The sequence below is a fragment of the Shewanella indica genome (assembly GCF_002836975.1).
Taxonomy (GTDB): Bacteria; Pseudomonadota; Gammaproteobacteria; order Enterobacterales; family Shewanellaceae; genus Shewanella; species Shewanella indica.
In genome coordinates, this window is sequence record NZ_NIJK01000006.1 from 57,672 (window position 1) to 115,056 (window position 57,385).

The window sequence follows — 57,385 nt, forward strand, 5'->3', positions numbered from 1 at the left end:
GGTGCATCTCGATGACTGCATAAATGCTTGCCTGCAGTTATTGACCGTCGCTAACCCCGGGGCTATCTATAACCTTTGCACGCCCTGTCATCCAACCAGGAAAGAGTTTTATCCGGCAGCTGCCAAAGCGATCGGTTTGGCGGTGCCCGAATTTGCTACTGATAATGGAACGGGTAAGTGGGTGGATGGTTCTCTCATCTGCCGCGAGCTTGAGTTTGAATACTGTTATCCCGAGGCAGAGAGTCTTATTGCTGCTTGCCAATAAAAAGCGTGACTAAAAAAGAACATGAGGAAAACCTATGTCTTTGTTATCCAAAATGGTTAGAGTCTTACCTTTGATACTCCTGGCCCTCAGTAGTGTAAGTGTCAGTGCGGCCGATTTTCAGGAAGGGCGAGACTATATCAAGGTGCCTGGGATCCCTGAAGCAAAGAGCGGTATAGTCAGAGAGTTTTTCTCCTATAACTGCCCCCATTGCTACTACAAAGATCCCTTGATGCAGCAGACTGCTGAACTGCTCAAGGGTAAGCTGGATTTTGAGCGCACTCCGGTCGGTGCGGGGCGCCCTTCCTGGATCCTCAGTCAGGAAGCCTATTATCTGGCGCAAAAATTCAGGATTACCAATCAGGTGCACGGCAATATTTTTAACCGGATCCATGAGAAGCATCAGGCCTTCGAACGACCTCAGCAGTTGAAGGACTTCTTTTTGGCGCAGGGGGTCAATGAGCAAGAACTCAACCAGACTTTGGGCTCGGCCGACAGCAAGCTGGCACTGGCCAATTATGATACTCAAACTCAGCTCTCCGGGATCCGGGGAGTGCCTTCTCTCTTGGTCAATGGCAAATATTTGATCACCTCGAAAAGTTCAGACCCCAAGGAACTGGCGGCGCTTATCCTCTACCTGAACCAGGAAGCACCATAGATACAACACTGTTTTAAATACAATCAAGAGGCCAAAAGGCCTCTTTTTTTATCTCGTTTCTAATGCTTAGAGTTAATTCTGTACGGGTTAGTGGCTGGGTTTGGTTAGCCGTAACTCCATCTTGACCACTTTTCATTAAGGAGATTGGACTCTTGCTTTATTCACTAAATGGGGAATAGAGCAGCTTTTTTATCAAAATATCCTGAAAATCACTTCGACATTGGTCTAATAATTCGTAGCAAATAAACGAGCGTTTAATTGATGATTTTTATCTTAACTTTATGATTGTATTTGCTTTACCCTGATTGTTAATGGTGTGTGAATTTTAGCTTAGACTAAGGTCTTGATTGTAGCGCTCCCGGCGGTTGCTAGATTAACTGTGACTTAATAATTATTACCACAGGGGAGTCGCTATGGGTTTTGAAAACAATGACAAGGCAAAGGGGTACTGGCGCGAAAATTTGCGCTTGGTACTGGGACTGCTGGCCATCTGGTTTGCTGTTTCCTACGGTTGTGGGATTTTACTGGTGGACGTTCTCAATGAAATTCATTTTATGGGATTCAAGCTTGGCTTCTGGTTCGCCCAGCAAGGTTCCATGTATGTGTTCGTAGTGCTGATTTTCGTTTATGCGGCCAAAGCGAATGCCTTAGATAAAAAATATAACGTACACGAAGACTAAGGAGCTGGCCGATGGATGTTCAAACACTAACATTTTTAATTGTGGGGCTCTCGTTTGCCCTTTATATCGGGATTGCCATCTGGTCAAGAGCCGGTTCTACCAAAGATTTTTATGTTGCAGGTGGTGGGGTGCACCCTGTGATGAATGGGATGGCGACGGCGGCAGACTGGATGTCGGCAGCTTCCTTTATCTCGCTGGCAGGTATCGTCTCCTTCGTGGGGTTTGACGGCAGCGTGTACCTGATGGGCTGGACCGGCGGCTATGTGTTGCTGGCTTTGTGTATGGCACCTTACCTTCGTAAGTTCGGCAAGTTTACTGTGCCTGACTTTATTGGTGAGCGTTATTACTCCCAGGCGGCTCGAGTAGTGGCTGTGATCTGTGCCATCTTCATCTGTTTTACCTATATTGCCGGACAGATGCGTGGTGTTGGTGTGGTGTTCTCTCGCTTCCTGGAAGTGGATGTCGATACCGGGGTGTATATAGGTATGGCAGTAGTGTTCTTCTACGCGGTACTCGGAGGCATGAAGGGGATCACCTACACTCAGGTGGCGCAATACTGTGTGCTGATCTTCGCTTTTATGGTTCCAGCCATCTTTATCTCTGTGATGATGACAGGTCATGTCATTCCGCAAATCGGTTTTGGCGCTGAGCTGATAGATGCCGCCGGGAATGATACCGGGGTGTATCTGTTGCAAAAGCTCGACGGCCTGCAAACCCAGCTGGGGTTCTCTGAATATACCGAAGGCGCTAAAAGCACCATAGATGTATTTGCTATCACGGCAGCGCTTATGGTGGGGACTGCCGGTCTGCCCCACGTGATTGTGCGCTTTTTTACCGTACCCAAGGTAAAAGATGCCCGTATTAGCGCCGGTTGGGCACTGGTATTTATTTCCATCATGTATACCACTGTGCCGGCCTTGTCAGCATTCTCCCGGGTAAACATGATAGAAACCATCAATGGCCCTGAATCTACCGGTGTCGCCTATGAGTCTGCGCCGCAGTGGATTAAAAACTGGGAAAGTACCGGGCTTATCAAGTGGAACGATAAGAACGGTGACGGCAAGATGTACTATGCCAAGGGTAACCTCACCGACGACAGCAATAATGAAATGGATATCGATCGCGATATCATGGTGCTGGCGACCCCTGAAATCGCCGATCTGCCGGCTTGGGTGATTGCCTTGGTGGCGGCCGGTGGTCTGGCGGCAGCGCTGTCTACTTCTGCGGGCTTGTTGCTGGTGATCTCAACTTCGGTATCCCATGACTTATTGAAGAAAAACTTAATGCCGGACATTTCAGACAAGAAGGAGCTGTTCTATGCGCGAACCGCGGCGGCTGTAGGCGTTGTTATCGCAGGCTACTTCGGGATCAACCCACCCGGTTTTGTGGCGGCAGTGGTGGCTTTGGCATTCGGGTTGGCGGCATCGTCACTGTTCCCGGCAATTGTGATGGGGATTTTCTCCAAGTCGATGAACAAGGAAGGGGCCATTGCCGGTATGGTGATGGGGCTTGGTTTTACTGCGGGCTATATCATCTACTTCAAGTTTATCAATCCGGCTGGCAATAATGCCGATAACTGGTTGTTTGGTATTTCGCCGGAAGGTATCGGCATGGTTGGCATGATAATCAACTTTGTTGTAGCGATTATCGTTGCCAAGATGACAGCCGCTGTTCCTGAACATGTGCAGGAAATGGTTGAGTCTATTCGCTTCCCTAAAGGGGCAGGCACGGCGCAGGATCATTGATCTGCAGTCGCATAAATAGAAGATCCCCCGCTTAGCCGGGGGATTTTTTATCAATCTCGCTTGGGTTGGATGCTCACCTTGCTATTTTTCTTTGGTTTGGGCTTTCTGTTTCGGGCCTTCTGTTTCAGAGCCGGCGATATTCGACTAAAGCCAGATAGTCAGTACTCTTCAGAGTGGGCAATACTGTGATGAGTCAATTCAACTTTAAAGGCCGCCCATGGATGAGAGTGAACTGCTGCCCATTCGCAACTTTCTGCAACAGACGGTTCCTTTCGATGAACTGCCGCAACCCATGCTGGAGCAATGTTGCCGCGCCATCAGCATAGGGTATTACAGCAAGTCGATGAAAGCCGTGCCGCTGGATTCAGCCAATCCCATGCTCTATATCGTTCGCAGTGGCGCCTTTGAAGTACGTGATGCCGAGGGCGAACTACTTGACCGCCTGGGAGAGGGCGATTATTTCGGTTTTCCCTCTCTGTTGTCGGGTGAAGAGAGTTGTAACAAGGTACTGATCCTTGAAGATGGCTTGGTCTATCATGTGCCGCCGGCGCTGTTTGATACTCTGCGTCTGGAATGCCGCAGCTTCGATCGTTTTTTTAACCGAGCCTATGCCAAGAGGTTGCGCCATCAAGGGCGTTTTCGGGCCAGGGATCTGACCACTACCAGCCGGATCAGCACTCTGATGACCCATGAGCCCATTGGCGTCGATCACCGCTTTTCCATCACAGACGCGGCCAAGCTGATGCGGAAGCACAGGGTGTCGTCTGTACTGGTACTGGATAATCACAAACTGGTGGGGATACTCACCGACAGGGACCTGCGTAATCGGGTGCTGGCCGAGGGGCTTACCGGCAATGAAGCCGTGTTTCAGGCCATGACAGGTCAGCCTGTGCATATAGAGGCTCAGGCTTTGGTATTTGAAGCCATGCTGCTGATGAGCGAGCACAATATTCACCATCTGCCGGTCATGGAGCAAGGGCAGCCGGTGGGGATGATCACCAGCACAGACATATTGCGCAGCCAGGCATCCCAACCTTTGCTGCTGATTGGCGAGATAGAACGGCAAAAAGATTTACAAAGCCTCATCAGTGTCAGTCGGCAGATCCCACTTTTGCTGCAAAATCTTATCAGCGCCGATGCCCGCGCCGAGGAGATTGGCCGGGTACTGACCTCAGTTACCGATGCGCTTACCCGCAGGCTTATCCAGCTCAATCAGGCGCTGCTTGGGGAGGCGCCGATGGCGTTTTGTTGGTTGGCATTTGGCTCACAGGGACGGCAGGATCAGGCCGCCTGCTCGGATCAGGACAACGGTCTACTGCTGGCCGAAGAGCCGGATGAGCATGCCAGAGGTTACTTTCAGGCCTTGGCAAAGGGGGTGTGCGCCGGGCTCAATGAATGCGGTTATGTATACTGCCCCGGGGATATCATGGCGCAAAACCCCAACTGGTGTTTGTCGCTGGCAAGCTGGCAGCAGAAGTTCGCCTCCTGGGTTAACACCCCTGAGCCCAAGGCCTTGATGCATGCCAGCATCTTTTTTGATATGCGCTCCGTATATGGGCCGGACAGCCTGTTTGCTGCGCTGCAGGACAAGGTGCTGGTGCAGACCAAAGATAACGATATCTTTCTGGCGGCCTTGACCGGCAACGCCTTAAGTGAGTCGCCGCCATTGGGGTTCTTCCGTAAATTCGTGCTTGACAGGGATGGCAGTGAGGTCAAGGGGATGGACCTTAAACACAGGGGCAGCGCCCTTATCAATGATATCGCCCGGGTATATGCCTTGGCCGCCGGCGTTAAAGAGGTTAATACCGCCAAACGGATCCGCGCCTTGATGGAGAGCAAGCTGTTGAGCCGCAAAGATGCTCTCAATCTTGCCGATGCCCATGAATTTATTGCCCATATGCGGCTGGCCAATCAGGGGCGTCAGTTTGACCAGGGCCAGAAGATAAGCAATTTTCTGATGCCGCAGGCGCTCTCTTCGCTGATGCGCCACCAACTCAGGGATGCCTTCAAAGTGGTGCATGATGCCCAGGCGGCGCTGAAACTCAAATTTACCCGGAGTTTCTAGGATGCATTTGCTGCATAGAACCCGTCTGGCCTGGCATTGCTGGCAGGCAAGAGAGCCACTCAAGTCTTTTTATCAGGCCTTGAGCCTTGTGTTATCTAAGCCTGTGGCAGAGGCACCCCTGATGGCGCTGGACCTGGAAATGACCGGCCTTAAGCCGGGTTGCGATCAGATCCTCTCCATAGGTGTGGTGCCGATCAACAAAGGCAGACTGGAGCTCAGCGGCGCGCGCCACAAATTGGTGAGTATTGACGGCAGTGTCGGTCAGAGCGCCACGATTCACGGCATTATGGATCGCCATCTTGAACAGGGGGCGCTGGCGCCCGAACAGCTCTTGCCTTGGCTGCTACGGCAAAGTCAGGGGCGCATTTTACTGATGCATCATGCTCCGTTGGACTGCGCTTTTCTCAGCAGGCTTTGTCAGCAGGCGTATGGTACTAAGCTGCATCTTCCTGTGATAGATACGCTATTGTTGGAAAAGACGCGCCTGCAGCGACAGCAGGAGGTGTTGTCAAGCGGTAGTCTGCGCCTCGGTGCCTGTCGCAGCCGCTATCATTTGCCGCCGTACTCGGCCCACAACGCGCTGACCGATGCGCTGGCTTGTGGCGAGCTGTTTCTGGCTCAAAGTAGTGATGCCGTCAAAGAGCCCGTGGCCGATTTCCTATCCTGGATATGACAAGGTACTGAAAAATTATATTAAAAAACTGCATTTAAGACCGAGGATTAAGTCGGTTTAATCCGATAAACTTTTCAAGGCCAACCTTCCCCAAGGCTTTTCATGCTTACCTATGAGTCAACTACTAGGCAATACTGCCTCATATTTGGTACTGCAAAGCCTGATTCTTCAAATAAAGCTCTGTTTTATTTCTTCTTTAACAGCGTCCAGGTCTTGAGGATATTCGGCTACCAACACCAGGTAAGCTGAGTCGGTTTTTATCGCCTCTCCCCGGTATTCGCTATCGGCAAAGGCTTCGGCCAGCATCACCCTGTGTTCAGGGGGCACAATAAACACTGTCACCTTGCCGCGTTCACCGGCCAACACCAGGTGAATACTCTCTATTCCCTGAAAATCGCAGAAGGTGCTGTAAAATACCCGTCCTGGTTGGCTGTTGAATCTGACTGTTTCCAATCCTTTGAGCGATGCCAGTTCGGCATTGATCGCTTGATAAGAGATATCGGCATTACTGGTCATGGCCATGGTTTCATGGCGCACATGGGCAAGTGCGTGTTGTCCTAAGTCCACCGGTCCCTGACGCCAGAGACTGAAACTGACTCCGGCAACAAATGCGATGGATGCGGCCATCGCCAGCATCCAGCCTGTACGTTTGCGTTGATGATGGTGCACGGCCAACTGTTGTTTCAGCAGCAGTTTTTCGCTCAGGTCTTCGGCCACAGGAATTCTGAGCGCCTGACTTATCTTGCCATCGAGTGCCTTGAGTTCGGCGACAAACGCCTGATTGTCTTCGTTTTGGCTTAGGGCCTCGAGAAACTCGGGATCCTGATTATTGGGGTCGCCATAGGCCTGGCGGCGAAACTTCAGCTCATCCATTGGATTGACCTCTGACCTTGGAGTGTTCCAGTGCTTCTTTTAACTGATTTCTGGCCCGAAACAAGCGGGTCATGACAGTATTTCGGTTTAGATCCAGTAATTGGGCAATTTCATCGCCACTGAATCCGGCTATCAGCTGTAATAACAAAGGCTCCCGATACTCGGGTTCCAATTGGGCTATTTGACGCCTGAGCAGGTAGTGATCGGCATGTTCTTCCTGGCTCTGGGAACCGGGATCCTGCCAATGCTCTTCGCCGATATCGGCATAATCAAACTGCTTACGCTCAAAGCGGCGGGCATTTTCCCGCCGTAAAATAGTGATTAACCACGCCTTGGCCGCCTTGTCATCTTTCAATGAATCCAGCGAGCGCCAGGCCCGGAGAAACGTTTCCTGGGTAATATCTTCGGCTATATGGCGATCACCGCAAAGCCAGAAGGCGTAGCGGTAGATATCGGCATGCAGCGCCCTGACCAGGCTATCGTAACGTCTTTGTTTATTCAGCATGTCAGAAATGACCGCATCATCAGACTTTTTCTTTCGCCAGCTATCGAACATTTTCATGCTTGTTTTATTTTTGTTGCCGCTAAGCTTAATGGCCTTGAGGGCATTCTGGCAAATACCATGAGCGTAAATTTGGTTACAAGCCCGATTTAGCCTGGATTTAAGCTCAGTAAGTGGTAAAAGTGGTGGCTCCAATATTGGGAATTGGGTAAACACACTGTTGAAAAAAAGAGATAACCGTTTGTTTAAAGAGCCAGCGTTTGTTTAAAGAGTCAGCTGTTAAAGGTGTTGAAAAAGGGGGGACTGCGGACTTTACCCGGACAAGCACTCAGCCATAGCGTCTAATCGCTATGGCTGAAGCTGTAGATTAAGGATTCAGCGGCGCCAGCACCGAGGTCGAATCAGCCGCCTTGGAGTATTGGCTCTTGAAGCGCTCAAAGGTTTGCAGCAGCGCCGGGAAATACTGAGCGGGATCGCTGCCTTGTCTGCCATAGCGACTGGCCTGAATTTTGGCGACCACGACGGCCAACTCAGGTGCCAGTTTAGGCAGTTCATCGAGTGTGACGCTATGGCCCGTGATATCACTGAGTTCCTGTAGCAATGCCTTGAATACCCGGCTCAAGTCCCCTTGCTGACAAGCCTGAGCCAACCCCGGCCTGGTTTCGCTTGTTTGAGCTTGCGCCACTGTTGCCGGAGCGGCTATCGCTTGTTGTTTGCGCGCCTTTAGCCACAACACACAGGTGGCCAGCCACAGCAACGCAAACAGAGCGGTCAACCAAGGCCAGAAGCCGGCACTGAGGTTTGATTCTTCCTGCGGCGGGTTGATGACGGGCTGCGGCATATCGGCGGCGGGGGCTACCTGGATAGTGCGCGCCGGCAGCAGGGCGAACTCCTGCTGCTTTAAATGCGGATTCCACCAAGGCACCTTGATCTCCGGCAGGGTATAACTCCCCGGTTTGGAGGGCACTATGGCAATGGTTTGGGTCAGTTGAGACACAAGTTGGTTGTCGCGAACGAAGGTCTTGCGCTGCGCCTTTTCCGGATAGCTCTTAAGATTGTCCGGCAAGCTCAGTTTCAGCTCCGGCAGGCTGGTTTCATCGGCATTGGATGCCAGCAGTGTCAGGTTGCGGGTAATAGGGCGACCCACTTCAAAAGTCTGCTTGTCGTCCCATTCCTCTTTGAGCATCACCAGATCCGATACCAGCCAGTCGCCGTGATATTCGGCCGGGATCGGCTTGATGCTGACCAGCATGCTGTCACTCTGGGCCTGCATGGGGCGACTTTCCTGAAAGGCGAACATGCCGCGTCTTGGGGTATCGACCAGCACATCGCCAGAGAAGTTGGCACCGGAAATCGCCAGCTCGCCGGGTTCATCGGCTATGATGCCGTAGCTGCGCTCTATCACCCGAAAACGGCGGCCGTTGACTATTTCACTGCTTTCTTTATCCTCGCCGAGCTGTTTTATCTGGGCGCCGCTGATAGAGGGGGCCGACAACACTCCACGCTGCAGCTCAACGGCCAGAAAGAGTTTTACCTTGTAGGTGAGCAGTTGGCCGACATAGGCCTCCTTGGCCGAGATACTGGTACGCAGGAACAGTTTTTTTTGCGCCTCCGGGCGGCTACCGGCCGGCATTACCTTCAATTCGATGGCATCGCTGCTGACGCCATCGATACTCAGGGCCGGAATAGTGACCTGACCTGTGGTTTTGGGGGTCAGCATCACTTGCCAACGGGTTTCCTTGCGGGCATCAAAATTGATGATTTGGGTACTGCGACTGACGCTGGTGCGGCCGACGATAAAGTCTTTCAACAGGGCCGAGGTGTCCAGTGCCTGGGCTTCGAGTTCATCATCTGCCACCACGGACAGCATAAAGTACTCGCTCTCGGTCACGGGATTGCGATCGACCGAGGCCTGAAGCTGTGTCAGTGCCAGTGCCTTGAGCGGCAGCAGGCACAGAAGCAATAGAGGAATAAGTCTAGTTACCACTGTTCATTGTCCTTGGGTGTCTCGCCGCGCTGGCGGCGTTTTTGATACTCGAGTTGCATCTTGTTGCGCAGCAAAGTGGCCGGGTCATCCACCAATGCCTTCAGCGCCCGCTCCATTTCGGGGGGCAGGGGCTCGGTGTCATCGAGTGACGAGGCGGCAACTTGTGCCTTAACCTGTTCATCACTTTGCTCATCGTTTGGCCCTTCTTGTTGCTCGGCAAGGCTCGCCGAGTTGGCTTTGTCGGCATCAGACTCTGAGCCATCCTGCTTAGCTGCACCGTTTTGACTTGCAGCTGTGCTTGACTCATTTTGCGGCTCTTGCTCTTGCGGCAAAGCAGCCTGCATCTCAGGCTCAGAGTCTGCGCCGGTGTTATCCTCGGCATTCTGCGGGTTCTGAGCGCCTTCGGCGTCCTTCTCGGCGGCATTGTCAGCAGCATTTTGCGAGTCGGCAGCGGATGGAGCGCTATTCTCTTTGTTAGCGTCTTTATCTGAGCCCTGGTCCGAGTCCTTGCTTGAGCCTTGGTCGGCTTGGCTGTTTTGACCTTGCTCTTTGTCCTGGTTTTGGCCCTGGCTGTTGTCACCCTGGGCGCTGTCCTGACTCTGATCCTTGCCGGACTGAGAACTCTGTTGTTGATCCTGCTGGCTTTGATCCTCTTGCTTATTCTGGCTCTGTTGATCTTGTTGCTGCTCTCGCTGCTTTAGCAAGGATTCCGCCAACGCCTTATTGTCAATGGCATCCTGCATATCGGGCACTTGTGTCAGGGCGTCACTGTAGCGCTTGATGGCTTCTTCATATTGGCCAAGCTGCATCAGGGCATTGCCTTGGTTGTATAAGCCTGTGGCACTGTCATCTTGCTCGAAGGCTTGCAGCGCGCCTTGATAATCGCCTGCGCGGTAGCGGGCGCTGCCTTGCCAGGCCGGGTCAACAAACTTGTCGGCGGCAGTGGCAAAATCCTCTTGCTTGAATGCCTGCATTCCCTGCTGATCTCGGGTTTGCCAAAGGTCATCCCAGCCGCTCGCCTGGCTAGGTGGGCTGACAAGCAGGCCAAGACTCAAGGGCAGCAACAGTACCGGCAGGCCGCTGCGAAAGCTTAAAAGCAGCGGCAACAACAGCAAGAATGCCAGATAGGGGCCAAGGTCGACCCAGGTATCGCCGGCAAGATCTGTTTCTGTGGCATCCGAGCTGGTGGCGAGCCACTGCACCAGCGTTTGCAGATCCTTGCCGTCGTTGCTGTAGGGCACCAAAATGCCGTTCCCGGCACTCGCCAGCTCGCTGAGCATGCCAAAGTCGGTGGCCGGCACTACCACTTCATTTCGGCTGTCCTTGAGCAGTTGCCCATCCGGCAGCCTTATCGGTGCACCCTGGGATGAACCTATCGCCAGAATGCCCAAGCGGTAGTGACTGCCCTCAATCGCCTGTTTGGCGGCATTGAGCTGACGGCTGCCGACGCCATCTGTCATCAAGATGATATCGCCCTGCAGGTGGCCGCCCTGGCTGAGCAGCTCCTTGGCTTTCTCCAGCGCCGCGGTTAAATTGGAGCCGCGCACTGGCATGATGGCCGGGCTCAGGGTTGGCAACAGATTGAGCAGGGTGTTGCGATCCCGGGTCAAGGGGCTGATGATAAAGGCATCACCCGCGTAGGCCAGCAGGGCGGTTTCCCCCTCATTGAGTTGCCCCAGCAGATCCGTGGCGCGGAACCTGGCCTGGGTCAAACGGTTGGGGGCGGCGTCTGTGGCATACATGGACAAAGACATATCCATCACCAGCACCCGTCCTGTGCTGCTGGCAAATACCGGCAGGGGTTTCTTGTAAAGCGCCGGGCCGCTTAAGGCCAGTACTGCCACTAACCAGACCAGACCAAGCCAGGGCAGGCGGTTTCGGCGGCTTTTGCTACCTTGGGTCAACAGCAGTGGCGCCAGATGAGGCGCAATATAACGATCCCAGTCAGATTGGCCCGCTTGACGGCGACTTTGCAGCACTAACAGCAATGCCAGCGGTACTAAGGCCCACAGCCATTCGGGACGGATAAAGTGCAAACTCATGATTTCCTCCCCCAAGGCCCCGGCCAGACGCTGAGCAACAGGCTTTGCAGCTGCAATAGTACGCTCAGCGCCAGCGCCAGTCCCAGCGGCCAGTAAAACAGCTCGGATTGCGGCCGGTAACTGAGGGCGTCACGGCTGACGGGCTCCAGCTTGTCGATTTCCTGATAGATCTGCTCCAGTTCTTCGGTATTCCGGGCACGGAAATAGCGCCCCTTGGTGGCATCGCTTATCCGTTGCAGCTGGGCTTCATCCAGATCCATCGAGGGGTTGACCCGCTCACGGCCAAATAGGGTGCGACGTTCCATCACATCGGCGCCCACACCTATGGTGTAGATGGTGATGCCGCGCTTGGCGGCAATGGCGGCGGCCTGATCCGGCACTATGCTGCCGGCATTGTTGGAGCCGTCGGTCAAGAGCACCAACACCCGGTTGCTGTCTTTCACCTTATCGAAGCGTTTTACCGCCAGGGCAATGGTATCGCCAATGGCGGTCTGTTTGCCCACCAGGCCGATTTGGGCTTCCTTGAGATACTGAGCCACAGAGCGTCTGTCCTGAGTCAGTGGCGCCTGTAGATAGGCGGCATCGGCAAACAATATCAGGCCGATACGATCGCCGGCGCGGCGCTCGATAAAGTCGCTGACCACTTTCTGGATCAGGGTGAATCTGTCTACCGCTTTGCCATCGAGCACCATGTCTTCAATCTGCATACTACCGGAGAGATCCACCGCCAGCATCAGGTCCCGCCCCTCTGTGGGCAGCTCTATGGGCTCGCCGAGCCACTGTGGCCGGGCGATCGCCAGTAATAACAGGCACCACAACAGCCAGAGACTCAAGGGCGCTCTGCGTTTGCTTTGTTGCTGCTCGCGGGCATGGGCATCGACGCCGGGCAGTTGCAGTTGACCACCGCTGTTGACGGCGGGGCGATAGGCAAGCAGCAGCGGCAGTGGAATAAGCAGCAGTAACCAGGGCCAATGGAGGGTCAGCATCTTGGTTTACCTCCCTTGGCAAAGTGTTTCGGTGCGCACTTGAGCCAGCAAACACAAAGTGCCCGCAACTCGGCAGGGGCTGCGCTCGGTTGACCACTGTATTGATTTTCGAGCAAAGAGGCGAAGCGCCCACGCAGCTTGGCTGGCAGTGCGTTATCCAGATACTCGGCCCAGGGTTTACCGCTGAGTCCGGCCACCTGGGCACGCTCACCATAGCTGATGGCGGTGCGTTTCAATAATGCACTCATCTTGGATAGCAGCTCCGGGTCCTGGTCCTGCAACTGCATCAGTTCAGTCATGGCGGCTTGAGCCACCGCCTTGTGAGCCTTGGCTGTCTGCAGGCGCCGATAGCCAAAGAATGCCGCGGCGCCAAGCAGTAACAAGGCCAGCAGCATCAGCAGCCAAATACCGGGAGCCGGAGGCCAAAAGGGCACCTCGGCCGGTAGTTGAATATCCTTGAGCGCACTCAGCGTCGGATTGGCTTGATTGGGATTCATCTTAACAGTGTCAATTGTTGATTGAGGCGCCGGCCGGCATCCAGAGTGCGAACCGGGACCTTGAGTTGTTGCATCAGGGTATCAAACTGCGCCAGGTTGGCGCGCTGACGACCGAGCCAGGCATCATAACCGCTGCGATCCAGGATCAGGCTGCGGCCCGACTCCCGTACCGGCAGGGCAAACTGCCGTGGCAGCTCGAGTGTGCCTTGGCGCATGGGATCTGTTACCACAAAGGCCGCCAGCTCGCAGTGGCGTTTGAGTTCCGACAGCGCCTGCTGACATTCGCTGCCAAATCCGTTGCCGTCTGTGATTATCCAGATAAGGGAGCCGGGTTTGGCCAGTCGTGCCAGACGCTGACAGGCCTGGAGCATTAACGCCTGACCATCTTCATGGGGGCTGTCCAGCGCTTCGAGCTGCGACTTGTGTACCGCCACCAGCGCCGATATCAGTGCCAGAATCCCCTGGTTGCGTGCTCTTGGCTTAAGCTCTCTGTGGGCGCTATCGCCCACCACCAGCGCGCCGAGACGGTCGCCCTGCATGATGGCATTCCAGCCCAAGGTCGCCGCCAGATGCGCCGCCTGTACCGACTGTAATAATAGCTGGGAGCCGAAATAGAGGCTGTGCTTCATATCCACCAACAGCAGAATAGGGCGCTCACGCTCCTCGACAAACAGCTTGGTATGCGCCTTGCCGGTGCGGGCGGTGACCCGCCAATCTATGGTGCGGACATCATCGCCCTGTTGATAGTGGCGCACTTCGGCAAATTCCATGCCGCGGCCCTTGACCAGGCTGGCTCTGTGACCGGCCATGGCCGCACGGGCTTTTCCCTGCCGGTCACCCAGAGCGCGGGCGATATTCTGGCAGGCAAGCAGCTCGGCCTCACACAGGTGGAGGCCGTCGGCAAACAGTGGCAGTGAAGAGTCTGTTGCTGCGGCTTTCATCAGGGAACGGCCACCTGATTGAGCACATGGTCAATCACCTGATCGCGGCTGACGCCTTCGGCCTGCGCCTGATAACTCAGCAGCAAGCGGTGGCGCAGTACATTGGGCACCACGGCTTGAATATCTTCAGGGGAGACAAAGTCACGCTGATACAACCAGGCACGGGCGCGGGCGCAGCGCTCGATGGATTGGGTCGCCCGCGGGCTGACGCCGTATTCCAGCCACTTGGCCAACTGGTCGCTGTAGCGCTGAGGCTGGCGGGTAGCCATCACCAAGTCGACAATATAACGCTCCAGCGGCTCGGCCAGATACAGTTCCAGCGCTTGCTCCCGGGCGAGGAATACTTCCTGCTGGCCTATGGGAGTGACTTTCTCCATGCCGTGGGTCTTGGCTTCGCTGCGGGACAAACGCAGGATCTCAAGCTCAGTGTCTGCCTCCGGGTAATCCAGGTTCAGGTGCATCAGGAAGCGATCAAGCTGGGCTTCCGGTAGCGGGTAGGTGCCCTCGTTTTCCAGCGGGTTTTGGGTTGCCATCACTAAAAACAGCGGCGGTAATTTGTAGGAGTGTTTGCCCACCGTCACCTGGCCTTCGGCCATGGCTTCCAAAAGGGCTGACTGCACCTTGGCCGGGGCGCGGTTGATTTCATCCGCCAGAATAAGGTTGTGAAATATCGGCCCGGCCTCAAATTCAAAGGTCGCGGTTTGGGCGCGATAGATGTCGGTGCCGGTCAAATCGGCCGGCAGCAGGTCCGGGGTAAACTGAATGCGATGAAAGTCGCCTTCAATGCCATCACACAGCGCTTTAACGGCCCGGGTCTTGGCCAGCCCCGGTGGTCCTTCCACTAACAGGTGGCCATCGGCTATCAGAGCGATAAGCAGGTTTTCGGTCAAAATTGGCTGACCTATGATCACTTGATCCAGATAGGTCCGCAGTGCATGAAATCGACTCAAAGGCATGATGCTACTCGTTTTATTTTAAGGCCCAACTATAGACAGCGGTTATGGTAAAGAATTCCCTGCGCCCTTGGCTAGTGTTAAAAAAACAAACAAGTGTTTAAAACCGGCCAACAAGAAGTTAGAATCAGATCACACTTTTAATGGTCAGACCTGTTTAGGGCAGTACGGGTCTCTTATGGAAAAACAATAAAGCGCAGTGTCAGGGCCATTTTCGGCGTGCGCTGCTTAATAAGAGGGTGACAAATGAGTGACAGACAACAGGTAACCAATGCCAGGGGCGAGCGGATTGCCATAGTGGCCGGTCTGCGTACCCCGTTTGCCAAACAGGCGACGGCGTTTCACGGCGTGTCGGCGCTGGATATGGGCAAGATGGTGGTCAATGAGCTGCTCAGTCGCAGTGAATTGGACCCCAAGCTGATTGAGCAGCTTGTCTACGGCCAGGTTGTACAGATGCCGGCAGCGCCCAATATTGCCCGTGAAATTGTCCTGGGTACCGGCATGAATTTGCACACAGATGCCTATAGTGTTACCCGTGCCTGTGCCACCAGTTTTCAGTCCACTGTCAATATTGCCGAGTCGATCATGACGGGCAATATCGAAATAGGCATAGCCGGGGGCTCGGATTCCTCCTCTGTGCTGCCTATCGGGGTGTCCCGCAAGTTGGCCCATGCCTTGGTCGATCTCAATAAGGCCCGTACCCTGGGACAGAAGTGGAACATAGTTCGCCGTCTGGGGTTTAAAGATCTCTTGCCTGTGCCGCCTGCTGTGGCCGAATATTCCACCGGCCTGTCCATGGGGCAAACCGCCGAGCAGATGGCCAAGAGCCACGGCATCAGCCGCGCCGATCAGGACGCGCTGGCCCATCGCTCTCATACCCTGGCGAGCCAGAGCTGGAATGAAGGCAAGCTCAAGGATGAAGTCATGGTGGCTCATGTGCCGCCCTACAAGAGTTTTATCGAGCGTGACAACAATATCCGCGACAACTCGTCCCTTGAGTCTTACGCCAAACTCAGACCCGTATTCGACCGCAAGCACGGCAGTGTCACTGCCGCCAACAGTACCCCGTTGACCGATGGCGCCTCTGCGGTGATCCTGATGAGTGAAGGCCGAGCCAAGGCACTGGGTTACACCCCCATTGGCTATATCAAGAGCTATGCTTTCAGCGCCATAGATGTTTGGGAGGACATGCTGATGGGGCCATCCTACGCCACGCCACTGGCGCTGAAACGCGCCGGTATGCAGCTCGAAGATCTGACCCTGATAGAGATGCACGAAGCCTTTGCCGCCCAGACTTTGGCCAATATGAAGATGTTTGCCTCGAAGAAGTTTGCCGAGGAAAAACTCGGTCAGAGCCGCGCCATTGGTGAAATCGATATGATCAAGTTCAACGTGCTCGGCGGCTCGCTGGCCTATGGCCATCCGTTTGCGGCCACGGGTACCCGCTTGATAACTCAAGTGTGTAATGAACTGAAGCGCCGCGGTGGCGGTACGGGTCTGACAACCGCCTGTGCGGCCGGTGGTCTGGGTGTGGCAATGATAGTGGAAGTGGAGTAATTGCAGATGGAAAACAGCAACAAGAGTTTTAGCCTCAGCCGCCGCGACGACGGCATTGCCATTCTTTCCATGGATGTACCCGGCGAAAGCATGAATACCCTCAAGGCCGAATTCGGCCCTGAGATCAGTGCCTTGCTGAGCGAAATCAAAACAGACAGCAGTATCAAGGGCTTGGTGATCATTTCAGGCAAGCCCGACTCCTTCGTGGCCGGCGCCGATATCTCCATGCTCGATGCCTGTCAAAGCGCCGCCGATGCCCGCGAGCTGTCGAGCTCGGGGCATAAGGTGTTTGCCGAACTGGAAGGGCTGAAAATTCCTGTAGTCGCAGCCATTCACGGCGCCTGTCTCGGTGGCGGCCTCGAGCTGGCACTGGCTTGTCATCTGCGGGTGTGCAGTGACGACAAGAAAACCATGTTGGGGGTGCCGGAAGTTCAGCTCGGTCTGCTGCCGGGCGGTGGTGGAACCCAGCGTCTGCCACGCCTGGTGGGGATCACCACAGCGCTGGATATGATGCTTACCGGTAAGCAGGTTCGCCCCAAGCAGGCGCTTAAGATGGGGCTGGTGGACGATGTGGTGCCCAAGTCGATTCTGCTGGAGGCGGCGGTTGAACTGGCATTGGCCGGCAAAGCCAAGCGCGGTAAAGGCAAAAATAATCAACCTATGATGAACAAGCTGCTCGAAAGCAACGGCTTTGGGCAGAAAATCATCTTTGATCAGGCCCGTAAACAGGTTGCCAGAAAAACCCAGGGTAACTATCCGGCGCCGGACAAGATCATCGACTGTGTGCGGGTGGGGATGAGCCAGGGGATAGAGGCAGGTTTGGCCACAGAGGCGCGCCATTTCGGCGAGCTGGTGATGACGCCCGAGTCGGCGGCGCTGCGCTCCATCTTCTTTGCCACCACAGAAATGAAAAAGGAAACCGGCGCCGAAGGTGCTGAGCCCAGTCCGGTTCACAAGGCCGTAGTGCTCGGCGGTGGCCTGATGGGCGGCGGTATCGCCTCAGTGACCACCACCAAGGCCAAAATCCCGGTGCGGGTCAAGGATATCAGTGAGCAGGGACTCAGCAATGCGCTGGGCTATGCCTATAAGTTGCTGGATAAGGGCGTCAAGCGTCGGCATATGACCCCGGCGGTGCGCGATAAGCAGATGGCCTTGATGACGACGACTACAGACTATGTTGGGGTCAAGGATGCCGACATAGTGGTCGAGGCGGTATTTGAGGATCTCAATCTCAAGCATCAAATGGTGCGGGATATCGAGCGCGAATGCGGTGAACACACTATTTTTGCTTCCAACACCTCGTCGCTGCCCATAGGTCAGATTGCCGAAGCCGCCGCCAGACCGGAAAACGTCATCGGCCTGCATTACTTCTCGCCGGTAGAGAAGATGCCGTTGGTGGAAGTGATTGCCCACGATAAAACCTCGCCCCAGACGATAGCCACCACAGTGGCCTTTGCCCGCAAACAGGGCAAGACGCCGATAGTGGTGAAAGATGGCGCCGGTTTCTATGTTAACCGTATTCTGGCGCTCTATATGAATGAAGCGGCGCAGCTGCTGCTTGAGGGCAACAGTGTCGAGAGCCTGGATAAGGCGCTGGTGAAGTTTGGTTTCCCGGTCGGCCCTATCACTCTGCTCGATGAAGTGGGTATTGATGTGGGCGCCAAGATTTCGCCGATACTCGAAAAAGAGTTGGGTGAGCGTTTCGCTGCCCCCTCTGCCTTCGATAAGCTGCTCGCCGATGACCGCAAGGGGCGCAAGAACGCCAAGGGCTTCTATCTCTACGGTCCCAAAGCCGGCAAGAAGAAGGAAGTGGACAAGAGTGTTTATCAGGTGCTGGGGATAGCGCCGGGTGTTGGCGCCGAAAATGCCAACCTGGCAGAGCGCTGTGTGGTGCAGATGCTCAATGAAGCGGTGCGGTGTCTGGAAGAGGGCATCATAGCCTCTGCCCGCGACGGGGATATTGGCGCCATCTTCGGCATTGGCTTCCCGCCATTCCTCGGTGGGCCTTTCCACTATATAGACACCATGGGCGCCGATCAGTTGCTGGCCAAGCTGGAACGCTTCCAGAGCCGCTTCGGCGACAGATTCGCCCCGAGTGAATTGCTCAAGACCATGGCCGTAGAAGGGCGACGCTTCTTCGACTGACACTGATTGGAATGGCTGTTCTTCAAATAGCCTTTGAGTAACAGTGCTTTGAAATAACAGCGCTGCTTTAGTGTAAAAGCGGCCTCAGGCCGCAACCCTCCAACCAAACGCCCCGGTAAGGCTGTAAATCACCGGGGCGTTTTTTTATATTTTTCGCAGTCTGGAGTGAGCTAAAAATGAGTTCGGCACAGAGTAGACAAGGGGAACCAAGACGACAAAGGGAACCAGGACATCCTCGAAATAAGACTGTGGATGCACTCAAGGCAGAAGAGTTGAAGCTATGGAAGTTGATGAATAACTGCCATCTGCGTTCCTTGTCCGAGAGCGCCATGTATCGCGATAAACAACTTATCAGTGCCAAATTAAGCCTGTGTGATTATAACGGACAGGTGGGTGAAGCATTGGCTGGCGTTAAGGCATTAAACAAAGTCATAAGACTTGGTATGCCTGTTCGCCCGACAATCTTTTTCAGGAAGGGGAAAACAAGTAAGAAACTGGGCCTAGAACGGCCCAGAATTTGTTACTTAACGTTGGGCTTCATGTTTACCATTGCCATTACCAATATAGCGTTGCGAAAACAAAGTAGTCTGCCATCCACTACTGGTATAGAGCTGTTCCCAGGTATATACCCACCCTCCACGAGTTTGCACTATTGTCCTTTTATCTCCTTCAATCGGAGTGTTTGGAACCGGAACTGAGAGGGTATCCACTTCTTTTGGCGATGATGTGCAAACCTTCCCTGAATAAGTAACCTGGACCTCAATACTTGGGTCAAAGTTTGGGTCGTCTATGCCATCCTGCACGGAGTAACCACTGGCTACAAACTCTGTATCGTTGGTAAGGCAAAGTCTATTGTCGCTCGCTAACGTGGTTTGAGAGAACACAACAGCCGAAATCAATGCCATTGCTACACTTATATTATTCATATCAAATCCTTATGATTAACCAAAGTGAAACATCATGCTATCTGTTGTATGTTTTTTGTCCATGCCACTAAAGTGTTATCTCAGTAATACTTTGTATCATCCTACTGATATTTAAGCCATTTAGTGGATAGTGTCAGTGCCGAATTAAGGTGATGTTCTGATCGGAATAGGTACAAAAAAGAGTACAGCCTCAGAAAGTGAAGGCGCGTAATATTATGAATTAAAATGTTTTTTGTGAGCGGGCTGGTTTAAATGGCTTTGGTCGTCAAATCCTGAGTCCTGTGGGATCTGAACGGGTAAATCCCTAGGCGCCGCCGCTTCCGTGCCCGACCCAGTAAATGGGGGGAGGACTGGTTTGCTTGTCCTCCCGAAACATAACAGCAGCCAAAAGTAGAATTTTCTCGTGTATTAGCCGCTTGAGTCTCGGCATGAAAAAATCGCAATGTTTCTAACGATATTTCTAACGATGTTTCTAACATAGGATTCGCTATTTCCCAGTAGTGGCGCCTTGTATCCTAGTCTGTCAATCTATGCAGAGCATACACAAGACTTGCTGGTATCTTCCCCGCAACTGCCACCCTTACGGCGCCTGTGCTTATCCAGCGGGCAATCGGCGCACATTGGGGTGCAGGGAAGCTTGTGCCGCAGGCAACAGGCGATACGCGGGCTTTGCTGCTGCTTGAGCCTTAGCTTTCGCCAAAACGGATGGGCAATCGGCGTAACATGGGTACGTGGCTGTAGCTCAGCTTGCTCGAACATCTCTCTTATCAATTGCCTACGCCAACTGACGGGCAGTGACAACTCACCCAGATACCAATGCACAATATAGGCTTGATGGCTGAAGTGCAGCTTTGATGGCACTGGCCCCAGCGCTGCCAGACGCTCGACAATCGGAATAAGCAACCGCTCTAGTAAGCTTTCCCAACTGGCAAGTTGCCCGGCAGGAGCCGGATGGCTGACATCCGCATCAAGCAGCAGATAAAAAGTTTCTGCCCGGCCGTTATCAAAAGGTTCAAGGTACCAGTTGTCACTGCAAGCTGCTGATGTTATGGCGCGGTTAAGTGCGCTGCCGGGCTGACTGGCAAATAACCACAGCAGCAGGGGGGGTAGTTGCAGGCCGAAAAACCACTGACTCCACATGGAGTGCAGTGCCCGGGCGTCGATCTCGGGCTTTGTGGAACAAGTCGTGGACACCTTGGCTTGATAACTCAGGGCAAATTGCTGCAGCAGCGCCGGGTAATGTGCCTGGCTCAAGACCGAGTTCAAGCTGATGGCTTCTTGGGGTAACTGCTCCAGACTCTCTATGGCCTTGAAGTGCTCGCCATAGAAGGCGGCTTTTTGCGCCAGTAGTTGGTTGAGCTCGCTGGCAATACTCATTCCCATGACGGCAGTCCTCCGGTGGCAGTGTTGGTCGAATCCTCGCCGTCATGGTGTCCGGCAGATCTGGGGTGTGCTCTGGGCCTGGGGATAATCATCGGGCAGTTGGCCTCGGGATCTGTGATTATGCTGGCATTGATATCGAACACCTGTTCCAGCAGGGCCTCGGTCAACAGTGACTCGGGCGCGCCGCAGGCAATCAGCTTGCCATCACGCATCAACAGCAAGTGATCGCCGTAGCGCAGAGCCTGATTGATGTCGTGCAGCACCAATACCAAGGTGCGCCCCTGAACCACCAACGCTCGGCAAAAGTCGAGTACTGCCAGCTGGGCGCGGATATCGAGAAACGAGGTGGGTTCATCGAGCAGCAGTAAGTCGGTTTGCTGCGCCAGCACCATCGCCAGCCAGACACGCTGTTGCTGGCCGCCCGAGAGCTCGGCCACAGGCCTTTGTGCCAGTGTCGTTAACCCTGTGGCAGCCAGGGCTTGGGCAACCGCCAGCTCATCTTGCTCTGACCATTGGTGCCACAGGCTCTGATGAGGGTAGCGGCCGCGACTGACCAGCTCCTGCACATCTATTCCTTCCGGCAATTCCGGCTTTTGCACCAGCAATGCCAGCTCCCTGGCTCTGGCCTTGTTGCTCATCTGCGCCAAAGGGGTGTGACCCAAGATGACCTGGCCGCGTGTGGGCGGCAGTACCTGGCTCAAACACTTGAGCAGGGTCGACTTGCCACAACCATTGGGGCCAAGGATCACCGTCAGCTTACCCTTGGGGATGGCCAGGTTCATGGCGCTTATGATGGGCCGCTGGCCGTACTCGAGATAAAGCTCATGCCCACTGAGGGCAATGTCATAGTCAGGGTATTGGGTCATGATCTTTCTCCTTTCAGTCCCTTGGCCAGTTGCGGTTGTCCCCGGATTTCGCGGCTCAACAACAGCGCCAGATAGACGCCGCCGATGAGGGCGGTCAATACGCCCACCGGCAGCCTTTGGTTGCCCGGCAGCAATAAGGTGAGGGTGTCGGCCCCTAGCAGCAACAGCGCGCCTATCAGCGCCGAGCGCAGCAGTGCCAGTTGACGATTGCCAAAGCGGGCCAGATGTGGCGCCACCAAGGCGACGAAGGCCACGGGGCCGGCGCAGAGTACGGCGCCCAGCGCCAGCAAGGTGGCAAACAGCAGCGCCAGTGTTTGGCTTTGGCGCACCGGGTTGCCAAGCGCCTGAGCCAGTTCCTGGCCCAAGCTCAGCAGTGACAGACGGCGGGAGAGCAGCAACAGAGCGGGCAGCGCCAGCAGTAACACTGAGGTTATCAGCAGCACATCACCCCAGGTGCGGTGTGCCAGACTGCCGGACAGATACCCCAGCATCTGCTGCGCTTGCTCTCTTTGCACCAGTGTCAGTACAAACTGCACCAGGGCGATGGCAAAGGCGTTGATAGCGATGCCCATCAGCACCAGATTGCGGGAAAACTGCCATTGGCGTCCGAGTCCTGCGAAAAACAGCAGGAGCACAACCCCAGTGCCCAAGAGGGCGCCGGGCAGCAATGGCAGTTCCGGCAGCCATAATAACCAGAGGACGGCGCCGGCACTGGCGCCGGCATTGACCCCGAGAATATCCGGGCTCCCCAGCGGGTTACGGCTCAGACTTTGAAACACGGCGCCGGAGAGTCCCAGCGCCATGCCGGCGCCGAGGGCGCACAGGGCCCTTGGCAGGCGTGATTGCCACAAAAGCCAGTTTTCATAGTCGGAAGCTTCGGCAAACAGGGCCTTGGCAAGGCTCACCGGCGCCAGGCCCTGATGTCCCAGCATCAGGCTAAGTAGCAGTGCACCGACAAGCAAAAGTACAGCCAGCAAGGCAGCCCTTATGGCGCCGGTGGAGGGGGCTCTTAAGGTTATCGGGCCCCATTGCAAGATGGGAAAACGGGTGTGTTTCATGACGCCTCCTTGAGGTTTTGGCCTCGGGCCATCAGGTACAGAAACGGCGCTCCCAGCAGGGCGACCATGATGCCGGTCAGCAGTTCGGCCGGCGGCATCAATACCCGCGCCAACAGATCTGCCAGTAACACCATGGCGCCGCCTATCAAAGCGGCTCCCGGTAATAGCAGGCGGAAATTGAGCGTCAGATAACGCCTGGCCAGATGGGCACTGGCCAGGCCGACAAAGGCCAGCGGGCCGACAATGGCGGTGGCTGCGGCGCACAGCAAGGTGGCACCCAGCCAGGCGAGCTGCCCCTGCCAGCCCTGCGAGGCACCGAGCGCCTTGGCGGTATGATTATCCAGCAGCATCAGATTCAGCGCCGGCGCCAGCAGCCACAAGAGTGCCGCGGCGGGCAGCAGATAGGGCCAGAGCGCATGAAACTCCGGCCAGCCCAGCCCGGACAGGGAGCCCGCCATCCAATACCTGAAACCATCGAATAGCTGCGGGTTCAGCATTACTCTGGCCTGGACATAGGCCCCGAGCACGGCGCTGATGGCGGCGCCGGCCAGGATCAGCCTGACCGCAGCGGATTGCCCCTGGGATTGCTGCGCCCTGGACATCATATACACCAAGGCGCTGGCCAGCAGCGCCCCGGGCAAGGCCTGCCAGAAGAGACTCAAACCCGCTGTTGCGCTCCATAGCCCCAGAGTGACCAGAGAGGCGCTGGCGCCGGCATTGACGCCAAGCAGACCGGGATCCGCCAAGGGATTGCGGCACAGTGCCTGGATCACGCAACCGGCCATTGCCAATGCCATGCCGGCCAACATGCCGCACAGCAATCTTGGCAGCCTTGCCTGTAACACCAGCGACAGATGATCGTCTGCGGCCGGTTGCCAGAGCTTGCCCAGCATAGCCAGCGGTAGCGTGCGGGCGCCAAACAGCAGGTTGGCCAATACCAGCAGCGCCAGCATCGTCAGCAGCCCAAGCAGGGCTAAGGTGTTACGTCCAAGACGGCTCGGGGACTGGGTAGCTCCATGTTGCAGAAAAGTTTTTGGGTGTGTCATCCCGGCCTCCCGTTTTTATTCGATGGCGCGCCTGTATCTGCACCTGAATGGGCGCCTGTATCTGCACCAGTTTGTGTGTCTGATGGCCTGTTTGGGCGAGGGTTTTCTTGTTGCCCTGCCAGGGTTTGTTGCAGTTGCGGCACCAGCTTGGGAATAGCCCATTTAACGCTTAGCAGCGAGCCGTAGGAGCTGGCCATCACCAGCGCCGGGTCGGTTATTGCCAGATACCGACCGCGGCGCATGGCGGGCAGACGACGGATAACCGCCATGGCTTCCACCTCGGCTCTGGCCTTGTCCGAGCTGTACCAGCTGAGCAGCAGCTCGGCATCGTCCAGCATGTCGGCGTGCTCCAGTCCTATGTGGGCGGCGAAGTGGCCTCGGCTGGCATTGAGCCCAAAAAGTTGTGGCGGCAATACAAACCCCAGCGCCAACAGCAGATCCACTCTGGGATCGCCTGTGACATAAACCGAGAGATTGCCAACTCGACTGGCGGCATTGATATAGGCCAGGCGCACGCTATTGAACTGAGGATTTTCGGCGGCGACTTGGGCGATATAGGCCTGTTGCTGTTTCAAAAGTGCTTTGGCCTGCGCTTCTTTGCCGAGCGCCTTGGCTATCAGTTCCACCTGCTGCTTAACCGGTGTCAGCCAGGGTTTGTCAGGATAGGCGATGACGGGGGCCAAAGCGCTCAGCTGCAAAAAGCTTTCGCGGGTGATACCGGACTGGGGCGCCAGAATAAGATCCGGTTTCAACGCCAATAATCGCTCCACATCCAGCTCGGGGTAACTGCTGATGATGGCGGGCAGCGGCAGCTCTAGCGCTTCCAATGCCTGGCGAAACCAGGGCAGATAACCCTCTGCATCGCCGCCCCAGTAATGGGGTTCAATGGCGATGGGGACAACCCCTAAGGATAGGGTCCAATCTTCGGCCCCGGCTCCCAGGGTCACCACGCGCTTGGGCGGCGACTCGATGCAGCTGGTCCCGTGGGCCGTGGTAATGCAAACCGGATAACCGTCTTGCGGCGGTGTTTGGGCTTTGGTTTGCTGAGGGTCATAACAGCCCGTCAGCCCCAGGCTCAGAAACACGACAAGCGCCAACAGGCGCCTTGCTTCACACAACATATTTGTTATTCGCCCCGCAGTGCGGGGCGCTCCTTATGATGGATAATTTCACGGCATAACGCGGCTCAGAAACGGTAGTCCAGGGTGACGCTGAAGTTACGCGGCGCGCCGTACTGGTATTGGTCATAGAAGCCGAGCTGGCTGTAATAACTCTTGTCGAGCGCGTTATCCAGATTGGCCCTCAGGCTCAATTGTTCATTGAACTTGTATCTCGCCATCAACTTCACCAGGGCGTAGCTGCCTTGTTCCACTTCAACCTTTTTTCCGTCCGGTTTTGAGACTTGGCTATAGATGCGGCTCTGCCAGTTGACCCCGGCACCCAGCTGCAATCCGTGAAGCCAGCCATCGAACTCATAAGTGGTAAAGAGCTTGAGTTGCCGCTCCGGGTTGGTGGTGTTGATCTTTTGGCCTTGGGGGTTTTCGGTATCAAACTGGGTGTAGCCCAAGTAAAGATCCCAGTTGTCATTGATGGAGCCGTTGACCTCAAACTCGAAACCCCGGGTCTTGGTGCCGTCGACACTGAGATAAATAGGATTAGTGCTGTTGGGCAGGTTTTCGCCGGTTCGCTCACCAACATTGTCCTGACGGATCTCAAAGGCGGCCAGTGACAAGTCCAGCGCCTCATCGAACAGGCTGGCCTTGATCCCGGCCTCATAGTTGCTGCCCTTGATGGGGTCCAGGTAACGGCCATCGGCCTGAACCTTATTTTGCGGAGTAAAAATGTCCGTGTAGTTGGCATACAGGGCATATTCGTCGCTCAGGGCATAGGTCAGTCCCAGGTAGCCGGTGAACTCACCATCGACCTTATAGTCGTGTTTGGCACCAAAGTTATCCTGATCAGTCTCCCAGTTATCCAGGCGGCCACCGAGTACCATGGACAGGGCATCGGTCAGCTCAAGTTGGGAAGCGACATAGACAGATTGTTGCTTGGTTTCACCCCAGGAGCCGTAGAGCACCTTATCGCTCCATTGCGGCTTTGGGTAATCAAAGCCGGGTTGGCGGAAGTCTCCCAAAGGTGGCCTGGCGCCGAGTGCGCCATAGTAGGGGTTGGCAAAATCCTGTTTTTGTTGATTGGCACCGGCCACCAGTTGATGGTTGCGGCCAAAGGCATTGAAGTTGCCGGACAGCTTGAGATCAAAGGTGTGCTGAGTGCGACTGCCGTCGATAAAGGCCAAAGAGCCGGGGACCATGCCTTCATTGGTGACGGGATCCGGATTTTTCATGGGCCAGAGTACATCAAACTCCAGGCTGTTGTCGCCATAGATATAGCTGCCTTTAAGGGTCCAGTCTGAACTGAAATGATGCTCCAGAGTCACAAAGCTGTTGAGCGCATCTGTCTTGGCGGAGGCCCAACTGGGGGCGGTGGATACATGGCGGTCGTAATTGGTGCGGTTACCGTCACTGTCAAACAGCGGCAAGCCGCCGGACATGGTGCCTTCCGGCCTGGTATGCTGGAAATCACTGCCCAGGGTCAGCAGAGTATTGGCTCCTAAATCAGCCTCCAGGATGCCATACAGGGTTTGCCGCTGCTGCTCATATCTGTGTTGCCAGTTCTCCCTGTCCTGATAGGCCAGCACCACCCGGCCACGGATGCTGGCATCCTGATTGAGGCCACCGGAGAGATCGACCACACCGCGCAGCATATCCCAGGAGCCGCTGCTCAGGCTGACGCTGCCTTGAAACTCGGCAGTGGGCCGTTTTCGCACCAAATTGATGGCGGCGGAAGGGCTACCGGCACCCAGCATCAAGCCGGTGGCACCGCGTACCACTTCGATGCGTTCGTAAAGGGCGCTGTCCATCAGGTTGTCGCCATAGTTGAAACGGGTGTCATAGGTGGTTGCCACACCATCATAGAGAATGCTGCTGACCGAGATCCCGCGGGCGCTGATGGAGTATCTGTCGTTGTCCGAAGGGCGGGCGTTGATCCCGGCGACACTGGTCATGACATCAATGACAGAGTTGAGCTGCTGATCTTCAATGGCCTTGGCGGTGACGGCTGTGACAGACTGCGGCGTTTCGAGAAACGACAGCTTCATGCCGGTGGCCGTGCTCATGTCGCTCGCCTTGTAGCTTGCGGTTTTGTCTTTGGCACCGACGATTGTCAGTACCTCCATCTCTTTCTCATGGGCCTCACTCTTGTCGGCGGCGAACGCCGGGGCGCTCAATAGCACAGAGCAGAGAAGGGCGATGGGAGTCGGTTTGAAGCCATTAAGGGTTTGCATATTAATATCCATTTCCTGTTACTTCCTGGAAGGGTTATAAGGCCGGGTCTGCAAGACGCTCGGTCTGGGTTGATGTAATGCCAAAGCTGTGGCTGGCGGCAAAGGGGTGCAGCGGATTGTCGATATCGCCGGCAAAGCGCAGGTTCTTCTCCCTGTCTTCGAGATCTATCATCTGCTGGTTGTTATTGAGTTGGATCCGGTTCAGGCAGGTACGGACAAAGGTCGGCTGGAACAGATCGTAGCGGCGATACTTATCGGCAAACTGGGGGTGGGAGGCCTGATAATCACGTACCTTTCCAGCCACCAGAGCCCAGAATCCCTGTTCACTCAGGCTGGTGTGGCTATCGAGCAGCGGCGCCATAAAGCGGAAGATACAGTCGAAAATATCCAGCAGTATGTAGTTGAGTTTCATCTCCTCTTCGAGTGAGACCGCCAGTTGCGCCACTCGTCCCGGCAGCGGCGCACTGCCGTTGAGAATTGCGACTTCTTCGCCTATGTCCTTCATCAATATGGTGACAGGCACCTTGTCATCCAGCACCAGAATAAGGTTCTCGCCATGGGGCATAAACACCAGATCGTAGGCAAAGAAGGCGTGCAGCAAGGGGGTAAGGTAGAGATCCAGCAGCCGGCTCATCCAGTCGTGGGCGCTCAGGGGGGATGCTTTAATAAGCGCCGCCAGCAGGCTCTGCTGCTGGCTATCCTGGTGCAGCAGCGCCGCCAGGGTCATCAGTTGCTGGCCGGGTTTTACCAAAGGCTCGCCCTGGAAGCTCAGAGCATAAGGGCTTTCACGCCACAGTGCCGAGAGCATCTTCTTGTAGGGGGTGTCTTTCTCCAGAGCCTGCTCATAATACCTGTGGTGATAGCCTATGGCAGCGATTTCCCTGAGCAGCACAAATCTTTGCTTGGCAAAGAAAGGGTCGCTGTCGATAAGCTCGGCGACAAAGGCGTTGATCTCCGGGGTGCGGCTCATGTAGTAGGGCGATAAACCCCGCATAAAGCCCATATTGAGAATCGACAGCGCCGTCTTCACGTAACAGCGCTTGGGTTGGCTGAGGTTGAAGAAGGTGCGGATGGATTGCTGCACCTGATATTTATCATGGCCTTGTCCCAGGTAAATGAGGCGATCGCGGGCCAGATCGGCGGCAAATATGCGGCTGATCTTTTCGCGCCACTGCCATGGATGAACGGGCATCAGAAAATAATCGTCCGGTTTTTTGCCCTGTTGCCGTATTTTCTGCTCAAATCTGAGCAGCAAGGCATCGCCTAACTCCTCTTGCAGCAGTTGGCGATAGTCGAGCCCAGCTATCAACGCCAGGCTGGTATGTTCACTGCTGACCGCCAGCCACTCGAGTTGCAGCGGTTGGCCGCTCTCCGGCGTAAAGACACGCCAGTCATCGACATCAAAACCTATGCGGCCATTGTTGGCGACAAACACAGGGTGGCCTTCGGTCATGGCCGCTTCTATCTGTTGATAGTCGCAATCCACCAGCTCCTGCACCGGCTTTGCCTGCCAAAGGAGTTTGAAGGCCTTGCTGTAGAGGGTGCTGGTGATCTCTTCAAGATAGGTGGGCAGCAGTGTATCGCTTATGCCGAGCCTCTCCTTGAGGGCGATGATAAGCAGCATGGCGTCCGGCTGTTGCAGCTCGCCATCTTTGAAACACTCGATGGAGTCCGGCGCTATCTGCAGCTGATCCAGCTGATAACGGCGGCCGCTGAAGCGGTAGCAGAGCTGACCATCCCGGGTATCCAGCTTGAGCTGCCAACAGGCCTCTTGCTCTGCTTCTGCTGGCAACAACAGCTCTGGCGCTATTAGCTTTTCATGACTGAATTCACTGAGAATTTTCGCCAGCAGATGGCGGCTTGCCTGGTTCCAGATGGCAGGCGTCAGATGGCTGAGACGGGGCTGTTCGATAATGGATGCTGTCATTGTGTGGCTCCTGTTGCCAGTGCGGCACTGAACCCAGGCAGGGTGCAAAAACCCAGCATGGCTTGTTTGTTTTCCAGTTGAATGGCGTGGCTGTAACAGATGCCTACCGCACGGTTCAGCGGGTGTATCTTGTGGTTGTTGATATCCGGCTCTACCACCAGGCGGGCAAAGCCCAGATGCTGCAGTATCAGAGACGCCACAGCTGTGATGGCCTGGCGGCTGAAACCGCGCTGCGGCTTAGTGGGAGGAGCCAGCAGCAAATGCATGCCGCAATCGCCGTGTTGGCAGTCAAAGTGTTGGCCCACTTTATCAAAGCGGGGATCGTACAGCTCGGTATAGAGCACAGGCTCAGCGCCGCGATAGGCCATCAGGCCAAACTTATCTGCAGCGGGGGCGAGCTCAACGCGGCGCTCGGTGGGCGTCAAGGATTGCATGCCCCAGAAGGCGGCATAGTCGCGGCCGAGCCAGTCGCTCAGGGTGTCAAAGTGCTCGCTTTCCTGATAGGCGCAAAAATCAAAGTCGTTGATCTTGAGGCGCTTGCCCGGCGCAAAGCCGTATCTGGCGCTGAAGCCGGCTGTGTCGGCAGCCGGATTGATTGCTGTTTGAGAGGTCATCAGCTGGCCTCCCGCTGCAATGCGTGATTGCTGCTGTGCCGGTGTTTGGGTGCACTGGCGTCTTGCTTGGGAATACCAAAGCTCTGGAAGGCAATTTGCTGCTCTATCTCGTACGGTGCTTGGCCCAGGATCTGCCGCAATATGGTGGCGTTGCGATAGCAGCCCATTCCCAGATCCGGCGAACACAGCCCGTGGGTGTGCAGCCCCAGGTTCTGAACAAAAATTCGCCCGGCCTTGTCTATGTGATAATGACGCTGGACATCGGGATCGCCCTTTTGATCGAACAGCAGCTGCGAGTGGAGCGGCTCGAGAAAGTCCGGCAGTCGGTAGCAGTAGCCCGTGGCCAGCACCAGTGCCGAACTGGTCAGTTCGAACTCCTGTTCAAGCTCCGTATGTTTGCAACCCAGCAGCAGTTGCTGTCCGTCGCTGTGAACGCTTTGCAGTGCCGTGTTGGTCAGCAGCTGTACATCAAAGTCACAGTGCAGGCGTTTTTGGTAAAGCAGATCATAGATGCTGTTGATCAGATCGGCGTTGATCCCCTTATAGAGGCTCTTCTGTGAGCCGATAAGCTCTCGGCGCTGCACCTCGGGCAGGGCGTGGAAATAGTCGATATATTCTGGCGAGGTCATCTCCAGTGTCAGCTTGGTGTACTCAAGCGGGAAGAATCTTGGTGAGCGGGTGAGCCAGCGCAGGCGATAACCGTATTTGTCGATATCCAGCAGCAGATCTTCGAAGATCTCTGCCGCGCTCTGGCCACTGCCGACTATGGTGATGTCATTTTGGCTCTGCAGCGCCTGTTTACGGTGCAGATAGTTGGCCGAGTGCAGTACCCGCTTGTCGGCGCCGGGGCAGAAGTGGGGCATCCAGGGTTGGGTACCGGTTCCCAGCACCAGGTGGCGGGCGCGCAGGCTTAGCTCTTGGCCACTGACTCTGTCCTGCCCCTTGACCAGATAGGTGTCGGTTTCGGCATCGAAACTGACCCGGGTGACCTTGAAATTGAATTTAAGGTTACTCAGCTCGGCGCAGACCCATTGGCAGTAGCGATTATATTCCTGCCGCGGCAGGAAGAAGCTTTCGCGAATATAAAAGCTGTAGAGTCGGCCTGTCTGTTTGGCGAAGTTCAAATAGCTGTAGCGGCTGGTGGGATCGGCCATGGTCACCAGGTCCGACATAACAGGGTCTGCAATCTGGACGATTCCAGCAACATGCCGGGATGCCAGTCGAAACCGGCGCCGGCATCGACAAACAGGCACTCAAGACCGTCAAGCGGCTCGGCCAGGGCCGCCAGGCTCAGGTTAAAGGGGCCGATGCCTATACCCAGGATATCGTAAATTTTGGTTTGCATCAGTTCCTCCTCAGGCGCTGCAAAGCGCGCTGGTCTTGTAGTGACGGGCCTGCTCGCGACCGATTTTGCAGATGTCGGTCAATACGGCTTCGATATCCTCGAGTCGGGTGTGAGGGTTGAGCAGGGTAAACTTGAGATATTGGCTGCCGGCCACCTTGGTCGCTGCAATCATGGCGCGGCCTTCGCGGGCCAGACGGGTGCGGATATGGCGATTGCATTCATCCAGTTCGGCGCTGCCGAGTGCCGGGTCGTTGAAGCGAAACACCAGGGTGGTCAGCGACGGGCGCTGCGCCGTCTGCAACTCGGGGAAACGGCTAAAGCTTTTATAAAGCTCGGCTGTGGTGGCAATCAGGGTGTCGAACATCTCGCCTATGGCATCCGGCCCGGCGGCTCTCAGGCTCAGCCACAGCTTGAGGGCATCAAACCTGCGGGTGGTCTGCAGGCTCTTGTTGACCAGATCCGGTACTCCGGCCTGGGCCTGGGATTCAGGGTTGAGGTAATCGGCATGGTAGGTGAGGTAACCGAGCACGCCTTTGTCCTTGACCAACAGCGCCGAGCAGCACACGGGCTGGAAGAAGGACTTATGGAAATCCAGGCTAACTGAGTCGGCCAACTCTATGCCTTCGAGGCGTTGGCGTTGGGTAGGTGACAGCAACAAGGCGCCGCCGTAGGCTGCATCCACATGCAAATAACAGCCGAACTCGCGGCAAAGGGCAGCGATGGGCGCTATGGGATCTATGGTGCCAAAGTCAGTGGTTCCAGCGGTAGCGACCACGGCGATGGGGATCAGTCCTGCCGCTTTGAGCTGCCTGAGTTTGCCCGCCAGCGCCTTGGGATCCATGCGCCGATTGGCATCACAACCGACACTCACTACCGCCTCGTGTCCCAACCCTAAAAGTGCGGCCGCTTTTTGGATGCTGAAATGGCTGAATTCAGAGCAGAGAATGCGGTAGCGGTGAGCATTGGTAGCCAGACCGGCCAGAACATTGCCTCTGTGACCCGGCTCAAGGCTGCCGGCTAACTCCCTGGCAAGCAGCAGCGCCATCAGGTTGGACTGGGTGCCGCCGGTAGTGAAGACACCGTCAGCAAATCCCTGATATCCCACGCGCTCGCAGGCCCAGTCGATAACCTTCTGTTCAATCAGAGTCCCGCCGGCGCTCTGATCCCAGGTTTCCACCGCAGTATTGATGGCTGAACTCAACAGCTCGGCCAACAAGGATGTGAGCATCACAGGGCAGTTGAGGTGGGCCAGATAATCCGGGTGTTGGAAATAGATGGCGTGGCTGAGATAGAGCTTGTCCAGTTCGGCCAGAACTTGCTTAATGTCCCCGAGGGGGCGGTTGAGATTGATATCGGAAAATGCGCTTTGCAGCTCTTCGGGGCGAATGCCACTGCTGGGGCCATCCAGCCGTTCAAGGCGGTGTTTCAAGGTATCCATGCCCAGTTGCATCAAGCGGGAGTAGTGGTGTTCGGGTGCGATACCAAAGAGTTCAGTGTGGGGAGCGAACGGCAGATGGCCGGCGGCATCATAGCTCGGGTCATTGCTCGCCTGTTCAGGCTCCATGCTGGGGTGGGTCACTTTTGCCTCCTTTGCGACTGACATGAGGTCAGTCATCAATGACAAGTCACCCAGGGATAAGGAACTACTTCGGCCTTTCCCTGGGCCATTCCTTTTTTGCTGTCATCCTTTTCTTAACGACAGCGGCGACAAATTAGCACGCACCCAAATACAAATGCAAATGATTCTCACTTGATTTGTGTAAAGATGTAACCGCCTTGATTGGACCCCTGTATCAATCACAACAAATTGCTCAGATAAAGACTGAATAGAGAGTGGCGGAACTGACTGTGGTGGGATTGCCGGCGATTGAGTCAAGAGTGACGGAGTTGGCGCAATCGGCGGCGAGGCAAAGGGTGGAGTCCAAGGAAGGTGCGCACAAGTCCTATGTGTGCTCTTTGTCGGCTTACAGACCGGAATGCAAGAATTCCCTAATACAGCGGAGCAAGCTTGCGCAAATATCCTTCGAACCGGGCCGACTAAATTCCTCAACATAGGCATGAATGAAGAATTAACTCACTGCCATATAAGCACTAAACTGAGTATATTCATCACAAGAGGAATTTTTGAGGAGCAGGGGATGAAAGCCACAGCCGGTCGTCCTAAAGGCCATTCGGGGGCCCGGGATGCTTTGATAGAAGCCGCGCGCAGTTGCTTTACCCTGAAGGGGTATGAGCGGGTTTCCACCCGAGAGTTGGCGCGCAAGGCGGGAGTGGATGCGGCGATGATCCGTTATTACTTCGGCTCCAAGGCAGGCCTGTTTGAGGCCATGGTCAGAGACACTATCGCCCCTGTACTGGAAGCCTTCAAACACTACAATAATGCCGCGCAAAGTCGTCAATCTGCCTCTGAGGGCTTTGCAAACAGCCCTGAGCTTGGTAATAACAGCCCTGAGCTTGGTAACAATAGCCCTGAGCCGAGCAACAAAGGTTCTGAGCCGAGCAACAAAGGTTCTGAGCGGAGCAAGATGAGTCTTGATCCGAGCAAGAAAAGGCCTGAGCCAGGTTTTGGCGGGCCATTTGAGTTGATGCAGGTCTATTACCGCGCCATGGCTGCCAACCCGGCCTTGCCCGGGCTTATCATCCAGGTATTGAATCACAGAGAAGGCAGTGAAGCCTTCGATGCCCTTGCCAGCGTGTTCAGTGACATACTCAGCCGCTCGAGGCTGTGGATCCGCCAGCTTGGGCAAGATCAAGGCCTTAATCCCAACCTGGACCCTACCTTGGCGCGGCTGAGTTTTGTCAGCCTGATGGTGTTTCCGCTGATCGCCCCGGCCCATCTGATGCGGGACTTCGGCGTCGAATTGAACGAAACCTGGTTCAAACAGCTGGCAGAGCACAATGCCAAAGTCCTGCATCAAGGCTTATTGCGCCAGGATATTGCCGCCAACCCGGGCAGTGAGGAACCCCAATGAACAAGATATCCCTGATACTGACAGCGACACTATTGCTGTTGCAAGCTTGTGGCGACAGCGGCGAAAGCCGCGCCATGGGCACTCTGGAGCGGGATCGTATCCAGCTTTCAGCCCCCGTTGCCGAGCTGATAGCCGATATCCATGTGGCCGAGGGTGACAAGGTCGAGGCGGGGCAGTTGTTGCTGCAATTGGACAGCCGCAGCGCGGCAGCCAGAGTGGCACAGCGCCGCGCCGAATTGGCTGAGGCCGGCGCCAGGTTCGATGAGTTGCAACAAGGTGCCAGGGTAGAAGAGCGGCGGGCGGCCAGAGCCGCCATAGAGGCGGCGACGGCAGCCGCGACCGAAGCCAGACTCAGATATCAGCGCACCCGCGAACTGTTTGCCGCCAAAGTGGTGGGGCAGGCGGAGCTGGATGCGGCCATCGCCGAGCGGGATCACACCAAGGCCTTGGTCGAGCAGGCCAATGAACAATGGTTGCAACTGGAAAACGGTACCCGCAGCGAACAACTGGCTCAGGCCGAAGCCAGAGTGGCAGCCGCAGCGGCGGCGCTCAAGGCCGAGGAGAAAGCCTTGGACGACCTCAGTCTCAGGGCGCCGCTGGCATCAGAGGTGGACATATTGCCCTGGAAGAGGGGCGATCGAGTGGCTCAGGGCACTCAACTTGTCGCGCTTTTGGCACTGGATAAACCCTATGCCAGAGTCTATCTGCCGCAAACGGCCATCAGTAAGCTTTCCCGCGGCGACAAGCTGGAGGTCTGGGTCGATGGGGTGGCGCAGCCGCTCAAAGGCACAGTCAGAAATATCCGTTCCCAACCAGCCTTTACCCCGTTTTATGCCCTCAATGAGCGCGATCGTGCCAGATTGATGTATCTGACAGATATCGATGTCGAGGGCGCCGAGTCTCTGCCCTCAGGGCTGGCGCTGGAGGTACGACTGCCATGACTCAATCAGCTGATGCCGGTGCTTCTTCGGCCATTCAAGCTACCTTGTCCATTGATTCTTCCAAGGCCATTGAAGCTCCCCTGGCCATTGAAGCTCACGGACTGACCCGGCGCTTTGGTGAGTTGACCGCGGTGGATAATCTCAGTCTTGCCATCCCCCGTGGCAGTATTTACGGCTTTCTCGGCCCCAACGGTTGCGGCAAGTCCACTGCGATCCGGCTGCTTACCGGCCTGTTGTTGCCGGATGCCGGTGAGGTGACCGTATTGGGAGAGCCGCTTGCCGGTAACGAAGAGGCGCTCAAGCAACGTATAGGTTATATGACCCAGAAGTTCTCTCTCTACGATAATCTGTCTGTGCTGGAGAACCTTAGATTTGTCGCCAGTATTTATGGCCTGTTCGGCCGCCGCGGCAAGGCGCGCATTGAAGAGCTGCTGCATCTGTATAGCCTGGAGGGCAGGGAGTCTCAGTTGGCCGGCTCCATGAGTGGTGGTCAGAAGCAGCGTCTGGCACTGGCCTGCGCCACGCTGCACTCCCCCGAGCTGTTGTTTCTCGATGAACCCACCTCGGCGGTCGATCCGGAAAACCGCCGCGAGTTTTGGGAGCGGCTGTTCGATCTCTGCGCCGCCGGGACCACTATTTTGGTGTCAACTCATTACATGGACGAGGCGGAGCGCTGCCATGCATTGGCAATCCTTGAGCGTGGCGCCAAGCGGGCCGATGGCTCCCCGGCCGAATTGATGCAGCAGATGGACGCCAGCGTGGTGGAAGTGAGCGGTGAGCAGCTAAGGGCGCTCAAACAACAGTTGGTGGCCTTGCCTGAGGTTGTTTCTGCCGCTCAGGTAGGCACCCGGCTCAGGGTGTTGGTGCGGCGTGATGCCACAGATCCCATCGCCTTTCTCAGCCCCTATTGCGATGGGCGCAAGCTCGCCATGGCGCGCCCCAGTCTCGAAGATGTGTTTGTATCCTGCACCGGAGGTCGACATGTGGGCTAGGATATTGGCGATCATGCTCAAGGAGCTCAGGCAGCTGTCGCGGGATAGGATGACCTTCGGCATGATAGTGATGATCCCTCTGGTGCAGCTGCTGCTGTTCGGCTACGCCATCAATACCGATGCCAGGCATCTGCCTGCCGGCTTGGTGGATATGTCCGCCAGCAGCTACAGCCGGGCCTTGGTGCAGGCGGTAAAGGCCACCCAGGTGGTGGACTTCAAGGCAAAATACGCCTCTATCGAACAGGCCGAGGCGGCCATCACCTCGGGGGAAGTGCGCGCCGTGCTCTATTTGCCGGCGGATCTCAATGCCCGTCTGGTGAATCATCCAGCCTTCGACCGTCGTCAAAGCGACAGCCAGCTTACCCGGCCCGTGGCCCAGTGGCTGGTGGATGGCTCGGATACGGTTATCGCCGCCGCGATCCGTAGCCTGAGAAGCATGCCGCTCGATGAAGTGGCCGATTTCAGCAGCCAAAACCGGGTGCCAAGCTTTGAGGTGGTGCAGTATTTCAACCCGGAGCAGCGCACTGTGGTTAACATAGTGCCCGGCTTGCTGGCGGTGATTTTGACCATGACAATGATCATGTTCACCTCTGCCGCCATTGTCAGGGAAAGAGAGCAGGGCAATATGGAGTTTCTGATCACCACCCCGGTCAAACCCATGGAGCTGATGGTGGGGAAAATCATCCCCTATGTGCTGGTGGGGCTTATTCAGGTGAGTATTATCCTCAGCGTGGGCCACTTCCTGTTCGGTGTGCCGGTGCGCGGAGGTCTGGACAGCTTGTTGCTGGCCTCTTTGCTGTTTATCTTTGCCAGTCTGAGCCTGGGCCTGGTGATCAGCACCATTGCCAAGACCCAATTGCAGGCGATGCAGCTGACGGTATTTATCCTGCTGCCCTCAATTTTGTTGTCAGGCTTTATGTTTCCTTACGAAGCTATGCCAATTGCGGCGCAGTGGATTGCCGAAGCGCTGCCGGCGACCCACTTTATGCGTATGGTGCGCGCCATAGTCCTGCGTGAGGCCGATATCCTGATGTTGGCTAAAGATGCCTTTTGGCTGGGGGCGTTCACCCTGGGAGGCGTGTTGCTCGCTTCATTGAGGTTCCGTAAGCGTTTGGGATGAGCGCTGTGGTTCAGCGCTCTTCATCTCTGAGGGTCAGCACTTCATAGCCGGTATCTGTCACCAGTATGCTGTGCTCCCACTGGGCCGAGAGTTTTTTATCCCGGGTCACTACTGTCCAGCCATCTTTCTTGGTCTTTATTTTGGCGCCGCCCTGGTTGATCATCGGCTCTATGGTAAAACACATACCGGCTCGCAGTTCCAGGCGTTTGGCCAAAGACGATGCCTGTGGCATCAGGTACATCTTGCTGGAGTCGGCAATAAAACCATCTTTTTTGAGGGTAATATCCAGATTGACAATATCGCTGGCCTTCAGCAACTGCTGCTCCGACTGAACCCCGTGACACACGACTTCATTGACCGAGCTGTTGAGCACATAGGCATAGCCGTATTGGCCCTTGCTGGCCGGGCGCGCCTTAAGGAAAGGGCTTAAGGCTTTCTTTAGACAAGCATAAGCAGCCTTGACTCTCTTTGGGAGGGGGAAGCTGATGGGCGGGACAATGTTAACAAGCCTGCTTGGGGAAGCAGGCTTGAGATTGAGGGGGAAGGTGAAGCTAGAGAAGTGTTTGCTGCTCGCCTTCAGTTGGGCTGAAAGCGAGAGATGGTTTTTAACAGCCCTGATTTTTAACCGCCCTGATATTTAACCGCTTTGGTTTATAACGGCTTTGGTCTTAACTTGTTGCCAGCGGCAGATGGGCCTTGCTGCCCCAGTCGGCCCAGGAGCCATCGTAGAGTATCAGGGCATCGAGGCGTACCTGATAGGCCGCCAGGATCAAAATACAGGCGGTGATCCCTGAGCCGCAACTGAAGATCAAAGGTTTGCCGCTGCGTCTGGCGTCCATGGCACCCAGATGCAGAAAAATCTGCTCCAGTGTCGGCTGAGGTTTCAGGCTGTCGCCCTCCAGCACTTCGGCAAACGGCAGATTCACGGCGCCGGGAATATGGCCGCTGCGCACGCCTTCTCTGGGTTCGGGACTCTGGCCGAGAAAGCGTGAACTGGCCCTGGCATCCAGTATCATGGCCTGCTTGCCTGCCAGGGTATCCAATACCTGGGGGGCGTTACAGACCTTTTCCGCTTGATATTGCCCACAGGCGTTACCGCGCGGAAACCTGGTCGCCGGCTTGTCGGCACAGGGGCGCTGCTCTTTGAGCCATTTGGGCAGACCGCCGTCGAGAACAAACACCTGCTCAAACCCCATGACCTTGAAACACCACCAGCCGCGGGGTGATGAGTAGATACCCTGGTTGTCATAGATGACGACAGTGCTGTCCTGGTCGATGCCGAGCCGCTGCACCAGCTCGGTAAACTGGGCCTGACTCGGCAGGGCGTGTAACTCGCTGGACTGCAGATCTGTGCACTCCCGCTCCAGATCCAGCCGCCGGGCACCGGCAATAAAGCAGGGCTCATCGTAGACTATCGGCTCGCGGCCTATCACCTTGTCCATGCTGGCATCCAAAATGACCAACTTGGGATCAGAAAGATGAGCGGCCAACCACTCGCTGCTTACCAGTGCAGATTGCATCTCGACTCCTTAAAGCTCGGTAATGGCACCAAGCAATGAAACTTGGCCCAAATTACTGGAGCGCTACGGATTTCTCAAGCGGTTACTTTATCAATGGCTAGGTATCTGATGGTTTTATCGCCGTTATGCCGGCATAGACGGTTATGGATTCAGTCTCTGAACTCTTCGTCATAGGCCAGGCCGCTGACATCGGCCAGTTCTTTACCCAGCTCCTGCATGGCGGCCTTGCCCTTACGTCTCAGCAACGTCACTCTCTGACCATCCTTGAGCATCAAGATCAAGTCCCAGTATCTGGGCTCGCCGAAGTGAGGGCAGAGGCAAAATCCGCTGATTTCGGCCAGTGGCACCTTGAGTTGCCCTATGGGGTAGATACTGCGAATGCTGTGCTCCAGCACACAGGTATTTTTGTCTATCAAGATTTTATGGCGACAGAACAACGCGTGCCAGCCGAGTGTTGCCCCCATGGCCCAACCGAGCAGCAATTCAGGGTTAAGCCCGAAATACACCTGTGCCAGAGTCAGCGCCGCCAGCGGCAGGCCGATTAACCAGGTCCAGCGGCCAAACACCAACTCGGCCCTTTGTGAGGAATACTTGTTCCAGTGCGCCATGGCTCAGCTCCCTAAGCGTGTCATCAGCAGTCCGAGCAGGGCAAAAAGCGGCAGCGGCAGTGCCAGTTTCCACATCAGGTGTTGCTCCCAAATGGGCCGGTACTGACTGCTGGATTGACCAGTTTGCGTCGCGGCTTTCAGAGGCTTGGTTTCGGTATGAGGGGATGTTGCGGCCTGGCTCTCGGCCTCCAGCGCCGAATCGCTTGGAGCTGTGTCAAAGGGCACGGCTTTCAACTCGGGCCAGGCAGTGACTTTTTCATAAACTTCAAGTTCATTGACTGCAAGCGGGCCGGCGCAGCCGCGCAAAAAGCCTATCAATGCCAGTGCTTCTGCCAGATCTGTCAGGGTGTGGCGCTGTCCGAGCAGCACCAGCTGTACCCCATTGGGCGTTTGCGCCAGTGGGGTAATATGAATAGAGAGTTGACTGTAGGGCAGGGTTTTGCGGGGCTTGGCTTTTATACGCCACCAGCCGGTGTATTCTTGAATCTCAGCGCTTTTGGGGTTAAACAGCCAACGCCTTCTTACCCCCAAACAGCCAATTGCCAGGGTTAACAACAGCAAGGCCGAGATGGCATGAAATGCCTGTGATTTACCTGTCAGTACCACAGCCATTAAACTTGAGGCCGACAGGGGAACCAGCATGATAAAGCCCCAGATTGTAGCCAGGGTTTGCTGTCTGCCAATAAAGTAGGCTCGCCCATCGGCATCCAGCTTTAAGTGCCAACGAGCGCCACGGGGCAGAGCGCGATATTTTTTGTTTAACTCATCTTCCTTGGACATCAATCAGTTATCCTTTAGCTGAAGTATCAAGCGCCAGATGCAAAATAGGGAAGGGCTTACCCATGGCATCGAGTGCCGAGCGGGAGATCTGTTTAGAGCCTTGGTGTCGGTAGGATCCTGTCACTATAGGTTATTGCCCGGCTTGCACCATTTGCAGAATTTTGCGGGCCTTCTCAAAGTGATCCAGTTTGTGGGTCTGGATCCACCAGCTAGCGGCCTCCATGAGCAACTCGGGATCATCATTCTTGTTGGCAAAGAAGGCATAGAAGGAGACGCCAACATTCTCGCCCTTCTGGGCGATTTTTTGCTGGCAGACATGGATAACTTTTTGTCGCAGGCTGGCACGCATCTTGATTGTTCCCTCAATCTGAAAAGTCATTTTTAGGTGTTTTGCTGTTGCAACTGGGCTTGTTGCGCCTGGGTCAGTTTACTGACAACCAGAGCGTAGGATGCCTCAATCAGGTCACGGAGCATATCCTCGCTGACCTCACCATTCAAGGTTAGCGTGAACCAATGCTGCTTATTCATGTAATAGCCGGGCACTATCGCCTCAAAGCTATCGATCAGTGCCTGTACGTCGGCAGGTTTGGCCTTGAGTGTCACCCTAGGGGGCGTTTCCTGCTCGGCCAGCAGGGCAAACATCTTACCCATGACTTTATAGACTCTGGCTTCAGGACCAAAAGGATAGTCGGCAGTGGCGTTGGGGCATTGCTGTAACAGTTTCTTGAGTTGTGTCAGTGTCATGGCGTTCTCAGTCATTTGGGGGGAGGAGCATGATAATACCGGCTTCAGTCGACGTTTTGTTGAAGGGGAAGGGCATGTCGCAGCCTGGCCTTCAGCCATTGAAGCGTTTACACATAAAATACCTGTCCGGGCTGCCGGGAATTCCACTGACCGAGCCGACAACTTCAAACCCTTGTTTGGCATAAAATGCCGGCGCCTGAAACGACAGAGTGTCGAGCTGCGCAGCCAGACACCCCCGTTTGATTGCCTCTTGCTCGCACAGAGCCATTAAGCGGCTGCCAAGACCTGAACCTCTATGTTCCTTCGCGACCCAAACCACCTCAATCAGCAACTGGCGATAGATGCTGCGGCCACTCACGCCACCAATGAGTTGCCCCTCGGAATCGCGGGCGATGGCGGCCAGGGGTTGACTAAGGAAGGTGGGAACAAGCCCCATGGGTACTCTGCGTCGGCTTACGGACCTGGATGCAAGGCGTGGTTCGCAGCAAATGGCTAATCCTTTGCAAGAAGCACAACACAGCAGGCGGGTCTGTAAGCCACGCCCTTCGGGGCTTTCACAGCAACCGGCTTTCGGCGTTATCCGACTTCGACAGGCCCCGGCATGCCTTCAGTCAGATGCCTTGAACACCAATTGCTGTGCAAGCCAGAGTGCCACGAGGACTTATTTCCACCTTCCTTGCCCATATAGCCGTGATTATAGGTTCTGAGTTTGTCGATAAGCTCATTTTGCAGGTCGTCATCAACTTGCTGTAAAAGGTCAATCTGCATACCGATTTCCTTGAGTTGTTATTGGTTGTTTTGGATTCAGTCTTAATTAAATCCGGGGTCAAGGCTGTTGCTCAAGGTTGAGTGTCGCGTTATCTATCAAAGTCAGATATCCCTGATCTTCGGTCAGTTTGATCAAAACCGACAAGGTAATTTCCTTCACTGGCTTGCTCATCTCATCAAGACCTGCATCAATAGAAAAGCTATATTGGGTAGGTGTCTCGGTATTTATCAATGTTTGTACTTGCTGGAAGCTGTTTATTGCCGTATCAGTGAGTGCCAATTGATAATGATTTTGTGCGGGACTGCTGCTGAAAAGGCCCTCATTTTGGGGGATAACTTGAATAGACTCCAATTTGAGTGGGAAACTATACCGGGATACTCCCTGGCTGGTATCCAGTTCCAGGGTCAGTTCAGTGGCATCAATCTTGAGTTTACCCGGTTCATCGATGAGGATCTGCGATCTGATAACTCGCGGGTTTAATTCGGCAAAATCCTGCTCATCGAAAGAACTCAGGCTGAGCATGGTGCCGAGTGGTATACTGGCACAAGCGTTAATAAAAAATATTACCCCAAGGACTGTTAAACTCCTTCTTATCATAATTATTATTCCCTTTAATACGATATTTATAATGATTTTTTGATGTTGGCACCGCGTCCATCTTTTATTAGTGCGTCGCTCAGTTAGCCATAAAAATGATAGCTTGCCAAGCTTCTTTATCAGCAGATAAGCCGGTTTTATAGACATCAAAATAAATAGTTAAATTCGAAGGAATTCGAAGCAGAGTAACCCTTGCTTCGTCAATCAGTGTGACTTTCCGCTATAGGTATTTGCTTTGTCATAGCGTCACTATCACTAGCATGAACAAGGAACAACAGCTCTGGGAATTAACTGCTATTGTTTGAGGAGCAGGAGGGGATTCAAGCCGGATAAGGGTCTTGATTGGCGTCCAGAAGACTGAGGTAAAGTCTCAACTCAAATTCCAACTGATGATAGTCCGGCTCCATATAGGTGCACAGCTTGTAGAAGGCTTTGTTGTGCTCTTTTTCCTTCAGATGCGCCAGTTCATGTACCACCAATATCCGCAAGAAGGCTTCGGGTGCCCGTTTCAGCCGGGAGGAGATACGGATTTCATTCTTGGTCTTGAGTTTGTGCCCTTGCTTTCGGGCGGCGTAGGTATGCAGCCCCAGCGCCTGATGGCTGAGGCTGAGGCTGATTTTGTCGTCAAAACACACTTTGGCAAGCGGGTTTGATTGACGCAGATAAGTTTGCTTCAGCGCTTGGGTATAGTCCCAAAGCGCTTTATCACTGCGGATCTGGTGTAACTCAGGATGACGTTTTCGCAGGTATTCAGCCAGTTTGCCCGCTTGGTTAAGCTGCTGAACCTGTTGCTTTATCTCGTCGCTGTAGTGGGCCAGATAATCAAAACCGCTCAAGGGCTCAGACCTTCTTGTAGATCCGCATCTGCTGGAAGGCATAAGCGGCTTCAAAGGCATTCTCCTGGAACTTTTTCAGTTCCAGGCCGCTGAAGTCCACTTGTGGTGGATTGCGTTTCAGCTGCTCTTTAATGCTTTGAGGTGTCAGCATTGTTACCGGTAACTTACCCAGTTGAATGGCCGCCTCGAACTTGAAGCTGACAGAGCTGCCGGCCAGCTTACCCTTGTATTCGCGCTCAATAATCACGACGTGTTCGACCTGATAGTCTTCCATCAGCTTATTGAAGGCGAATTGGAATTCTCTAATTGCTTCCTGGCTGGCAGGGTTGCTCAAGGTAAATGAGTGACGGCGGCAATCAGGAACGTTGAATACGTCCCCCTGGGCGCTCAGTAAACAGATGACGGCTTCGCCGCCTTTTAATTCAACCGCACAAACTTTCATGGTATTCCTTGTAGTTCATCATGCCGCACCGGCGGCTAATGTTAATCTTATGATTCGGAGTCGCTTTCATTGCCGTTATTTACTGGAGCGGGTTTACGCCTCATCGGGGCATCGCCCACATCCACCCCGGTAATAAAGCGCTTGTCTCTGCCTGACTTGGCCTTGCCCGGTTTAGCCGCTGTTTTGCTGCGGCCCTTGGGTTTGCTGGCCTTGGTATTCTTGGGTTTGCTGCTCTGGCGTTTGGGATCGGCCAGGCCACTGAATTTGGGTTCGAGCCCCTCCAGGGAACTGAACTCGAAGCGGCGACCGAGAAAGCTCTGCACCTTCTTGAAGTTGAACCAGTCCTTGGGGCCCACCAGAGACAGGGCGTCGCCCTTGGCGCCGGCGCGGCCGGTACGGCCGATACGGTGGACATATTCTTCGGCAAACTTGGGCATGTCGAAGTTGACCACCAAGGAGACGTTCACCAGATCCAGACCGCGGGAGGCCACGTCGGTTGTCACCAGAATTTGCTGCTGGCCGCGGCTGAACTGATCCATTATCTGGTTACGGGCACTTTGGCGCAGTTCACCACTGAGCGCCACCGCGCTGTAGCCTTGTTGCTTGAGCTTTTCGGCTAATCTGTCGGTATCCTGGCGGGTAGCGGTGAATATGATCACCTGACGCTGTTGTTCGCGCTTTAGCAGTTCAATCAGCAGCGTCTCTTTATGATCCAGATGGTCACAGAGGAAAATCCGCTGGTGTATGTCCTGATGCTCGGCATTGGCGGCGCCAATGGCCACATGTTGCGGGTCATTGAGCAAGGTGGCGGCGATATCATTGACCTCTTCATGTTCCAAAGTGGCCGAAAACATCAGGGTTTGCCGCCGTCTATGGTTGGCGGCGTCGTTGATTGCCTTGAGTTGTGGTGCAAAGCCGAGATCCAGCATGCGGTCGGCTTCGTCAAGAATAAGCAGTTCCAGCCCTTCCAGATACAGATGGCGTTGTGACAGGTGATCGGCAATCCGCCCCGGGGTGGCGACGATAAAATGCGGATCCCGCGCCAGCGCCTTGGCCTGATCGTTGAAATTTTCCCCGCCAAGCACACTGATGGCCCGGTACTGGGTATTGGCAACCAGTAGACGCAACTGAGCGTAGACCTGGTTGGCCAGCTCACGGGTCGGCAGGAGTATCAGTACCCTGGGATCGCGCTTGCTGAGCGCCTTGGTGGAGATCACCCTTTGCATCGCCGGCAGCAAAAAGGCCAAGGTTTTCCCCGAGCCCGTCTTGGATGAGGCCATCAGGTCTTTCCCGGCCAGCGCCACGGGAATCGCTTCACGCTGAATCTCTGTGGGCTCATCGATACCCATATGTTTAAGGGTTTGCAGCAGACGCTGATCCAGCGAAAAATCGGAAAAATGCAAAGGTGAAACTCCTCAATAAAAACGACCGCATATTATAACGGCTTTTACGCTGTGGGGCATGTATTTAGTCAATAGAGTGTCGAAATGGTTGCTGACTGGTTTTAAAATGTCTTGAGTTAACCACAACAGGCTCCAGGGATAAAATCTGGAGCAGCTCCGGCTTCGGGTGTATGCTGCTTTGGCTGATTGAGCTTAGGCTGCGTGATTGGTAGAAAATATTAAGGAGAGAGGATGGCGCAGAGTCATGAACCCTGTATCGGAGTTGCTCTTGGAAGCGGCGCCGCCAAAGGATGGGCCCATATAGGTGTACTCAAAGGCTTGGCAGCAATGGGAGTACAGCCAGATAAGGTGGCTGGTTCATCCATAGGTGCCCTGGTCGGCGCGGCTTATGCCAATGAGCGTCTCGAAGAGCTGGAAGACTGGGTGCGCAGTTTTTCCAGCTGGGATGTGTTGGGGTTGATGGATATTAGTTGGGGTAAGGGTGGACTCATCAGTGGTGATAAGGTATTCAGTGCCATTCAAGATCGCATCGGTGATCTCCTGATTGAAGAACTTAAGTATCCTTTTACTGCTGTATCAACCGACCTCTACTCAGGGCAGGAGATCTGGTTCCGTCAGGGGGATTTACGCCAAGCCGTCAGAGCTTCCTGTTCCATGCCGGGGATCATGTCGCCGGTGCGTCAGGGGCATCGCTGGCTGGTGGATGGCGCTGTGGTGAATCCCATTCCTGTGTCTGTGGCCAGAGCTATGGGCGCGAGTTTGGTGATAGGCGTCGATTTGCATGGTCATAGGCGCGAGCAACTGCAAGTGTTGCCGGTGGCGCTTAATAGCGAAGAACCTTCATTGCAGAGTAAAGTGGCGGAACACTCCTCTGAGAGTGGTTTTATGGATCTGTTGGCCAAGGGCAAGGATTATATTTCCGGCCTGACCGACAAGTTTTCTCTCGGCAATAAGGCTGAACCCGGTATGTTGGCTGTGATGTCACAGTCGATGGATATTCTGGAGCAGCGCCACAAGCGCGCGCGTTTAATGGGAGATCCACCGGATATCTGTATTGTACCCAAGGTGTCGGATATAGGCACTATGGAGTTCCACCGTGCCAGTGAAGCCATTGCCGCCGGTGAGAAGGCGGTGCAGCAGGCCTCGCATCTGATTGATGCGGCGTTGGGGCGTCTCTGAAGCAGGCGCTTTTTATTAATGCTTGGTGTGGGCACATTTTCTGCGGTGTGGGCACACTTTCTGCATAGTTCAGCACATCATTAGCATCAAGGCGCTCAAAGGGCGTTTTTCTGACATTTCTCAAGCAATTTTGTCTTAAAAACAACCAATAGAACGTCGATATGACGGAAAACTGACATGCAGCCAATCCATTCTTCTGTGGATCCCAGATTGTCCGGGGTCGATGCCTATGGCGTCAACAATCGTTTGACCAGCGGCAGCGGCCTCTCGGTTGTCGACACTGAAACTGTCAGTGACAACAAAAGCAAGGGCTCAACCTCGGCAAATATAGGGCAGGACAGCATATCTATCTCCAACGATGGTAAAAGAGCCGCGCGGGTGCAGGAGTTGGCCAAGGAGTTTTTCGGCTCAGGCCAGTTCAGCAGTGCCGATTTGCCCAAGCTGTTGGCGCGCCTCGGCGAGGAAGGGCTGTTGTCTGAAAGTCAGATGGCCAAATTGCAGGGCAGTGGCCTGATGGGAGTTGATACCAAGGATAACGTCAGCCTTAAGGAGTTTATTCAAGGCCAGATTGGTTTGCTCAGACAACAGGCCAGCCAAAGCCCTTTGCTCAATGCACTTGAGGGAGCGGACAGTCTGATGGGTAATATGGGGATGATGTATACCCCATCGAGCTCTTTGGCGGCCAACAAGGTGGCGGCTCAGTTGGATGCCGTGCTCAAGGGCGAAAACCAAACTGCCGAGAGCGCAGAGAGCGGCAATGGCAGCAGCAAACTAGCGGCCAAGGGCGACTCCGCACTGCAAGAGCCGCAACTGTTATCCCGGCTCAGTGGTGTCAGCGCGCTGATGCGCACCGCTGCAGCCATGGGCAGCCAGCAGCAGGGCAGTGGGCAAATCAACAGTTATCTGGCCTTGGTAAAGAGGTACTGACTAGCGGCCGTTTGGAGCCCGGTCAAGGGAAAAATCTCCACAAGTTGTGCTCGTCGGCACTAATCCCATAGTGTTGTTCATCCTCATCAATACCATGATCCAGATCATGGTATTGATGAGCGATTTGTCGCTTAATCTCCACATATAGTGCTTGGTTAATAAAACACCACTATATATGGTGTTAAATAAACAACATGGAGATTAAAGAAATGCCGGTAGTGATTAAGCGGGACGGGTGCCGTACTCAGTTCGACGAAACAAGGATAAGGGATGCGGTGCTGGCGGCCTCTAGCCACTGCGGTATAGAAGATGCAGACTATGCGGCCACAGTTGCAGCTTTGGTCACCCAGGCGGTAACCGACAAGGCCGAGGTCAATATCCAGGAGTTGCAGGACAGGGTAGAAAATCTATTGATGGAAGGGCCGTACAAGCAAGTGGCCCGTAGCTACATAGAATATCGTCATGACAGAGATATCTGCCGTGAATCCAGCAGTCGTCTGAATCTGGAGATCCGCGGCCTGGTCGAGCAGAGTAACGCGACCTTGCTCAACGAAAATGCCAATAAAGATTCCAAGGTGATCCCCACCCAGAGGGATCTCCTGGCCGGTATTGTCGCCAAACATTATGCCAAACATCATATCCTGCCCAAGGATGTGGTTGCCGCTCATGAGGCCGGTGAGATCCACTATCACGATCTCGACTATTCACCTTTCTTCCCTATGTTCAACTGTATGCTGATCGATCTCGGTGGCATGTTGACCCAAGGGTTCAAGATGGGCAATGCCGAGATTGAAACGCCAAAATCCATCTCGACTGCCACTGCAGTTACCGCGCAGATCATCGCCCAGGTCGCCAGCCATATTTATGGCGGCACCACAATCAACCGTATAGATGAAGTGTTGGCCCCCTTCGTGGCCAAGAGCTACGACAAGCATTATCAAACGGCGCTCAAGTGGGGGATTACCGATGCCAAGGCGTTTGCCACAGAGCAGACCAAGAAAGAGTGTCACGACGCCTTCCAGTCGCTGGAATATGAGGTCAATACCCTGCATACCGCCAATGGTCAGACGCCTTTTGTTACCTTCGGTTTTGGTTTGGGTACCAGCTGGGAGTCACGGCTGATCCAAGAGTCTATTTTGCGGATCCGTATGGAAGGCCTTGGCAAGAACCGTAAAACAGCGGTTTTCCCCAAGTTGGTGTTTGCCATTCGTGATGGTATTAACCACAAGGTGGGCGACTGCAACTACGATATCAAGCAGTTGGCGCTCGAATGTGCCAGCATTCGCATGTATCCGGATATTCTCAACTATGAGCAGGTGGTCAAGGTTACTGGCTCATTCAAGACTCCTATGGGTTGCCGCAGTTTCCTTGGCACCTATGAGGAAAACGGCGAGCTGCTGCATGAAGGTCGCAACAACTTAGGCGTCGTCAGCCTGAACCTGCCGAGGGTGGCGCTGGAAGCCAAGGGCGATGAAGCCGAGTTTTATCGCATTTTGGATCAAAGGCTGGAAATGGCCCGCAAGGCGCTGGATACCCGCATCGAACGCCTGGCCAATGTCAAGGCCAGAGTGGCGCCTATTCTCTATATGGAAGGGGCTTGCGGCGTGCGCCTGCGCGGTGATGACAACATTGCCGAAATCTTCAAAAATGGCCGAGCTTCCATCTCTCTGGGCTACATTGGCCTGCATGAGACAATCAATGCGCTTTATGGCACAGACACCCATGTGTTTGACGATGAAGCATTGAGGCAGAAAGCGGTTGCCATAGTGGCTCACCTCAAGGCGGCCACTGTGCGTTGGAAAGAGGAAACCGGTTATGGTTTCAGCCTCTATAGCACACCGAGCGAGAGCCTGTGCAGCCGATTTGCCAAGCTGGATGCCAAGCGTTTTGGCCTGGTTGATGGTGTCACCGATAAGGGCTATTACACCAATAGTTTCCATCTGGATGTAGAGAAGAAGGTGAACCCTTACGACAAACTCGATTTCGAACAGCCGTATCCTGAGCTCGCCAATGGGGGGTTCATCTGCTATGGCGAATACCCGAATATGCAGCACAACTTGGAAGCGCTTGAGAATGTCTGGGATTACAGCTATAGCCGGGTGCCTTACTATGGAACCAACACACCGATAGATGAGTGTTACGACTGTGGCTTTACCGGTGAGTTTATCTGTACCAGCAAGGGCTTTACCTGCCCCAAATGTGGTAATCATGAGCCCAGTCGGGTGTCTGTGACCCGCAGGGTTTGCGGTTATCTTGGCAGCCCGGATGCCAGACCCTTTAACCACGGTAAGCAGGAAGAGGTCAAGCGTCGGGTTAAGCACCTCTAACGAAAGGAAGATGTAAAACACTGTGTACTGACGCTTGCATTTTTGCCCCTTTCCCTAAATAAAGGCGCCCCAAGGGGCGCCTTGTGGATATAGCTATGAACTATCATCAGTATTACCCCGTGGATGTGGTCAATGGACCGGGCACCCGGGTAACCCTGTTTGTCTCCGGTTGTGAACATCAGTGCCGGGGTTGTTATAACCAGTCAACCTGGGATCCCCGCTCCGGGCATCCTTTTGACCAGGCGATGTCTGACAGGATTATTGCCGATCTCAATGACAGCCGGATCCCGAGGAGGGGCCTGTCACTTTCAGGTGGCGACCCACTGTTTCCGGGCAATCTTGACGCCATCAAGGCCTTGTTGTTGCGGGTGCGCGACGAATGCCCGGGAAAGGATGTCTGGCTCTGGACTGGTTATCGTCTCGATGAGCTTAGTCCTGAGCAGCGGGAATTGCTCGGGCTTATTCATGTGTTGGTGGATGGTAAATTTGTGCAGGAGCAAGCGGACCCCTCATTGAAGTTTCGCGGTTCGGCCAATCAGGTGATACACCTGCTCAAAGACCCTCAATAAGTACAAAAGTGAAAACTGGTTAACACAATTGCTTTTCCCTGCTAAAAAACCCCGTCACCTGAGCTTGAGTTGCTGTTATACTTCTGTCCGGCACATTTACGGCAACCAGGCCGTCCATTCTCAGGGTGCCGGGATTTTGTAAGGTAACAGAATGAATTTGAAGCAGGAGCTGCAACAGCTCAACGATAAGCTGGATCAGTATCGCCGTAAATTGGCCGCCGCAGAGCAACGTGGCGATGGTCCTATCATTGCCCAGTTTCAGCGGGAAATCGCCGCCGTCAGTAAGCGGATTGCAGCCATCAAGGGGCAGCAGAGTCGTCAGCTTGGCAAACAGGGGCAGTCTATTCGCGATCTGCCGTTTAGCCGTGCACTCACCAAGGCCGAACAGGCCGATATGGGCAAGCTCAAAAAGTCGGTTCGGGGGTTGGTCGTTGTGCATCCCATGACAGCGCTGGGCAGAGAAATGGGCATTACTGCCGTTACCGGGTTTGCACCCAAGGCATTTTAACTGCCGCTGTGACAGCAAATAATAACCAATGAATTCACTTGGGTATTCCGGTCGGTGGTAAAAACGCATAAAATGACCGGCCTGAGTACTGAGCGCGCTTCACTATTATCTTGATTTTGAAGGATGTTAACCGTCTCAGGGAATGAGAGCAGTCGTTAAGGTTAATTCATGTCTATTAAATTTATCGCCACCGCCAAATTGCCAACCCCTTGGGGGGTGTTTGCCATGCATGGTTTCGAGGATACCGAAACCGGTAAAGAGCATGTGGCGCTGACTTTTGGTGAGCTCCAAGCCGATAAACCCATGCTGGGACGGATCCATTCGGAATGTCTCACCGGAGATGCCCTGTTCAGCCTGCGCTGTGACTGCGGCTTTCAACTGCAGACCGCGATGCAAAATGTCGCTGAAGCCGGCCAGGGCTTTATTCTCTACCTACGTCAGGAAGGTCGTGGCATTGGGCTGTTGAACAAAATTCGAGCCTACGAGTTGCAGGACGATGGCGCCAATACAGTGGAAGCCAACGAGCGCCTGGGCTTTCCGGCCGATATGCGCAAGTACGATATGATTGCGCCCATGCTGGAAAAAATCGGTGTTCATAAGGTTAGGTTGATGACCAATAATCCGCGCAAGGTGCAGGCGATGAAAGATATCGGCATGGAAGTCGTCGAGCGGGTACCGCTGCAGGTTGGCAAAAACCGTTACAACGAAGCCTACCTCAAGACCAAATCTACTGAGCTTGGTCATATGATGTCTGAATATCATTTCACTGAAGGTCACCAGGACTGAGTCGGCAAAGATGAAGTCACCGGGGAAAGCATCAACCCAAGTTGGTTTATTGAGTGTGTCTTCCCTGGGGCTTTTGCTGCTTGCAGCGCCAATCAATGCTCAAGAGTCTCCCGGCCACGCTCGGCCACCGGACAACTCCCACTATGCCTTTGGCAGCTATCTTGGCAGTGGGGTCTATCGCGCATCCGAGCAGGATGCCACAGTCATCAGCTTACCGCTGGACTTTACGTTGGAGCAGAGTGAGGACTCGGAGTTCTTGCTGCGCCTGCCTATCTCTGTAGGCTTTTTCAACTACAGCCTTGAAGATGCCGGTGAATTTGAACTGCCTTCCAGTGTTGGTACCTTAACCGTGACCCCCGGCTTTGAAAAGCGTTGGCGTCTGGATGAAAACTGGCGCATGGAGGCCTATGGCGATCTCGGTTTTGGCAGTAATTTCGATCNAAAAGCGTTGGCGTCTGGATGAAAACTGGCGCATGGAGGCCTATGGCGATCTCGGTTTTGGCAGTAATTTCGATCAAGGCGGTAATGTCGCCATCATGGCAGCCGGCATCAGTGGCTTACGTCATTTTGAACTGCGGCAGGCAGATTCTTTGTGGGTGACCCGGTTGAAATTTGCCGCCTACAGTGAACGGGCGTTCAGCATTAGCCAGAGCTTTTCCGTATTGCAAACCGGGGTAGATATCGGCTTGCCTTATCACTGGTCCTGGCAGGGGTTACAGATGCAGCCCAGGGTGTTTGCTTTAGGTTACTGGTATTTTGACCAGTTGCAGTTTGCCGGCGACCTCAACCAGGACACCTTGGTGTCCGGCAGTATTGAAATAGGTGCTACCCTGGCCCTTGCCAAGCCCGTACTTGGCATAGACAGATTGGGGCTCAGTTACCGCAGTGGTGATGGGCTGGAGATCTGGCGCCTGTTGTTCAGCATGCCCATCTGAGCGGCATCAGCCCTCAGTGGCGGCGTTCTTGTCCTGGCGGGCTTTCTCTTTGATCAAGGCGACCAGTTGACCACTGACGGCGGTAATCTGATCCTGCAGCAATTTACGCTTTATCTCGGCGGCCTCTGAGTCATCACCATTCAGTTGCCGTAGCTCCTGCTGCAACTCTTTGAGCTTGTCCTGCAGCTCTTTAATCTTCTTGTCAATTTCAGACATACCCGAGGTATCTTCCTCGGCGGCTTCCTGCGCTTCTGAGGTTTGCGCCGAATTATTTCTGTGCAACTGACCGCCCACATCATCCGCCAGTGCTTTGCGACCGGCAGAAGAAATATTCACTTTATCCTGGCTGTCGGGACTTGTGGCGGCGCTTTCTTTGGCTGTGTCCTTGGCGACCACAGTGACTTCACTCAGGCTGCGGGGACCTGTTCCTTGAGTGGCGAGTTGACCTAAGCCTGCAATGTTCATCATTAAACTCCCTGGCGGCTTCTATTCGTGCTGATAGTCGATAACTGCTTATCGGCTGCATAGAGAAAGACTTTAGCAACTTTGAGGCAAAATTGTTTAAAAATATAGCGGGTTGCGTGCTGTATCAGGCCTGGTTAGTCGGTTTTTTTGCCCCAGATATGGGCATTGGTCTGAGGTTTTTCGGCACAGGTTTGTTTGGCCGGTTTTTCCCGTGTTGCCGGGGTTGAACTGCCCAGCAGGTGAGGCGGAATGGGCAAGCGCTTACTGGTCAGATAGAGGCGTTCCAGTTTTTCCCTGGCCCATTGAGTCTTTCGCAAAAAGGTCAGGCTCGATTTAAGGCTGGGATCATGGCTGAAGCAGCGCACTTTTATCCTTTGTGCCAGGCCATCAAAACCGTACTGCTCCACCATTTCTGTGAGTATCGCCTTGAGGGTCAAGCCGTGCAGGGGATCTTTGTTGGTTTGAGGGGAGTTGGAAGCTGTCATCAATGGGCCTTGGTATCAATAGAAACGGCGTCAGTATAACCGAGAAGCGTTTCAAAAGCCTTGCAAAAAGGTCGAAAAAGTCGCGTCAAACAGTCCGGCAGATGCATGCTCGGCAGCCATTCAGTCAAGGGAAACCATCGAGAGAGGAAAAAGGGGCCGTAGCGGCCCCTTGAAAGAGAGATTACTTAAAGTGCAGTGACCAGCTGTCGATGTAGCCTAGGTCACGGCGACCCGAGTCGACGGCCTTGAGCAACCAGGTACCACTGGACTCGACACCTGTCATATCGACCGAATAGCTCTGGTTGATATTGTCGGTGCCTTTGCCTGTGTTGTCGTGCAGCACGGCAATCCGGCCATTGGGGCTGTGCAGTTCAATCTGCAGATCACCAATGTAAGGATGCACTATGCTGACATCCACAGTGACCACACCCGAATCACCGCTGCGGCTGACACTGATGGGGCTGGTAATGCCAGTGCTGTTGTTGTCGGGAATATCGATATTGTCACCATTGGTGTAACTCGCTGCGCCACCTGGATTTGTGCTGCTTGAGCCTGTGTAGCTAGCCACCAGGCTGGCACCGCTGAAGCTGCTGTAACCGCGAACCATCACATAGTAAGTACCGGCTTGAGGGCTGTTGACCGAACAGCTTTCAGTGTTGCCGCTTTTCCAGGGGCGACAATCGAAGCTGCTGGTGGTTGGAGCCGCGCCGTACTGCATGTAAAGATCGGCATCACCAGTGCCGCCACTCAGGTTGAAGCTGAGATTGGAAGCGCCGGCAGGCACATCGAGGAAGAAGTGCAGTTCATCGTCTTTGGCACCGCTTAGGTTGTTGACTGCCACACCGTTTTCCAACTGACCATCGCTTGGTGTGCCGGGATCGCTCGGGCCATTACAGGAGGCATCCAGGTATTCCTTGGCGGCCACGGCATTGACCAAACCATAGCCGGTGCGATCGTCACGGCCGGGCACATCCAGATCTTCGGCGGTAGCTTTCAGTGCCTGACGCACCTGGGCGGCGCTACACTCAGTGTGATAGCTCCATACCAGAGTCGCGATGCCGGATACGTGTGGCGTCGCCATGGAAGTACCGTTGTAGTACTCATAGTCCTCGCCAATGGTGTTGGATACGCTGGCCTGCTGACCGATTTGGTTACGCAGCGCCAGACCGGTTTCACGGTCTACCGATACAGATGCCTTGGTCAATTCAGTGTTTGAGTCCACCAAGAAGGGGTTTTGCAGTCCGGGCAGAGTGCTGTTGGAGTAGACAATAGTCGCTGCTGCACCGGCGTTGTTACAGGCGCGAACCGCATTGATCTCGGGATAACCGGCACCTTGGTTTTCCAGACGCTGCACCAAACAGACTTTGCCCGTCATGTTGCCGCAGTTGTAGTTGCCGCCGCTGGTGTCACACTCGGCCAGTTCGCCGCCGGCACTGGCGCTGATGGGCGAGGGCACATAGTTGCTGCCCGATGGTACAAAGCGGTTGTGAGGCACCACGCCTTCGGCAAACAGCGACTGACCGGCAATGACAATATCAGCCAGGCGTCCTTCACCGCGAGTCACGGTTGAGAGGATAGCTTCACCCGGGCCGGAGATTTCGACCTGATTGGTATACTGTGAAAAGGCCGAGTGGTCTTTATTGCTGTCGACCGAGGCCACAGACATTACCGCATCATAGGAAGCCGGGTAGCTGTGGGTATTGTTGCCGGCATTACCGGCTGCAGCAATCAAGAGCACGCCGTTGTTAAAGTGGTTGGTCATGGCATTGCGCTCAGTGGTGCTGGATCCTGAGCCACCCAGGCTCATGGTGACCACATTGGCGCCATTGTTGACACAGGTATCCACGGCAGATACCAGTGACGAGGAGTAACCCCAACCTGACTCGTTGAATACCTTGATAACATGGATATTGGCGTTCTGATTGGGCATCACCCCAACTACGCCTTCATTATTGGCGATGGCGGCTATGGTGCCGGCAACGTGGGTTCCGTGGGCATTGTTATTGCCCGGCTCGAACCAGTTTCCGGTACCTGAGTTGTTGGTACCTGTGACATTGTTGCCACTGAGATCCTGGTGAGCACGATCATAGCCGGAGTCTATGATACATATGGTGCGATTACCGCTGAGGTTATCGGCCAACTGACTCGCGCCGACATAGGTTTGCCCCCAGGGCGTGGTTTCACTCAACAAGCGGCGGGGCATATCTTCTTCGACATATTCCACATCGGTGCGGGCACGTAGCGCCTTGAGTCCGGGGCTATCCAACTTGACGCTGTAGCTGTGGCTGCGACCAATGCGCTTCATTTCGCGAGCCTTAACGCCGTTAAGCGCTCTGTGCTGGCCGAATACCTGATTTAGTTCGCTTTGACCATTTAAGGTTTGCAGGCCGTTGTTGTCTTTGAACTTAACGATATAGCGTTTGGGCAGGGGCGACTGCTGTGACAGATCATTGGCTTGAGGCTGGAAAGGTGCACCATGAACACTGGCAGAAACTGCCAGAGCCAGCATGGACAGACTCAGGGCCAGCTGCTTATTTGTTATTTTTTTCATACTTGTCTTCCGTGTAACAGATCTTGGTTTATTGTCCTCGGGCACTTCAGCGTTCACTGAAATGACCCTTTTGCAATCTACCGTCACGAAAAAACCATGTAAAACAAATGTTAGCTGTATGGCATTCTGATTTCGTTTTGCTGTATTTCATTTTTTGTGAATAAAAATTCAGCCAAGCGTTTAGTGTTACCAAATGTATCATTGTCTGATGCATGAAGTTTTGCCGGTTTTGAATAAGGCTGGATGCGAGGTTAGATAGGGTTGTAAGCTGTGAGATATGTGTAGTTTATTGATTTGTATGTTTAATTGTGCTAGTTATTCCAATTTATCATAAGCAATTACTTTTAAGAATAATGGTTGCAAAAAGGATACTTTAGTATGAGTTAAAGGCGGTTTTTTGACTGGAAGTGCATTTTTGACGCTTGTTCGTTATCTTTGGTTTCTGGTGTTTGTTAATTTTTTGTGTTGACTGTTTTGTAAAAAGGCCCACTTGAGTGGGCCTGGTTGCATGAGTGGCACAATACTTAATGGCTATCTGGTCAGCTAGTTGCCGGCGCTGGCCTTGAGGCTATCATAGCCGCCACCATTGTAGACTTCCTGATAACCGGCTTTTTCCAGTGATTCTTTGGCAATGCCTGAGCGGCGACCGCTACGGCAGTAGACAACCACAGGGGTGTCCTTGGCAATGCCCAGTTTGGCAAAAGCTTCGGCTATCTGCTCAAAGGGGATATTAACCGCCTCTGGCAGATGTCCCTCGGCGTATTCCTCCGGGGTTCTGACATCCACCAGCATGGCGCCCTGGGCGACCTTGGTCAGTGCCACCTCGGGAACCATCTGCTCGGCGCGAACGCTGAGGCTCAGCAATAGACCAAACATCAGAGTCGTTAGCCACAGGAAATGGCGCTGGGTACGGGTTATTATCTTCACTTGCATTCCTTATTCAGTGGCCTTGGCCTGTTCAGCCTCCGTTTTCATACCGAATTTACGCATCAGCATGCTGGCAGGACAAAAGCCGGTAAAAGCACTTTGGAATAGGTTAGCGCCAACAAACAGAGTTAGCCATACAAAATTGTGATGGACAGTGGCGGTTAACAGTAATGACAACATCACCATAAATCCGGCAAAGGCCATAGTGGCACGTTCTACAGACATTTTAAGCTCCTTTGGCCACCTGGGCCTGGTTGATCACTGAGTCGATGCGCTTGCGCATCAGGGCATAGTAAAGTACCGGGATCACCACTAATGTCAGCAGGGTGGAGATCAGGATCCCGAAGATAAGGCTGATGGCCAGACCGTTGAAGATAGGGTCATCCAGAATAAACATGGCGCCTATCATGGCCGCGAGGGCGGTGAGCATAATAGGTTTGGCCCGCACGGCGCCGGAGTGAATGACCGCCTGTTCAAATGGCACTCCTGCAGCGGTTTCCTGGTTGATAAAGTCCACCAGGAGTATGGAGTTACGCACTATGATCCCCGCCAGCGCTATCATGCCTATCATGGAGGTGGCGGTGAACTGGGCGCCGAGCAAGGCGTGCCCCGGCATGACCCCGATAATGGTCAAGGGGATAGGCGCCATAATGATCAGCGGTACCAGATAGGAACGGAAGTGAGCCACTACCAGGAGATAGATGGCAATCATGCCGACCCCATAGGCCAGGCCCATATCACGGAAGGTTTCATAGGTGATCTTCCACTCGCCATCCCAGAGTACGCTGATGGCATCCAGACCATCGGGTTGGCTGAAATAATGCTGGTTGAAGCCAAGGCCACCTTCTGAGTCGATATCCGCCGCCATTTCAAACATGCCGTACAGTGGGCTGTCGAGCGGCCCGGCCATGTCGGCAATCACCATGAT

General features: G+C 54.6%; 53 protein-coding genes and 3 pseudogenes (2 of these 56 only partly in view). 19 read left to right on the forward strand and 37 right to left on the reverse strand.

Annotated elements, in window-relative coordinates; all coding sequences use genetic code 11:
* The 6 genes from CX650_RS01255 to CX650_RS01280 all read left to right on the forward strand — a co-directional run.
* Nucleotides 1–265, forward strand: the final stretch of a protein-coding gene (locus tag CX650_RS01255) for an SDR family oxidoreductase (RefSeq protein ID WP_157822977.1). The gene continues 557 nt to the left of window position 1, outside the view; only the last 265 of its 822 coding nucleotides appear in the window; the start codon falls outside the window, past its left edge; the stop codon is at nt 263–265.
* Between the two features lie 34 nt (nt 266–299).
* Nucleotides 300–920: a thiol:disulfide interchange protein DsbA/DsbL gene (locus CX650_RS01260; RefSeq protein ID WP_039032819.1), complete on the forward strand. Its 621-nt coding sequence runs from the start codon at nt 300–302 to the stop codon at nt 918–920.
* Nucleotides 921–1,333: 413 nt separating this feature from the next.
* Nucleotides 1,334–1,600, forward strand: coding sequence for a DUF4212 domain-containing protein (locus CX650_RS01265; RefSeq protein WP_039032820.1), 267 nt, complete (start codon nt 1,334–1,336; stop codon nt 1,598–1,600).
* 11 nt (nt 1,601–1,611) lie between these two features.
* The gene (locus tag CX650_RS01270; protein ID WP_039032821.1) at nt 1,612–3,345 is read left to right on the forward strand and encodes a sodium:solute symporter family protein; all 1,734 of its coding nucleotides are present in this window, start codon (nt 1,612–1,614) and stop codon (nt 3,343–3,345) included.
* A gap of 217 nt (nt 3,346–3,562) precedes the next feature.
* The gene (locus CX650_RS01275) at nt 3,563–5,410 is read left to right on the forward strand and encodes a DUF294 nucleotidyltransferase-like domain-containing protein (RefSeq protein WP_101094804.1); all 1,848 of its coding nucleotides are present in this window, start codon (nt 3,563–3,565) and stop codon (nt 5,408–5,410) included.
* Between the two features lies 1 nt (nt 5,411).
* Nucleotides 5,412–6,083, forward strand: a complete 672-nt coding sequence (locus tag CX650_RS01280; RefSeq protein ID WP_101094805.1) for an exonuclease domain-containing protein — start codon at nt 5,412–5,414, stop codon at nt 6,081–6,083.
* Between the two features lie 168 nt (nt 6,084–6,251).
* Here CX650_RS01280 and CX650_RS01285 read toward each other — a convergent pair whose 3' ends face one another.
* The 8 genes from CX650_RS01285 to CX650_RS01320 form a co-directional block, all read right to left on the reverse strand.
* Entirely contained in the window at nt 6,252–6,956 is a 705-nt protein-coding gene (locus CX650_RS01285) for a DUF3379 domain-containing protein (protein WP_101094806.1), read from the reverse strand.
* Nucleotides 6,949–7,512 carry a sigma-70 family RNA polymerase sigma factor gene (locus CX650_RS01290; RefSeq protein ID WP_101094807.1) on the reverse strand — a complete coding sequence of 188 codons (564 nt, stop codon included), beginning with the start codon at nt 7,510–7,512 and terminating at the stop codon, nt 6,949–6,951. Before CX650_RS01290 ends, CX650_RS01285 begins: the two co-directional genes overlap by 8 nt.
* Nucleotides 7,513–7,825: 313 nt before the next feature.
* Nucleotides 7,826–9,445, reverse strand: a complete 1,620-nt coding sequence (locus CX650_RS01295; RefSeq protein WP_101094808.1) for a BatD family protein — start codon at nt 9,443–9,445, stop codon at nt 7,826–7,828.
* The gene (locus CX650_RS01300; protein WP_101094809.1) at nt 9,439–11,487 is read right to left on the reverse strand and encodes a vWA domain-containing protein; all 2,049 of its coding nucleotides are present in this window, start codon (nt 11,485–11,487) and stop codon (nt 9,439–9,441) included. The genes CX650_RS01295 and CX650_RS01300 overlap by 7 nt, the downstream gene beginning before the upstream one ends.
* On the reverse strand, nt 11,484–12,473 hold the full coding sequence (locus CX650_RS01305; protein ID WP_101094810.1) for a vWA domain-containing protein: 990 nt from the start codon (nt 12,471–12,473) through the stop codon (nt 11,484–11,486). Before CX650_RS01305 ends, CX650_RS01300 begins: the two co-directional genes overlap by 4 nt.
* Complete coding sequence (locus tag CX650_RS01310; RefSeq protein WP_101094811.1) at nt 12,467–12,970, reverse strand: DUF4381 domain-containing protein; 504 nt, start codon at nt 12,968–12,970, stop codon at nt 12,467–12,469. The genes CX650_RS01305 and CX650_RS01310 overlap by 7 nt, the downstream gene beginning before the upstream one ends.
* Entirely contained in the window at nt 12,967–13,911 is a 945-nt protein-coding gene (locus CX650_RS01315) for a DUF58 domain-containing protein (RefSeq protein WP_100145615.1), read from the reverse strand. Before CX650_RS01315 ends, CX650_RS01310 begins: the two co-directional genes overlap by 4 nt.
* The gene (locus tag CX650_RS01320; RefSeq protein WP_100145617.1) at nt 13,911–14,867 is read right to left on the reverse strand and encodes an AAA family ATPase; all 957 of its coding nucleotides are present in this window, start codon (nt 14,865–14,867) and stop codon (nt 13,911–13,913) included. Before CX650_RS01320 ends, CX650_RS01315 begins: the two co-directional genes overlap by 1 nt.
* Nucleotides 14,868–15,110: 243 nt before the next feature.
* On the opposite strand from CX650_RS01320, the gene fadI reads away from it, so the two are divergent.
* The 3 genes and pseudogenes from fadI to CX650_RS20285 all read left to right on the forward strand — a co-directional run.
* Complete coding sequence (gene fadI, locus CX650_RS01325) at nt 15,111–16,421, forward strand: acetyl-CoA C-acyltransferase FadI (protein WP_101094812.1); 1,311 nt, start codon at nt 15,111–15,113, stop codon at nt 16,419–16,421.
* Nucleotides 16,422–16,427: 6 nt separating this feature from the next.
* The gene (gene fadJ / locus CX650_RS01330; protein ID WP_071475926.1) at nt 16,428–18,566 is read left to right on the forward strand and encodes a fatty acid oxidation complex subunit alpha FadJ; all 2,139 of its coding nucleotides are present in this window, start codon (nt 16,428–16,430) and stop codon (nt 18,564–18,566) included.
* A gap of 221 nt (nt 18,567–18,787) precedes the next feature.
* Nucleotides 18,788–19,030: pseudogene (locus tag CX650_RS20285) on the forward strand (IS5/IS1182 family transposase); the annotation flags it as partial.
* 60 nt (nt 19,031–19,090) lie between these two features.
* Here CX650_RS20285 and CX650_RS20115 read toward each other — a convergent pair.
* From CX650_RS20115 to CX650_RS01385, 11 genes and pseudogenes are all read right to left on the reverse strand, one after another.
* Nucleotides 19,091–19,492, reverse strand: a complete 402-nt coding sequence (locus CX650_RS20115) for a hypothetical protein (RefSeq protein ID WP_167388619.1) — start codon at nt 19,490–19,492, stop codon at nt 19,091–19,093.
* Nucleotides 19,493–20,020: 528 nt separating this feature from the next.
* Nucleotides 20,021–20,875 (reverse strand): siderophore-iron reductase FhuF, encoded by an 855-nt coding sequence (fhuF, locus tag CX650_RS01340; RefSeq protein ID WP_101094813.1) that lies wholly within the window; start codon nt 20,873–20,875, stop codon nt 20,021–20,023.
* Nucleotides 20,866–21,741, reverse strand: a complete 876-nt coding sequence (locus tag CX650_RS01345) for an ABC transporter ATP-binding protein (RefSeq protein ID WP_101094814.1) — start codon at nt 21,739–21,741, stop codon at nt 20,866–20,868. Before CX650_RS01345 ends, fhuF begins: the two co-directional genes overlap by 10 nt.
* Entirely contained in the window at nt 21,738–22,799 is a 1,062-nt protein-coding gene (locus tag CX650_RS01350; protein WP_101094815.1) for a FecCD family ABC transporter permease, read from the reverse strand. Before CX650_RS01350 ends, CX650_RS01345 begins: the two co-directional genes overlap by 4 nt.
* Nucleotides 22,796–23,845, reverse strand: coding sequence for a FecCD family ABC transporter permease (locus CX650_RS01355; protein WP_101094816.1), 1,050 nt, complete (start codon nt 23,843–23,845; stop codon nt 22,796–22,798). The genes CX650_RS01350 and CX650_RS01355 overlap by 4 nt, the downstream gene beginning before the upstream one ends.
* Nucleotides 23,842–24,966, reverse strand: a complete 1,125-nt coding sequence (locus tag CX650_RS01360) for an iron-siderophore ABC transporter substrate-binding protein (RefSeq protein WP_101094817.1) — start codon at nt 24,964–24,966, stop codon at nt 23,842–23,844. Before CX650_RS01360 ends, CX650_RS01355 begins: the two co-directional genes overlap by 4 nt.
* A 65-nt stretch (nt 24,967–25,031) precedes the next feature.
* Nucleotides 25,032–27,200: a TonB-dependent siderophore receptor gene (locus tag CX650_RS01365; protein WP_101094818.1), complete on the reverse strand. Its 2,169-nt coding sequence runs from the start codon at nt 27,198–27,200 to the stop codon at nt 25,032–25,034.
* A gap of 22 nt (nt 27,201–27,222) precedes the next feature.
* Entirely contained in the window at nt 27,223–29,115 is a 1,893-nt protein-coding gene (locus tag CX650_RS01370; RefSeq protein ID WP_101094819.1) for an IucA/IucC family protein, read from the reverse strand.
* Nucleotides 29,112–29,729 (reverse strand): GNAT family N-acetyltransferase, encoded by a 618-nt coding sequence (locus CX650_RS01375; RefSeq protein ID WP_101094820.1) that lies wholly within the window; start codon nt 29,727–29,729, stop codon nt 29,112–29,114. Before CX650_RS01375 ends, CX650_RS01370 begins: the two co-directional genes overlap by 4 nt.
* Nucleotides 29,729–31,074 (reverse strand): annotated as a pseudogene (locus CX650_RS01380) (lysine N(6)-hydroxylase/L-ornithine N(5)-oxygenase family protein). Before CX650_RS01380 ends, CX650_RS01375 begins: the two are co-directional and overlap by 1 nt.
* 10 nt (nt 31,075–31,084) lie before the next feature.
* The gene (locus CX650_RS01385) at nt 31,085–32,653 is read right to left on the reverse strand and encodes a pyridoxal phosphate-dependent decarboxylase family protein (RefSeq protein WP_208622101.1); all 1,569 of its coding nucleotides are present in this window, start codon (nt 32,651–32,653) and stop codon (nt 31,085–31,087) included.
* A 559-nt stretch (nt 32,654–33,212) separates the two neighbouring features.
* On the opposite strand from CX650_RS01385, the gene CX650_RS01390 reads away from it, so the two are divergent.
* From CX650_RS01390 to CX650_RS01405, 4 genes are read left to right on the forward strand one after another with little or no spacing between them, the layout of a single operon-like run.
* Complete coding sequence (locus tag CX650_RS01390; protein ID WP_101094822.1) at nt 33,213–34,046, forward strand: TetR/AcrR family transcriptional regulator; 834 nt, start codon at nt 33,213–33,215, stop codon at nt 34,044–34,046.
* Nucleotides 34,043–34,987 carry an HlyD family secretion protein gene (locus tag CX650_RS01395; RefSeq protein WP_101094823.1) on the forward strand — a complete coding sequence of 315 codons (945 nt, stop codon included), beginning with the start codon at nt 34,043–34,045 and terminating at the stop codon, nt 34,985–34,987. Before CX650_RS01390 ends, CX650_RS01395 begins: the two co-directional genes overlap by 4 nt.
* Nucleotides 34,984–35,979 (forward strand): ABC transporter ATP-binding protein, encoded by a 996-nt coding sequence (locus CX650_RS01400; protein WP_101094824.1) that lies wholly within the window; start codon nt 34,984–34,986, stop codon nt 35,977–35,979. Before CX650_RS01395 ends, CX650_RS01400 begins: the two co-directional genes overlap by 4 nt.
* A complete protein-coding gene (locus CX650_RS01405; RefSeq protein WP_039032838.1) occupies nt 35,969–37,099 on the forward strand; it encodes an ABC transporter permease in 1,131 nt (376 codons plus the stop codon). Before CX650_RS01400 ends, CX650_RS01405 begins: the two co-directional genes overlap by 11 nt.
* Before the next feature lie 10 nt (nt 37,100–37,109).
* Here the strand turns inward: CX650_RS01405 and CX650_RS01410 are convergent.
* From CX650_RS01410 to CX650_RS01475, 12 genes and pseudogenes are all read right to left on the reverse strand, one after another.
* A pseudogene (locus CX650_RS01410) lies at nt 37,110–37,517 on the reverse strand (M24 family metallopeptidase); the annotation flags it as partial.
* 250 nt (nt 37,518–37,767) lie between these two features.
* Nucleotides 37,768–38,619 (reverse strand): sulfurtransferase, encoded by an 852-nt coding sequence (locus CX650_RS01420; protein WP_039032840.1) that lies wholly within the window; start codon nt 38,617–38,619, stop codon nt 37,768–37,770.
* 149 nt (nt 38,620–38,768) lie between these two features.
* Nucleotides 38,769–39,227, reverse strand: coding sequence for a hypothetical protein (locus CX650_RS01425; protein ID WP_039032841.1), 459 nt, complete (start codon nt 39,225–39,227; stop codon nt 38,769–38,771).
* Between the two features lie 3 nt (nt 39,228–39,230).
* Nucleotides 39,231–40,007: a hypothetical protein gene (locus tag CX650_RS01430; protein WP_101094827.1), complete on the reverse strand. Its 777-nt coding sequence runs from the start codon at nt 40,005–40,007 to the stop codon at nt 39,231–39,233.
* A gap of 130 nt (nt 40,008–40,137) precedes the next feature.
* Complete coding sequence (locus tag CX650_RS01440; RefSeq protein ID WP_039032896.1) at nt 40,138–40,356, reverse strand: DUF6500 family protein; 219 nt, start codon at nt 40,354–40,356, stop codon at nt 40,138–40,140.
* Nucleotides 40,357–40,388: 32 nt separating this feature from the next.
* Nucleotides 40,389–40,751 (reverse strand): MmcQ/YjbR family DNA-binding protein, encoded by a 363-nt coding sequence (locus CX650_RS01445; RefSeq protein WP_039032897.1) that lies wholly within the window; start codon nt 40,749–40,751, stop codon nt 40,389–40,391.
* 91 nt (nt 40,752–40,842) lie between these two features.
* Entirely contained in the window at nt 40,843–41,187 is a 345-nt protein-coding gene (locus CX650_RS01450; RefSeq protein ID WP_101094828.1) for a GNAT family N-acetyltransferase, read from the reverse strand.
* A gap of 140 nt (nt 41,188–41,327) precedes the next feature.
* A complete protein-coding gene (locus CX650_RS01455) occupies nt 41,328–41,519 on the reverse strand; it encodes a hypothetical protein (protein ID WP_101094829.1) in 192 nt (63 codons plus the stop codon).
* A gap of 58 nt (nt 41,520–41,577) precedes the next feature.
* Nucleotides 41,578–42,264: a hypothetical protein gene (locus CX650_RS01460; protein ID WP_157822978.1), complete on the reverse strand. Its 687-nt coding sequence runs from the start codon at nt 42,262–42,264 to the stop codon at nt 41,578–41,580.
* Nucleotides 42,265–42,437: 173 nt separating this feature from the next.
* Complete coding sequence (locus tag CX650_RS01465; protein ID WP_167388620.1) at nt 42,438–42,953, reverse strand: M48 metallopeptidase family protein; 516 nt, start codon at nt 42,951–42,953, stop codon at nt 42,438–42,440.
* 4 nt (nt 42,954–42,957) lie between these two features.
* Nucleotides 42,958–43,395 (reverse strand): DUF3010 family protein, encoded by a 438-nt coding sequence (locus tag CX650_RS01470; protein WP_039032846.1) that lies wholly within the window; start codon nt 43,393–43,395, stop codon nt 42,958–42,960.
* A gap of 47 nt (nt 43,396–43,442) precedes the next feature.
* The gene (locus tag CX650_RS01475) at nt 43,443–44,798 is read right to left on the reverse strand and encodes a DEAD/DEAH box helicase (protein ID WP_039032847.1); all 1,356 of its coding nucleotides are present in this window, start codon (nt 44,796–44,798) and stop codon (nt 43,443–43,445) included.
* Between the two features lie 231 nt (nt 44,799–45,029).
* On the opposite strand from CX650_RS01475, the gene rssA reads away from it, so the two are divergent.
* From rssA to ribA, 6 genes are all read left to right on the forward strand, one after another.
* Entirely contained in the window at nt 45,030–45,977 is a 948-nt protein-coding gene (rssA, locus tag CX650_RS01480) for a patatin-like phospholipase RssA (RefSeq protein WP_101094831.1), read from the forward strand.
* A 177-nt stretch (nt 45,978–46,154) separates the two neighbouring features.
* Nucleotides 46,155–46,904 carry a hypothetical protein gene (locus CX650_RS01485; RefSeq protein WP_101094832.1) on the forward strand — a complete coding sequence of 250 codons (750 nt, stop codon included), beginning with the start codon at nt 46,155–46,157 and terminating at the stop codon, nt 46,902–46,904.
* A 209-nt stretch (nt 46,905–47,113) separates the two neighbouring features.
* Nucleotides 47,114–49,231: an anaerobic ribonucleoside-triphosphate reductase gene (gene nrdD / locus CX650_RS01490; protein WP_101094833.1), complete on the forward strand. Its 2,118-nt coding sequence runs from the start codon at nt 47,114–47,116 to the stop codon at nt 49,229–49,231.
* A 95-nt stretch (nt 49,232–49,326) separates the two neighbouring features.
* A complete protein-coding gene (gene nrdG / locus CX650_RS01495) occupies nt 49,327–49,800 on the forward strand; it encodes an anaerobic ribonucleoside-triphosphate reductase-activating protein (protein ID WP_101094834.1) in 474 nt (157 codons plus the stop codon).
* Nucleotides 49,801–49,951: 151 nt separating this feature from the next.
* The gene (locus CX650_RS01500) at nt 49,952–50,308 is read left to right on the forward strand and encodes a YibL family ribosome-associated protein (protein WP_039032852.1); all 357 of its coding nucleotides are present in this window, start codon (nt 49,952–49,954) and stop codon (nt 50,306–50,308) included.
* A gap of 168 nt (nt 50,309–50,476) precedes the next feature.
* Nucleotides 50,477–51,094: a GTP cyclohydrolase II gene (gene ribA, locus CX650_RS01505; protein ID WP_101094835.1), complete on the forward strand. Its 618-nt coding sequence runs from the start codon at nt 50,477–50,479 to the stop codon at nt 51,092–51,094.
* Nucleotides 51,095–52,035: 941 nt separating this feature from the next.
* Here the strand turns inward: ribA and CX650_RS01515 are convergent.
* The 6 genes from CX650_RS01515 to CX650_RS01540 all read right to left on the reverse strand — a co-directional run.
* A complete protein-coding gene (locus tag CX650_RS01515; protein ID WP_157822979.1) occupies nt 52,036–52,497 on the reverse strand; it encodes a hypothetical protein in 462 nt (153 codons plus the stop codon).
* Nucleotides 52,498–52,628: 131 nt separating this feature from the next.
* Nucleotides 52,629–52,979, reverse strand: a complete 351-nt coding sequence (locus tag CX650_RS01520; RefSeq protein ID WP_101094837.1) for a VF530 family protein — start codon at nt 52,977–52,979, stop codon at nt 52,629–52,631.
* 181 nt (nt 52,980–53,160) lie between these two features.
* A complete protein-coding gene (locus CX650_RS01525) occupies nt 53,161–55,530 on the reverse strand; it encodes a S8 family serine peptidase (RefSeq protein ID WP_101094838.1) in 2,370 nt (789 codons plus the stop codon).
* A gap of 543 nt (nt 55,531–56,073) precedes the next feature.
* Nucleotides 56,074–56,406, reverse strand: coding sequence for a rhodanese-like domain-containing protein (locus tag CX650_RS01530; RefSeq protein WP_229800049.1), 333 nt, complete (start codon nt 56,404–56,406; stop codon nt 56,074–56,076).
* Nucleotides 56,407–56,466: 60 nt separating this feature from the next.
* On the reverse strand, nt 56,467–56,682 hold the full coding sequence (locus CX650_RS01535; protein WP_071475909.1) for a YgaP family membrane protein: 216 nt from the start codon (nt 56,680–56,682) through the stop codon (nt 56,467–56,469).
* Between the two features lies 1 nt (nt 56,683).
* Nucleotides 56,684–57,385, reverse strand: partial view of an efflux RND transporter permease subunit gene (locus tag CX650_RS01540; RefSeq protein ID WP_101094840.1) — the final stretch only. 2,544 nt of this gene lie beyond the right edge of the window; the window shows 702 of its 3,246 coding nt (coding positions 2,545–3,246); its start codon lies off the right edge, out of view; its stop codon occupies nt 56,684–56,686.

Coding starts and splice junctions, on each gene's coding strand:
- CX650_RS01260 (WP_039032819.1), top strand. CDS start 300: ATGTCTTTGTTATCCAAAATGGTTAGAGTCTTACCTTTGATACTCCTG.
- CX650_RS01265 (WP_039032820.1), top strand. CDS start 1,334: ATGGGTTTTGAAAACAATGACAAGGCAAAGGGGTACTGGCGCGAAAAT.
- CX650_RS01270 (WP_039032821.1), top strand. CDS start 1,612: ATGGATGTTCAAACACTAACATTTTTAATTGTGGGGCTCTCGTTTGCC.
- CX650_RS01275 (WP_101094804.1), top strand. CDS start 3,563: ATGGATGAGAGTGAACTGCTGCCCATTCGCAACTTTCTGCAACAGACG.
- CX650_RS01280 (WP_101094805.1), top strand. CDS start 5,412: ATGCATTTGCTGCATAGAACCCGTCTGGCCTGGCATTGCTGGCAGGCA.
- CX650_RS01285 (WP_101094806.1), bottom strand. CDS start 6,956: ATGGATGAGCTGAAGTTTCGCCGCCAGGCCTATGGCGACCCCAATAAT.
- CX650_RS01290 (WP_101094807.1), bottom strand. CDS start 7,512: ATGTTCGATAGCTGGCGAAAGAAAAAGTCTGATGATGCGGTCATTTCT.
- CX650_RS01300 (WP_101094809.1), bottom strand. CDS start 11,487: ATGAGTTTGCACTTTATCCGTCCCGAATGGCTGTGGGCCTTAGTACCG.
- CX650_RS01305 (WP_101094810.1), bottom strand. CDS start 12,473: ATGCTGACCCTCCATTGGCCCTGGTTACTGCTGCTTATTCCACTGCCG.
- CX650_RS01310 (WP_101094811.1), bottom strand. CDS start 12,970: ATGAATCCCAATCAAGCCAATCCGACGCTGAGTGCGCTCAAGGATATT.
- CX650_RS01315 (WP_100145615.1), bottom strand. CDS start 13,911: ATGAAAGCCGCAGCAACAGACTCTTCACTGCCACTGTTTGCCGACGGC.
- CX650_RS01320 (WP_100145617.1), bottom strand. CDS start 14,867: ATGCCTTTGAGTCGATTTCATGCACTGCGGACCTATCTGGATCAAGTG.
- fadI (WP_101094812.1), top strand. CDS start 15,111: ATGAGTGACAGACAACAGGTAACCAATGCCAGGGGCGAGCGGATTGCC.
- fadJ (WP_071475926.1), top strand. CDS start 16,428: ATGGAAAACAGCAACAAGAGTTTTAGCCTCAGCCGCCGCGACGACGGC.
- CX650_RS20115 (WP_167388619.1), bottom strand. CDS start 19,492: ATGAATAATATAAGTGTAGCAATGGCATTGATTTCGGCTGTTGTGTTC.
- fhuF (WP_101094813.1), bottom strand. CDS start 20,875: ATGGGAATGAGTATTGCCAGCGAGCTCAACCAACTACTGGCGCAAAAA.
- CX650_RS01345 (WP_101094814.1), bottom strand. CDS start 21,741: ATGACCCAATACCCTGACTATGACATTGCCCTCAGTGGGCATGAGCTT.
- CX650_RS01350 (WP_101094815.1), bottom strand. CDS start 22,799: ATGAAACACACCCGTTTTCCCATCTTGCAATGGGGCCCGATAACCTTA.
- CX650_RS01355 (WP_101094816.1), bottom strand. CDS start 23,845: ATGACACACCCAAAAACTTTTCTGCAACATGGAGCTACCCAGTCCCCG.
- CX650_RS01360 (WP_101094817.1), bottom strand. CDS start 24,966: ATGTTGTGTGAAGCAAGGCGCCTGTTGGCGCTTGTCGTGTTTCTGAGC.
- CX650_RS01365 (WP_101094818.1), bottom strand. CDS start 27,200: ATGGATATTAATATGCAAACCCTTAATGGCTTCAAACCGACTCCCATC.
- CX650_RS01370 (WP_101094819.1), bottom strand. CDS start 29,115: ATGACAGCATCCATTATCGAACAGCCCCGTCTCAGCCATCTGACGCCT.
- CX650_RS01375 (WP_101094820.1), bottom strand. CDS start 29,729: ATGACCTCTCAAACAGCAATCAATCCGGCTGCCGACACAGCCGGCTTC.
- CX650_RS01390 (WP_101094822.1), top strand. CDS start 33,213: ATGAAAGCCACAGCCGGTCGTCCTAAAGGCCATTCGGGGGCCCGGGAT.
- CX650_RS01395 (WP_101094823.1), top strand. CDS start 34,043: ATGAACAAGATATCCCTGATACTGACAGCGACACTATTGCTGTTGCAA.
- CX650_RS01400 (WP_101094824.1), top strand. CDS start 34,984: ATGACTCAATCAGCTGATGCCGGTGCTTCTTCGGCCATTCAAGCTACC.
- CX650_RS01405 (WP_039032838.1), top strand. CDS start 35,969: ATGTGGGCTAGGATATTGGCGATCATGCTCAAGGAGCTCAGGCAGCTG.
- CX650_RS01420 (WP_039032840.1), bottom strand. CDS start 38,619: ATGCAATCTGCACTGGTAAGCAGCGAGTGGTTGGCCGCTCATCTTTCT.
- CX650_RS01425 (WP_039032841.1), bottom strand. CDS start 39,227: ATGGCGCACTGGAACAAGTATTCCTCACAAAGGGCCGAGTTGGTGTTT.
- CX650_RS01430 (WP_101094827.1), bottom strand. CDS start 40,007: ATGTCCAAGGAAGATGAGTTAAACAAAAAATATCGCGCTCTGCCCCGT.
- CX650_RS01440 (WP_039032896.1), bottom strand. CDS start 40,356: ATGCGTGCCAGCCTGCGACAAAAAGTTATCCATGTCTGCCAGCAAAAA.
- CX650_RS01445 (WP_039032897.1), bottom strand. CDS start 40,751: ATGACACTGACACAACTCAAGAAACTGTTACAGCAATGCCCCAACGCC.
- CX650_RS01450 (WP_101094828.1), bottom strand. CDS start 41,187: ATGGGGCTTGTTCCCACCTTCCTTAGTCAACCCCTGGCCGCCATCGCC.
- CX650_RS01455 (WP_101094829.1), bottom strand. CDS start 41,519: ATGCAGATTGACCTTTTACAGCAAGTTGATGACGACCTGCAAAATGAG.
- CX650_RS01460 (WP_157822978.1), bottom strand. CDS start 42,264: ATGTCTATAAAACCGGCTTATCTGCTGATAAAGAAGCTTGGCAAGCTA.
- CX650_RS01470 (WP_039032846.1), bottom strand. CDS start 43,395: ATGAAAGTTTGTGCGGTTGAATTAAAAGGCGGCGAAGCCGTCATCTGT.
- rssA (WP_101094831.1), top strand. CDS start 45,030: ATGGCGCAGAGTCATGAACCCTGTATCGGAGTTGCTCTTGGAAGCGGC.
- CX650_RS01485 (WP_101094832.1), top strand. CDS start 46,155: ATGCAGCCAATCCATTCTTCTGTGGATCCCAGATTGTCCGGGGTCGAT.
- nrdD (WP_101094833.1), top strand. CDS start 47,114: ATGCCGGTAGTGATTAAGCGGGACGGGTGCCGTACTCAGTTCGACGAA.
- nrdG (WP_101094834.1), top strand. CDS start 49,327: ATGAACTATCATCAGTATTACCCCGTGGATGTGGTCAATGGACCGGGC.
- CX650_RS01500 (WP_039032852.1), top strand. CDS start 49,952: ATGAATTTGAAGCAGGAGCTGCAACAGCTCAACGATAAGCTGGATCAG.
- ribA (WP_101094835.1), top strand. CDS start 50,477: ATGTCTATTAAATTTATCGCCACCGCCAAATTGCCAACCCCTTGGGGG.
- CX650_RS01515 (WP_157822979.1), bottom strand. CDS start 52,497: ATGATGAACATTGCAGGCTTAGGTCAACTCGCCACTCAAGGAACAGGT.
- CX650_RS01520 (WP_101094837.1), bottom strand. CDS start 52,979: ATGACAGCTTCCAACTCCCCTCAAACCAACAAAGATCCCCTGCACGGC.
- CX650_RS01525 (WP_101094838.1), bottom strand. CDS start 55,530: ATGAAAAAAATAACAAATAAGCAGCTGGCCCTGAGTCTGTCCATGCTG.
- CX650_RS01530 (WP_229800049.1), bottom strand. CDS start 56,406: ATGTTTGGTCTATTGCTGAGCCTCAGCGTTCGCGCCGAGCAGATGGTT.
- CX650_RS01535 (WP_071475909.1), bottom strand. CDS start 56,682: ATGTCTGTAGAACGTGCCACTATGGCCTTTGCCGGATTTATGGTGATG.